General features: G+C 43.2%; 67 protein-coding genes, 1 other RNA gene and 1 riboswitch (2 of these 69 cut by a window edge). Of the genes, 52 read left to right on the top strand and 16 right to left on the bottom strand.

Features of this window, described 5'->3' with window-relative positions; all coding sequences use genetic code 11:
- On the top strand, nt 1–246 hold the 3' end of the coding sequence (locus tag NSQ83_RS11385; RefSeq protein WP_053581891.1) for a DUF1405 domain-containing protein. Its footprint begins 348 nt before the window's first position; only the last 246 of its 594 coding nucleotides appear in the window; its start codon lies beyond the left edge, outside the window; its stop codon occupies nt 244–246.
- 68 nt (nt 247–314) lie between these two features.
- A complete protein-coding gene (gene ypjB, locus NSQ83_RS11380) occupies nt 315–1109 on the top strand; it encodes a sporulation protein YpjB (protein ID WP_046663456.1) in 795 nt (264 codons plus the stop codon).
- A 41-nt stretch (nt 1110–1150) separates the two neighbouring features.
- On the opposite strand, the gene NSQ83_RS11375 is transcribed toward ypjB, so the two are convergent.
- Entirely contained in the window at nt 1151–2023 is an 873-nt protein-coding gene (locus NSQ83_RS11375; RefSeq protein ID WP_003230635.1) for a YitT family protein, read from the bottom strand.
- Nucleotides 2024–2162: 139 nt separating this feature from the next.
- Here NSQ83_RS11375 and NSQ83_RS11370 point away from each other — a divergent pair, with 139 nt between their 5' ends.
- The 18 genes from NSQ83_RS11370 to NSQ83_RS11285 all read left to right on the top strand — a co-directional run bounded on the left by NSQ83_RS11370 (nt 2163) and on the right by NSQ83_RS11285 (nt 18389).
- Complete coding sequence (locus NSQ83_RS11370) at nt 2163–2498, top strand: nucleotide pyrophosphohydrolase (RefSeq protein WP_004398044.1); 336 nt, start codon at nt 2163–2165, stop codon at nt 2496–2498.
- A gap of 11 nt (nt 2499–2509) precedes the next feature.
- Nucleotides 2510–3313, top strand: a complete 804-nt coding sequence (gene dapB, locus NSQ83_RS11365) for a 4-hydroxy-tetrahydrodipicolinate reductase (RefSeq protein WP_038429205.1) — start codon at nt 2510–2512, stop codon at nt 3311–3313.
- 15 nt (nt 3314–3328) lie between these two features.
- A complete protein-coding gene (gene mgsA / locus NSQ83_RS11360; protein WP_003230640.1) occupies nt 3329–3742 on the top strand; it encodes a methylglyoxal synthase in 414 nt (137 codons plus the stop codon).
- Nucleotides 3735–4445: a bacillithiol biosynthesis deacetylase BshB1 gene (gene bshB1 / locus NSQ83_RS11355; RefSeq protein ID WP_015383958.1), complete on the top strand. Its 711-nt coding sequence runs from the start codon at nt 3735–3737 to the stop codon at nt 4443–4445. The genes mgsA and bshB1 overlap by 8 nt, the downstream gene beginning before the upstream one ends.
- On the top strand, nt 4442–5575 hold the full coding sequence (bshA, locus tag NSQ83_RS11350; RefSeq protein WP_046663450.1) for an N-acetyl-alpha-D-glucosaminyl L-malate synthase BshA: 1134 nt from the start codon (nt 4442–4444) through the stop codon (nt 5573–5575). Before bshB1 ends, bshA begins: the two co-directional genes overlap by 4 nt.
- A 4-nt stretch (nt 5576–5579) precedes the next feature.
- The gene (locus NSQ83_RS11345; RefSeq protein WP_046663449.1) at nt 5580–6773 is read left to right on the top strand and encodes a CCA tRNA nucleotidyltransferase; all 1194 of its coding nucleotides are present in this window, start codon (nt 5580–5582) and stop codon (nt 6771–6773) included.
- Nucleotides 6758–7735 carry a bifunctional biotin--[acetyl-CoA-carboxylase] synthetase/biotin operon repressor gene (locus NSQ83_RS11340; RefSeq protein ID WP_003230650.1) on the top strand — a complete coding sequence of 326 codons (978 nt, stop codon included), beginning with the start codon at nt 6758–6760 and terminating at the stop codon, nt 7733–7735. The genes NSQ83_RS11345 and NSQ83_RS11340 overlap by 16 nt, the downstream gene beginning before the upstream one ends.
- A 245-nt stretch (nt 7736–7980) precedes the next feature.
- Entirely contained in the window at nt 7981–8814 is an 834-nt protein-coding gene (gene panB, locus NSQ83_RS11335; RefSeq protein ID WP_003230652.1) for a 3-methyl-2-oxobutanoate hydroxymethyltransferase, read from the top strand.
- A 1-nt stretch (nt 8815) separates the two neighbouring features.
- On the top strand, nt 8816–9676 hold the full coding sequence (panC, locus tag NSQ83_RS11330) for a pantoate--beta-alanine ligase (RefSeq protein ID WP_174222975.1): 861 nt from the start codon (nt 8816–8818) through the stop codon (nt 9674–9676).
- Between the two features lies 1 nt (nt 9677).
- Nucleotides 9678–10061 carry an aspartate 1-decarboxylase gene (gene panD, locus NSQ83_RS11325; protein WP_003225586.1) on the top strand — a complete coding sequence of 128 codons (384 nt, stop codon included), beginning with the start codon at nt 9678–9680 and terminating at the stop codon, nt 10059–10061.
- Nucleotides 10062–10186: 125 nt separating this feature from the next.
- Nucleotides 10187–12982: an ATP-dependent DNA helicase DinG gene (gene dinG, locus NSQ83_RS11320; RefSeq protein ID WP_015251827.1), complete on the top strand. Its 2796-nt coding sequence runs from the start codon at nt 10187–10189 to the stop codon at nt 12980–12982.
- Nucleotides 12983–13124: 142 nt separating this feature from the next.
- On the top strand, nt 13125–13295 hold the full coding sequence (locus NSQ83_RS11315) for a YpmA family protein (protein ID WP_015251828.1): 171 nt from the start codon (nt 13125–13127) through the stop codon (nt 13293–13295).
- A gap of 8 nt (nt 13296–13303) precedes the next feature.
- On the top strand, nt 13304–13789 hold the full coding sequence (gene tseB, locus NSQ83_RS11310) for a cell wall elongation/penicillin-binding protein regulator TseB (RefSeq protein WP_014477164.1): 486 nt from the start codon (nt 13304–13306) through the stop codon (nt 13787–13789).
- A gap of 22 nt (nt 13790–13811) precedes the next feature.
- Complete coding sequence (aspB, locus tag NSQ83_RS11305) at nt 13812–14993, top strand: aspartate transaminase AspB (protein ID WP_029317995.1); 1182 nt, start codon at nt 13812–13814, stop codon at nt 14991–14993.
- 143 nt (nt 14994–15136) lie between these two features.
- Nucleotides 15137–16429 carry an asparagine--tRNA ligase gene (gene asnS, locus NSQ83_RS11300; protein ID WP_004398777.1) on the top strand — a complete coding sequence of 431 codons (1293 nt, stop codon included), beginning with the start codon at nt 15137–15139 and terminating at the stop codon, nt 16427–16429.
- A 92-nt stretch (nt 16430–16521) separates the two neighbouring features.
- Nucleotides 16522–17220, top strand: coding sequence for a DNA replication protein DnaD (gene dnaD, locus NSQ83_RS11295; RefSeq protein WP_198878667.1), 699 nt, complete (start codon nt 16522–16524; stop codon nt 17218–17220).
- An 18-nt stretch (nt 17221–17238) separates the two neighbouring features.
- Nucleotides 17239–17898: an endonuclease III gene (gene nth, locus NSQ83_RS11290; protein ID WP_009967580.1), complete on the top strand. Its 660-nt coding sequence runs from the start codon at nt 17239–17241 to the stop codon at nt 17896–17898.
- Nucleotides 17895–18389, top strand: coding sequence for a YpoC family protein (locus tag NSQ83_RS11285; RefSeq protein WP_029726783.1), 495 nt, complete (start codon nt 17895–17897; stop codon nt 18387–18389). The genes nth and NSQ83_RS11285 overlap by 4 nt, the downstream gene beginning before the upstream one ends.
- 75 nt (nt 18390–18464) lie before the next feature.
- On the opposite strand, the gene NSQ83_RS11280 is transcribed toward NSQ83_RS11285, so the two are convergent.
- Nucleotides 18465–21215 carry a PBP1A family penicillin-binding protein gene (locus NSQ83_RS11280; protein ID WP_198878668.1) on the bottom strand — a complete coding sequence of 917 codons (2751 nt, stop codon included), beginning with the start codon at nt 21213–21215 and terminating at the stop codon, nt 18465–18467.
- Between the two features lie 21 nt (nt 21216–21236).
- Nucleotides 21237–21857 carry a Holliday junction resolvase RecU gene (gene recU, locus NSQ83_RS11275; RefSeq protein WP_088467249.1) on the bottom strand — a complete coding sequence of 207 codons (621 nt, stop codon included), beginning with the start codon at nt 21855–21857 and terminating at the stop codon, nt 21237–21239.
- 40 nt (nt 21858–21897) lie between these two features.
- On the opposite strand from recU, the gene NSQ83_RS11270 reads away from it, so the two are divergent.
- Nucleotides 21898–22860, top strand: a complete 963-nt coding sequence (locus NSQ83_RS11270) for a DUF2515 domain-containing protein (RefSeq protein WP_198878669.1) — start codon at nt 21898–21900, stop codon at nt 22858–22860.
- 24 nt (nt 22861–22884) lie between these two features.
- Here the strand turns inward: NSQ83_RS11270 and sspM are convergent, their stop codons facing one another.
- Complete coding sequence (gene sspM, locus NSQ83_RS11265; protein WP_003225606.1) at nt 22885–22989, bottom strand: acid-soluble spore protein SspM; 105 nt, start codon at nt 22987–22989, stop codon at nt 22885–22887.
- A 198-nt stretch (nt 22990–23187) separates the two neighbouring features.
- Between sspM and NSQ83_RS11260 the strand changes: the two genes are divergently transcribed.
- Both NSQ83_RS11260 and NSQ83_RS11255 read left to right on the top strand, forming a co-directional pair.
- Complete coding sequence (locus tag NSQ83_RS11260) at nt 23188–23433, top strand: YppD family protein (protein ID WP_015251831.1); 246 nt, start codon at nt 23188–23190, stop codon at nt 23431–23433.
- Between the two features lie 45 nt (nt 23434–23478).
- Nucleotides 23479–23850 (top strand): YppE family protein, encoded by a 372-nt coding sequence (locus tag NSQ83_RS11255; protein ID WP_015714151.1) that lies wholly within the window; start codon nt 23479–23481, stop codon nt 23848–23850.
- Between the two features lie 38 nt (nt 23851–23888).
- On the opposite strand, the gene NSQ83_RS11250 is transcribed toward NSQ83_RS11255, so the two are convergent.
- Entirely contained in the window at nt 23889–24077 is a 189-nt protein-coding gene (locus NSQ83_RS11250) for a YppF family protein (protein ID WP_003230690.1), read from the bottom strand.
- A gap of 187 nt (nt 24078–24264) precedes the next feature.
- Between NSQ83_RS11250 and NSQ83_RS11245 the strand changes: the two genes are divergently transcribed.
- The gene (locus tag NSQ83_RS11245; RefSeq protein WP_014477159.1) at nt 24265–24642 is read left to right on the top strand and encodes a YppG family protein; all 378 of its coding nucleotides are present in this window, start codon (nt 24265–24267) and stop codon (nt 24640–24642) included.
- 20 nt (nt 24643–24662) lie between these two features.
- On the opposite strand, the gene NSQ83_RS11240 is transcribed toward NSQ83_RS11245, so the two are convergent.
- Complete coding sequence (locus NSQ83_RS11240; protein WP_015714150.1) at nt 24663–25082, bottom strand: Hsp20/alpha crystallin family protein; 420 nt, start codon at nt 25080–25082, stop codon at nt 24663–24665.
- 137 nt (nt 25083–25219) lie between these two features.
- Here NSQ83_RS11240 and NSQ83_RS11235 point away from each other — a divergent pair, with 137 nt between their 5' ends.
- The 9 genes from NSQ83_RS11235 to NSQ83_RS11195 all read left to right on the top strand — a co-directional run bounded on the left by NSQ83_RS11235 (nt 25220) and on the right by NSQ83_RS11195 (nt 32584).
- Nucleotides 25220–25726, top strand: a complete 507-nt coding sequence (locus NSQ83_RS11235; RefSeq protein WP_015483368.1) for a PTS glucose transporter subunit IIA — start codon at nt 25220–25222, stop codon at nt 25724–25726.
- A gap of 102 nt (nt 25727–25828) precedes the next feature.
- The gene (gene mrfA / locus NSQ83_RS11230) at nt 25829–28078 is read left to right on the top strand and encodes an ATP-dependent helicase MrfA (protein WP_003230697.1); all 2250 of its coding nucleotides are present in this window, start codon (nt 25829–25831) and stop codon (nt 28076–28078) included.
- A 15-nt stretch (nt 28079–28093) separates the two neighbouring features.
- Complete coding sequence (gene mrfB, locus NSQ83_RS11225; protein ID WP_003230703.1) at nt 28094–29335, top strand: metal-dependent exonucleaseMrfB; 1242 nt, start codon at nt 28094–28096, stop codon at nt 29333–29335.
- Nucleotides 29336–29435: 100 nt separating this feature from the next.
- Nucleotides 29436–29564 carry a hypothetical protein gene (locus NSQ83_RS11220; RefSeq protein WP_003230707.1) on the top strand — a complete coding sequence of 43 codons (129 nt, stop codon included), beginning with the start codon at nt 29436–29438 and terminating at the stop codon, nt 29562–29564.
- 83 nt (nt 29565–29647) lie between these two features.
- Nucleotides 29648–29875 (top strand): spore coat protein CotD, encoded by a 228-nt coding sequence (gene cotD, locus NSQ83_RS11215; RefSeq protein ID WP_010886551.1) that lies wholly within the window; start codon nt 29648–29650, stop codon nt 29873–29875.
- A gap of 88 nt (nt 29876–29963) precedes the next feature.
- Nucleotides 29964–30506 carry a DUF1273 domain-containing protein gene (locus tag NSQ83_RS11210; protein WP_029726791.1) on the top strand — a complete coding sequence of 181 codons (543 nt, stop codon included), beginning with the start codon at nt 29964–29966 and terminating at the stop codon, nt 30504–30506.
- Nucleotides 30507–30583: 77 nt separating this feature from the next.
- Nucleotides 30584–30880, top strand: coding sequence for a cell division regulator GpsB (gene gpsB, locus NSQ83_RS11205; protein ID WP_003225629.1), 297 nt, complete (start codon nt 30584–30586; stop codon nt 30878–30880).
- Nucleotides 30881–30945: 65 nt separating this feature from the next.
- Nucleotides 30946–31326: RNase P RNA component class B (rnpB, locus tag NSQ83_RS11200), an RNA gene on the top strand.
- Nucleotides 31327–31426: 100 nt separating this feature from the next.
- On the top strand, nt 31427–32584 hold the full coding sequence (locus NSQ83_RS11195) for a class I SAM-dependent RNA methyltransferase (RefSeq protein WP_009967571.1): 1158 nt from the start codon (nt 31427–31429) through the stop codon (nt 32582–32584).
- 52 nt (nt 32585–32636) lie between these two features.
- Here the strand turns inward: NSQ83_RS11195 and NSQ83_RS11190 are convergent, their stop codons facing one another.
- Nucleotides 32637–32789: a YpzG family protein gene (locus NSQ83_RS11190; RefSeq protein WP_010327933.1), complete on the bottom strand. Its 153-nt coding sequence runs from the start codon at nt 32787–32789 to the stop codon at nt 32637–32639.
- A gap of 163 nt (nt 32790–32952) precedes the next feature.
- On the opposite strand from NSQ83_RS11190, the gene NSQ83_RS11185 reads away from it, so the two are divergent.
- Nucleotides 32953–33144: a hypothetical protein gene (locus NSQ83_RS11185; RefSeq protein ID WP_003246090.1), complete on the top strand. Its 192-nt coding sequence runs from the start codon at nt 32953–32955 to the stop codon at nt 33142–33144.
- Nucleotides 33145–33246: 102 nt separating this feature from the next.
- Nucleotides 33247–35172, top strand: a complete 1926-nt coding sequence (locus tag NSQ83_RS11180; protein ID WP_198878670.1) for an ATP-dependent DNA helicase — start codon at nt 33247–33249, stop codon at nt 35170–35172.
- Between the two features lie 41 nt (nt 35173–35213).
- On the opposite strand, the gene kduD is transcribed toward NSQ83_RS11180, so the two are convergent.
- Nucleotides 35214–35978 carry a 2-dehydro-3-deoxy-D-gluconate 5-dehydrogenase KduD gene (kduD, locus tag NSQ83_RS11175; protein WP_198878671.1) on the bottom strand — a complete coding sequence of 255 codons (765 nt, stop codon included), beginning with the start codon at nt 35976–35978 and terminating at the stop codon, nt 35214–35216.
- Nucleotide 35979: 1 nt separating this feature from the next.
- Nucleotides 35980–36807 carry a 5-dehydro-4-deoxy-D-glucuronate isomerase gene (gene kduI, locus NSQ83_RS11170; protein ID WP_014477150.1) on the bottom strand — a complete coding sequence of 276 codons (828 nt, stop codon included), beginning with the start codon at nt 36805–36807 and terminating at the stop codon, nt 35980–35982.
- A 221-nt stretch (nt 36808–37028) separates the two neighbouring features.
- On the opposite strand from kduI, the gene kdgR reads away from it, so the two are divergent.
- From kdgR to exnP, 14 genes are all read left to right on the top strand, one after another.
- Entirely contained in the window at nt 37029–38048 is a 1020-nt protein-coding gene (gene kdgR / locus NSQ83_RS11165; protein ID WP_089172577.1) for a pectin utilization transcriptional regulator KdgR, read from the top strand.
- Between the two features lie 37 nt (nt 38049–38085).
- Nucleotides 38086–39060 (top strand): 2-dehydro-3-deoxygluconokinase, encoded by a 975-nt coding sequence (gene kdgK, locus NSQ83_RS11160; protein WP_198878672.1) that lies wholly within the window; start codon nt 38086–38088, stop codon nt 39058–39060.
- A gap of 1 nt (nt 39061) precedes the next feature.
- Nucleotides 39062–39652 (top strand): bifunctional 4-hydroxy-2-oxoglutarate aldolase/2-dehydro-3-deoxy-phosphogluconate aldolase, encoded by a 591-nt coding sequence (gene eda / locus NSQ83_RS11155; protein ID WP_015383933.1) that lies wholly within the window; start codon nt 39062–39064, stop codon nt 39650–39652.
- Between the two features lie 44 nt (nt 39653–39696).
- A complete protein-coding gene (gene kdgT, locus NSQ83_RS11150) occupies nt 39697–40689 on the top strand; it encodes a 2-keto-3-deoxygluconate transporter (protein ID WP_014477146.1) in 993 nt (330 codons plus the stop codon).
- A gap of 111 nt (nt 40690–40800) precedes the next feature.
- On the top strand, nt 40801–42306 hold the full coding sequence (ypwA, locus tag NSQ83_RS11145; RefSeq protein WP_029726796.1) for a carboxypeptidase: 1506 nt from the start codon (nt 40801–40803) through the stop codon (nt 42304–42306).
- 141 nt (nt 42307–42447) lie between these two features.
- Nucleotides 42448–42547: riboswitch (purine riboswitch) on the top strand.
- 90 nt (nt 42548–42637) lie between these two features.
- Nucleotides 42638–43222, top strand: a complete 585-nt coding sequence (xpt, locus tag NSQ83_RS11140; RefSeq protein WP_003230744.1) for a xanthine phosphoribosyltransferase — start codon at nt 42638–42640, stop codon at nt 43220–43222.
- A complete protein-coding gene (gene pbuX, locus NSQ83_RS11135; RefSeq protein ID WP_046663426.1) occupies nt 43219–44535 on the top strand; it encodes a xanthine permease PbuX in 1317 nt (438 codons plus the stop codon). The genes xpt and pbuX overlap by 4 nt, the downstream gene beginning before the upstream one ends.
- A gap of 72 nt (nt 44536–44607) precedes the next feature.
- Complete coding sequence (gene bpsA / locus NSQ83_RS11130; RefSeq protein WP_046663424.1) at nt 44608–45705, top strand: type III polyketide synthase BpsA; 1098 nt, start codon at nt 44608–44610, stop codon at nt 45703–45705.
- Nucleotides 45706–45708: 3 nt separating this feature from the next.
- On the top strand, nt 45709–46215 hold the full coding sequence (gene bpsB, locus NSQ83_RS11125; protein WP_041336387.1) for an alkylpyrone methyltransferase: 507 nt from the start codon (nt 45709–45711) through the stop codon (nt 46213–46215).
- A gap of 70 nt (nt 46216–46285) precedes the next feature.
- Complete coding sequence (fbpC, locus tag NSQ83_RS11120; protein WP_100069434.1) at nt 46286–46375, top strand: Fur-regulated basic protein FbpC; 90 nt, start codon at nt 46286–46288, stop codon at nt 46373–46375.
- A 175-nt stretch (nt 46376–46550) separates the two neighbouring features.
- A complete protein-coding gene (dynA, locus tag NSQ83_RS11115; protein ID WP_046663419.1) occupies nt 46551–50132 on the top strand; it encodes a dynamin GTPase in 3582 nt (1193 codons plus the stop codon).
- A gap of 64 nt (nt 50133–50196) precedes the next feature.
- A complete protein-coding gene (locus tag NSQ83_RS11110) occupies nt 50197–50454 on the top strand; it encodes a YpbS family protein (RefSeq protein WP_003230757.1) in 258 nt (85 codons plus the stop codon).
- A 75-nt stretch (nt 50455–50529) separates the two neighbouring features.
- The gene (locus NSQ83_RS11105) at nt 50530–50676 is read left to right on the top strand and encodes a hypothetical protein (RefSeq protein WP_003230761.1); all 147 of its coding nucleotides are present in this window, start codon (nt 50530–50532) and stop codon (nt 50674–50676) included.
- A 100-nt stretch (nt 50677–50776) separates the two neighbouring features.
- Nucleotides 50777–51667, top strand: a complete 891-nt coding sequence (gene exnP / locus NSQ83_RS11100) for a 5'-3' exonuclease ExnP (protein ID WP_046663416.1) — start codon at nt 50777–50779, stop codon at nt 51665–51667.
- 7 nt (nt 51668–51674) lie between these two features.
- Here the strand turns inward: exnP and sspL are convergent, their stop codons facing one another.
- From sspL to NSQ83_RS11085, 3 genes are read right to left on the bottom strand one after another with little or no spacing between them, the layout of a single operon-like run.
- A complete protein-coding gene (gene sspL / locus NSQ83_RS11095) occupies nt 51675–51803 on the bottom strand; it encodes a small, acid-soluble spore protein L (protein WP_003218255.1) in 129 nt (42 codons plus the stop codon).
- 41 nt (nt 51804–51844) lie between these two features.
- The gene (locus tag NSQ83_RS11090) at nt 51845–52243 is read right to left on the bottom strand and encodes a reverse transcriptase-like protein (protein ID WP_015383923.1); all 399 of its coding nucleotides are present in this window, start codon (nt 52241–52243) and stop codon (nt 51845–51847) included.
- Nucleotides 52243–52932 carry a queuosine precursor transporter gene (locus tag NSQ83_RS11085; RefSeq protein ID WP_014477139.1) on the bottom strand — a complete coding sequence of 230 codons (690 nt, stop codon included), beginning with the start codon at nt 52930–52932 and terminating at the stop codon, nt 52243–52245. The genes NSQ83_RS11090 and NSQ83_RS11085 overlap by 1 nt, the downstream gene beginning before the upstream one ends.
- 82 nt (nt 52933–53014) lie before the next feature.
- Between NSQ83_RS11085 and NSQ83_RS11080 the strand changes: the two genes are divergently transcribed.
- Both NSQ83_RS11080 and NSQ83_RS11075 read left to right on the top strand, forming a co-directional pair.
- A complete protein-coding gene (locus NSQ83_RS11080) occupies nt 53015–53695 on the top strand; it encodes a ribonuclease H family protein (protein WP_021481511.1) in 681 nt (226 codons plus the stop codon).
- Nucleotides 53688–53870: a zinc-finger domain-containing protein gene (locus NSQ83_RS11075; RefSeq protein WP_004399003.1), complete on the top strand. Its 183-nt coding sequence runs from the start codon at nt 53688–53690 to the stop codon at nt 53868–53870. The genes NSQ83_RS11080 and NSQ83_RS11075 overlap by 8 nt, the downstream gene beginning before the upstream one ends.
- Before the next feature lie 27 nt (nt 53871–53897).
- Here NSQ83_RS11075 and NSQ83_RS11070 read toward each other — a convergent pair whose 3' ends face one another.
- Nucleotides 53898–54167 (bottom strand): DUF2564 family protein, encoded by a 270-nt coding sequence (locus NSQ83_RS11070; RefSeq protein WP_015251856.1) that lies wholly within the window; start codon nt 54165–54167, stop codon nt 53898–53900.
- A 155-nt stretch (nt 54168–54322) separates the two neighbouring features.
- On the opposite strand from NSQ83_RS11070, the gene degR reads away from it, so the two are divergent.
- Nucleotides 54323–54505, top strand: a complete 183-nt coding sequence (gene degR, locus NSQ83_RS11065) for a transcriptional regulator DegR (protein ID WP_003230774.1) — start codon at nt 54323–54325, stop codon at nt 54503–54505.
- 51 nt (nt 54506–54556) lie between these two features.
- On the opposite strand, the gene cspD is transcribed toward degR, so the two are convergent.
- The 3 genes from cspD to NSQ83_RS11050 all read right to left on the bottom strand — a co-directional run.
- Complete coding sequence (cspD, locus tag NSQ83_RS11060) at nt 54557–54757, bottom strand: cold-shock protein CspD (protein ID WP_003230776.1); 201 nt, start codon at nt 54755–54757, stop codon at nt 54557–54559.
- A 15-nt stretch (nt 54758–54772) separates the two neighbouring features.
- Nucleotides 54773–54919, bottom strand: a complete 147-nt coding sequence (locus tag NSQ83_RS11055; protein ID WP_123373170.1) for a hypothetical protein — start codon at nt 54917–54919, stop codon at nt 54773–54775.
- An 80-nt stretch (nt 54920–54999) separates the two neighbouring features.
- Nucleotides 55000–55272, bottom strand: the end of a protein-coding gene (locus NSQ83_RS11050; RefSeq protein ID WP_015483359.1) for a diglucosyl diacylglycerol synthase. Its footprint extends 876 nt past the window's final position; the window shows 273 of its 1149 coding nt (coding positions 877–1149); the start codon falls outside the window, past its right edge; the stop codon is at nt 55000–55002.

The following is a 55272-nucleotide window of genomic DNA, read 5'->3' as shown; positions in this document are numbered from 1 at the left end:
GCAGTTCAAGGCGTATTATACAGTCCGTATTTTCGTTTTTCATTTTGGCATCTTGCAATTGTTGCAGTCTGGACACTGCATAACGATGTCATTGACTACTTGTTTGATATGATGCCGCAATACTCTATGCTTTCTGATTATATGACTGAAATAGGATACGGAACATTTTGGCTAAGTATCTTTTCAATCGCGCTTGCTTACTTTCTTGTGGTCTCAAAAAAGCAAACGAAGCTTGAGCCGATGTAAAGACAATGTTGGTCTATCCTTGTCCCTTTCTTCATATTCTGTAAGGAGAGAGAGTGGGAGGGACCTGCATGAAACGAAAGCTGACGATCTGTTTGTTGATTGCACTTATTTTTTATAATGGAAATGCCAAGGCTGCAGAGCGGGGAAGCCTCGAGGAATTGAATGATTTATCCGATACAGTCTTTCAAATGACCCGACAGGCGAAATATGAAGAGGCGCTTCAAGTCTTGGAGTATTTTGAAAAAACATTAAAATCCGCTGAGAAAAAACAGCAAGACCCCATGCTAACGGGAGCCCAAATTCGTCAAATCACATTGGGCTATAATGATATGGTTCGGAGTTTAAAGCAAGCTGATACATCAGACACACAAAAACTCAGAGCAGCCGCGCAGTTCAGAATGCTGATGGATGCGGTTGACAATCAGTCTGACCCGCTTTGGGGCTCACTGGAAAAACCGATTATGGAAGCTTTTACTGAACTGAAGCGAGATGTCCAAAAGAATGGAAGCACAAGCTTTCATGAAAAATGGAATGAATTTATCAGTTTATATGACTTGATTTACCCCAGTCTTACAATCGATGTATCAGAGGATCAGCTTGAAACTGTCGGAAAACATATAGATGTTATTGAGCAAGAGGAATTTCAGCAAATGACAGAGAGCACGAAGCTTGAACGGCTTTCCCTTCTTCAGCATGACCTGAAAAATGTGTTTGACAGGGTGGAGGAGGATGATGCCGATCCGTCTTTACTCTGGGTGATCATTACAACCGGCAGTATCATCATTACTGCTCTTACCTATGTCGGTTACAGAAAGTACAAGGCGGAAAAAAACAAGCTGAAAAAAAGGGACTACCCTAAATAAGGATGAGGGGCGGCGGTCAGCCGCCTTTTTTCTATTACATGTCAGCGCGGAAGCGGATTTTTATTTTCATCAAGCGTAAATCCTTCTCCGAGCACATCGTGAACATCGCTTACCGCTACAAAGGCATGGGGATCAATGGAGTTAATCACGCTTTTCAGCATCACCAATTCGTTTTTCGGCACCACACAATAAAGTACATCTATATCCTCTTTTGTGTAGGAACCTTGTCCTTTCAAAATGGTGACGCCCCGTTCCATTTCTTCAAGAATCTTTTTCTGAATCAGGTCGTTTTTCGAAGAGATGATCGTAGCGCCTTTAGCAGCGTATCCGCCTTCCTGAATAAAATCGATTAATCTTGCCGCTACAAATACAGCTACCAGCGTATACATCGCTTCTTTATAGGAGAGATAAGTAAGCAAAGACAAAATGATGACGCAGGCATCGAAAGCAAACATCGTTCTGCCCATCGGGATCCCAAAATACTTATTCACTAAACGTGCGATGATATCAACACCGCCTGTCGTACCGCCGAACTTAAAAATAATACCCAGTCCGGCTCCGATGAATACGCCGGCAAATAAAGCGGCGAGCGCTAAGTCGTGCTGAAGAGGCATATGGATTTCATATCGCTGAAAGATGCTGAGGAACAAAGACAAGGCTACAGTGCCGACAAGGGTATAAACAAACATTGTCCTGCCGAGCAAACGCCAGCCAATAAAAAAAATCGGAATGTTCAACACCAGGTTCGAGATAGAGGGGCTGATGTGGAAAAGGGCATAAAGCAAAAGTGTAATACCTGTAAAACCGCCCTCAGCCAGATTGTTCTGCATATTGAAATGAACCAAGCCAAATGAAAAAATTGCCGCTCCGATTAAAATAAAAAATATGTTTTTTAATCTAATTTCTCCAAGCATCACACAAAACCCCTTTTCCTTCCATTAGATAGCGTTTATATTATAGTGGATGAAAAAGAAAACAGCAAACGTGCTTAAACATTTGTCAAACGTATCTGAATTAGCTAACATGTAAGAGGATGATAGGAGGTTTCGTTCAGTGAGTGATAAAACAATGAAAGACATACAGGCTGAAGTAGACCGTTACATCGGCCAATTTAAAGAAGGATATTTTAGCCCGCTGGCCATGATGGCGAGGCTGACTGAAGAACTGGGCGAGCTTGCCAGAGAAGTGAATCACCGTTATGGAGAAAAACCAAAAAAAGCGACTGAAGATGATAAAAGCATGGAAGAGGAAATGGGCGATGTGCTATTTGTATTGGTTTGTTTAGCCAACTCTCTTGATATCTCTTTAGAGGAAGCTCACGACCGAGTCATGCATAAATTTAATACAAGAGATAAAGATCGCTGGACCAGAAAAGAAGAAGGAAAGTAGAGGAGATCAAGATGTCAAACGAAACAATTAAAGTAGTCATTGCGGGACCGCGTGGAAGAATGGGGCAGGAAGCTGTTAAATTGGCAGAACGAACACCTCATTTTGACCTTGTCGGGGCCATAGACCATACATACGATCAGCAAAAATTATCTGATGTGATGCCTGTTGAGTCAGATGCTTACATTTACACAGATATCCATGCCTGTTTTACAGAAACACAACCGGATGTCTTGATTGACTTAACAACGCCCGAAATCGGAAAAGTACATACAAAAATTGCATTAGAGCACGGAGTCCGTCCAGTTGTCGGAACAACCGGTTTCTCAGAAGCTGATTTAAAAGAGCTCACATCTTTAACAGAAGAAAAAGGGATCGGAGCCATCATCGCGCCAAATTTTGCGCTCGGTGCGATACTGATGATGAAATTTTCAAAAATGGCTGCCAACTATTTTGAGGATGTTGAGATTATTGAGCTTCATCATGACCAGAAGCTTGACGCACCAAGCGGGACTGCGCTTAAAACAGCGGAAATGATTTCAGAAGTCCGTAAAGAAAAGCAGCAAGGACATCCGGATGAAAAAGAAATTCTCCCAGGAGCAAGAGGAGCGGAGCAAAACGGCATTCGCTTGCACAGCGTCCGTCTTCCGGGACTGATCGCGCATCAGGAGGTCATGTTCGGCATGGATGGCCAAACGCTTCAGATACGCCATGATTCTTATAACCGTGCTTCTTTCATGTCAGGCGTTAAACTGTCAGTCGAACAAGTCATGAAGATTGATCAGCTTGTGTATGGTTTAGAAAATATCATTGATTAGACGGGGGGATAAACAATGAAAATTGCTTTGATCGCGCATGACAAGAAAAAACAGGATATGGTTCAATTTACGACTGCCTATCGGGATATTTTAAAGAATCATGATCTATATGCAACCGGAACCACAGGGTTGAAAATTCATGAGGCGACAGGTCTTCAAATTGAACGTTTTCAATCCGGCCCTTTAGGGGGAGACCAGCAAATCGGTGCACTGATCGCTGCCAATGCACTCGATCTTGTCATTTTTTTGCGCGACCCGCTGACCGCGCAGCCGCATGAACCGGATGTCTCGGCATTAATCCGGTTATGTGATGTGTATTCCATTCCGCTCGCCACAAATATGGGTACTGCGGAAATTCTCGTCCGCACACTTGATGAAGGTGTTTTCGAATTCCGTGACCTTCTTCGGGGAGAAGAGCCGAATGTATAATGCTGACGTTCTTGCTTTTGGCGCCCACAGTGATGATGTCGAGATCGGAATGGGCGGCACAATAGCGAAGTTTGTCAAACAGGAAAAAAAAGTAATGATATGCGATTTGACAGAAGCGGAACTCTCTTCTAACGGTACGGTCAGTTTGCGTAAAGAAGAAGCAGCTGAAGCAGCCCGCATATTAGGCGCAGATAAAAGAATTCAGCTAACGCTTCCAGACCGCGGCCTAATAATGAGTGATCAGGCAATTCGGTCAATTGTCACTGTCATCAGAACCTGTCGGCCAAAAGCGGTTTTTATGCCGTATAAAAAGGATCGCCATCCGGATCACGGCAATGCGGCTGCACTGGTGGAAGAAGCGATCTTTTCCGCCGGAATCCATAAATATAAAGACGAAAAAAGCCTTCCGGCGCATAAAGTCAGCAAGGTTTACTATTATATGATAAATGGTTTTCATCAGCCGGATTTTGTTATTGATATCTCGGATACAATAGAGGCAAAGAAACAAAGCCTCAACGCCTACAAAAGCCAGTTTATCCCGTCAAAGGATTCCGTTTCTACTCCTCTGACGAATGGGTATATTGAAATCGTTGAAGCGAGAGAAAAGCTTTACGGTAAAGAAGCGGGCGTGGAGTATGCCGAAGGTTTCTTTTCCAAACGGATGCTGATGCTTGATCATGATGTGCTTGGGGGCGAACAATGAGAAAACTAAAAATAGGAATCACATGCTATCCGAGCGTTGGAGGCTCAGGTATCATTGCGACAGAACTGGGGAAGCAGCTTGCTGAAAAGGGACATGAAATCCATTTCATCACATCAAGCATTCCGTTTAGACTGAATACATATCATTCCAATATTCATTTTCATGAAGTTGAGGTTAATCAATATGCTGTTTTTAAGTATCCTCCGTATGATTTGACATTGGCAAGCAAAATCGCAGAGGTGGCGGAACGGGAGAATTTAGACATTATCCATGCTCACTATGCTCTCCCGCATGCCGTTTGCGCCTATCTTGCAAAACAAATGCTGAAACGCAATATCGGCATTGTTACAACTTTGCATGGCACGGATATCACGGTGTTAGGTTACGATCCGTCTCTAAAAGATCTAATCCGTTTTGCCATTGAGTCATCAGACAGGGTGACGGCCGTCTCCTCAGCGCTTGCGGCTGAAACATACGATTTAATTAAACCGGAGAAAAAAATTGAAACGATTTATAACTTTATAGACGAGCGCGTGTATCTGAAGAAAAACACAGCGGTAATTAAAGAGAAACATGGAATTTTACCAGATGAAAAAGTCGTCATCCATGTGTCCAACTTCAGAAAAGTTAAACGCGTGCAGGATGTCATCCGTGTGTTCCGCAATATCGCTGGCAAAACGAAAGCGAAGCTGCTTTTAGTCGGAGACGGTCCGGAGAAATCGACAGCCTGCGAGCTTATCAGAAAATATGGCTTGGAAGACCAAGTCTTAATGCTTGGAAATCAAGACCGTGTTGAAGAGCTTTATTCTATTAGCGATTTGAAGCTGCTGCTATCTGAAAAAGAAAGCTTTGGACTTGTCCTGCTTGAAGCGATGGCTTGCGGAGTGCCTTGTATCGGAACAAATATTGGCGGTATCCCTGAGGTTATTAAAAACAATGTGAGCGGATTTTTGGTGGACGTCGGTGATGTTGGGGCCGCAACAGCCCGCGCGATGAGCATTTTAGAAGATGAACAGCTAAGCAATCGTTTTACAAAGGCGGCAATAGAGATGCTTGAAAATGAATTTTCTTCCAAAAAAATTGTCAGCCAGTATGAACAGATTTATGCCGATTTAGCAGAACCGGAGTGATCACATGGAAAAAGTTTTTATCAAAGCACTTCCCGTGCTCCGCATCTTAATCGAAGCAGGCCATCAGGCTTATTTTGTCGGGGGCGCAGTTCGTGACAGCTATATGAAACGAACGATCGGAGATGTCGATATCGCGACAGATGCGGCACCTGATCAAGTAGAACGGCTGTTTCAGCGGACTGTTGATGTAGGCAAAGAGCACGGGACCATTATTGTGCTCTGGGAGGATGAAACCTATGAAGTCACGACATTCCGGACTGAATCTGATTATGTTGATTTCAGAAGACCGTCAGAAGTACAATTTATCTCATCATTAGAAGAGGATCTAAAACGCAGAGATTTAACGATCAATGCGATGGCCATGACAGCGGATGGGAAGGTGCTTGATTATTTTGGCGGCAAGAAAGATATTGATCAGAAAGTGATTCGAACCGTTGGAAAGCCTGAGGATAGATTTCAAGAGGATGCGCTTCGTATGCTGAGAGCCGTACGCTTTATGAGCCAGCTTGGCTTTACGCTTTCACCGGAAACAGAAGAAGCCATTGCGAAAGAAAAATCACTCCTCTCCCATGTTTCGGTCGAACGAAAAACTATAGAGTTCGAGAAATTGCTGCAGGGAAGAGCTTCTCGCCAGGCGCTTCAAACACTCATTCAAACGAGATTGTATGAAGAGCTTCCTGGTTTTTATCATAAACGAGAAAACCTGATTTCAACGAGTGAGTTTCCATTCTTCTCTTTAACATCCCGTGAGGAACTTTGGGCTGCTCTTTTAATTAACCTTGACATAGTCTTGAAAGATGCGCCCCTTTTCCTGAAAGCCTGGAAGCTCCCGGGAAAAGTGATCAAGGAAGCCATTCACATTGCCGATACGTTTGGCCAGAGCCTTGACGTAATGACAATGTACAGAGCTGGGGAAAAAGCACTGCTCTCAGCGGCCAAAATATCGCAGCTTCGGCAAAACGAAAAACTGGATGAAAAGAAACTGAAGGACATTCAGTACGCTTATCAAAACCTGCCGATCAAAAGCCTTAAGGATCTTGATATCACGGGTAAGGACTTGCTTGCGCTTCGAAACCGGCCGGCCGGAAAATGGGTGTCAGAAGAATTACAGCGGATCGAGCAGGCTGTTGTGACAGGGAAGCTCTCCAATCAAAAGAAACACATAGAGGAGTGGCTGAAGACATGCGGTCAACATTAAGAAAAGACCTTATTGAATTATTTTCTCAGGCCGGCAATGAATTTATTTCCGGCCAAAAAATCAGTGATGCTCTCGGCTGTTCAAGAACTGCTGTGTGGAAGCATATTGAAGAGCTTCGGAAAGAGGGTTATGAAGTAGAAGCCGTTAGAAGAAAAGGATATCGGCTCATCAAAAAGCCCGGAAAACTCAGTGAAAGCGAAATTCGTTTTGGATTAAAAACGGAAGTGATGGGCCAGCATCTTATTTACCATGACGTTCTTTCAAGCACGCAAAAAACGGCTCATGAGCTCGCGAATAATAACGCACCGGAAGGCACCCTCGTGGTGGCTGACAAACAAACTGCCGGAAGGGGCCGAATGTCTAGGGTATGGCATTCTCAAGAAGGAAACGGCGTTTGGATGAGCCTGATTTTGCGGCCTGACATTCCGCTCCAAAAAACACCGCAGCTGACTCTGCTTGCTGCAGTAGCTGTTGTGCAGGGAATAGAAGAGGCAGCAGGCATCCAAACGGATATTAAATGGCCAAATGATATTTTGATTAACGGAAAAAAAACAGTCGGCATCCTAACGGAAATGCAGGCTGAAGAAGACCGCGTACGTTCAGTGATCATTGGGATCGGCATTAACGTTAACCAGCAGCCTAATGATTTTCCAGATGAATTGAAGGACATCGCGACAAGCCTCAGCCAAGCTGCTGGGGAAAAAATTGATCGGGCCGGCGTCATCCAGCATATTTTACTATGCTTTGAGAAACGGTACCGGGATTATATGACGCACGGATTTACGCCGATTAAGCTTTTATGGGAAAGCTATGCGCTCGGTATTGGCACTAATATGAGAGCCAGAACGTTAAACGGAACCTTTTACGGTAAGGCGTTAGGTATAGATGATGAAGGCGTTCTGCTTTTAGAAACGAACGAAGGCATTAAAAAAATCTATTCTGCCGATATCGAATTGGGCTAATGTGTTGGTACAAGCCCGTTGATTTTGGTATACTTCCATTGGGCAGTATCGCCTGCGAACTGCACCTATTATTAAAATAGATAGACATTGCAGCAGTCTGCCTTGATCCAAAAAAGGACTGGGACAGAGGGATGAAACTCGCCGAACTTTAGAAAGTGAAGAATCCTTCTCGTTGTAACGGAAGGTTTTTTGGCTTGCAGAAGAAAACGGCAGATCATCTCCTCTAAACATAAGGAGGAGAAAACATGAAAACAAAACTGGATTTTCTAAAAATGAAGGAGTCTGAAGAACCGATTGTCATGCTGACCGCTTATGATTATCCGGCAGCTAAACTTGCTGAACAAGCGGGAGTTGACATGATTTTAGTCGGTGATTCACTCGGGATGGTCGTCCTCGGCCTTGATTCAACTGTCGGTGTGACAGTTGCGGACATGATCCATCATACAAAAGCCGTTAAAAGGGGGGCGCCGAATACCTTTATTGTGACAGATATGCCGTTTATGTCTTATCACCTGTCTAAGGAAGATACGCTGAAAAATGCAGCGGCTATCGTTCAGGAAAGCGGAGCTGACGCACTGAAGCTTGAGGGTGGAGAAGGCGTGTTTGAATCCATTCGCGCATTAACGCTTGGAGGCATTCCAGTAGTCAGTCACTTAGGTTTGACACCGCAGTCAGTCGGCGTACTGGGCGGCTATAAAGTACAGGGCAAAGACGAACAAAGCGCCAAAAAATTAATAGAAGACAGTATAAAATGCGAAGAAGCAGGAGCTATGATGCTTGTGCTGGAATGTGTGCCGGCAGAACTCACAGCCAAAATTGCCGAGACGCTAAGCATACCGGTCATTGGAATCGGGGCTGGTGTGAAAGCAGACGGACAAGTTCTCGTTTATCATGATATTATCGGCCACGGTGTTGAGAGAACACCTAAATTTGTAAAGCAATATACGCGCATTGATGAAACCATCGAAACAGCAATCAGCGGATATGTTCAGGATGTAAGACATCGTGCTTTCCCTGAACAAAAGCATTCCTTTCAAATGAACCAGACAGTGCTTGACGGCTTGTACGGGGGAAAATAAGATGAGACAGATTACTGATATTTCACAGCTGAAAGAAGCCATAAAACAATACCATTCAGAGGGCAAGTCAATCGGGTTTGTTCCGACGATGGGGTTTCTGCATGAGGGGCATTTAACCTTAGCAGACAAAGCAAGACAAGAAAACGACGCCGTTATTATGAGTATTTTTGTGAATCCTGCACAATTCGGCCCTAATGAAGATTTTGAAGCATATCCGCGCGATATTGAGCGGGATGCAGCTCTTGCAGAAAAAGCTGGAGTCGATATTCTTTTTACGCCAGATGCTAAGGATATGTATCCCGGTGAAAAGAATGTCACGATCCATGTAGAAAGACGCACAGACGTGTTATGCGGACGCTCAAGAGAAGGACATTTTGACGGGGTCGCGATCGTACTGACGAAGCTTTTCAACCTAGTCAAGCCGACTCGTGCCTATTTCGGTTTAAAGGATGCGCAGCAGGTAGCTGTTGTTGATGGGTTAATCAGTGACTTCTTCATGGATATTGAATTGGTTCCTGTCGATACGGTCAGAGAGGAAGACGGCTTAGCCAAAAGCTCTCGCAATGTATACTTAACAGCTGAGGAAAGAAAAGAAGCGCCTAAGCTGTATCGGGCCCTTCAAACAAGTGCGGAGCTGATCCAAGCCGGTGAAAGAGATCCTGAAGCGGTGATAAAAGCTGCAAAAGAAATCATTGAAACGACTAGCGGAACCATAGACTATGTGGAGCTTTATTCCTATCCGGAACTCGAGCCTGTGAATGAAATTGCTGGAAAGATGATTCTCGCTGTTGCAGTTGCTTTTTCAAAAGCGCGTTTAATAGATAATATCATTATTGATATTCGAGAAATGGAGAGAATATAATATGTATCGAACAATGATGAGCGGCAAGCTTCACAGGGCAACTGTTACGGAAGCAAACCTGAACTATGTGGGAAGCATTACAATTGATGAAGATCTCATTGATGCTGTGGGAATGCTTCCTAATGAAAAAGTACAAATTGTGAATAATAATAATGGAGCACGTCTTGAAACGTATATTATTCCTGGTAAACGGGGAAGCGGCGTCATATGCTTAAACGGTGCAGCCGCACGCCTTGTGCAGGAAGGAGATAAGGTCATTATTATTTCCTACAAAATGATGTCTGATCAAGAAGCGGCAAGCCACGAGCCGAAAGTGGCTGTTCTGAATGATCAAAACAAAATTGAACAAATGCTGGGAAACGAACCAGCCCGTACAATTTTGTAGAAGAAAAGCCCCCTTTATCGGGGGTTTTCTTTTAAGATTTTGAGAGTAAAACGGTTTTGCCGCTCCATTTCCGTACAAAACGTGTTACACTTTTGTCGTATGCAAGAATTGAGGTGTCCATTTTAATGAATAAGCAACGGTTCGTTGTTATAGATGTAGAGACAACAGGGAATTCGCCGAAGAAAGGCGATAAAATCATACAAATCGCAGCGGTTGTAATCGAAAATGGACAAATTACTGAGCGGTTTTCAAAATACATTAATCCAAATAAATCAATCCCTGCTTTTATTGAGCAGCTTACTGGAATCTCTAATCAAATGGTAGAAAATGAACAGCCATTTGAAGCAGTTGCTGAAGAAGTATTCCAATTGCTTGACGGTGCTTATTTTGTCGCCCACAATATCCATTTTGACCTTGGATTTGTCAAGTATGAGCTGCATAAGGCGGGCTTTCAGCTCCCAGATTGTGAAGTGCTTGATACTGTCGAGCTCTCACGCATTGTTTTTCCGGGATTTGAAGGGTATAAGCTGACGGAATTAAGCGAGGAGCTTCAGCTACGGCATGATCAGCCGCACCGGGCTGACAGCGATGCTGAAGTGACAGGGCTTATTTTTTTGGAAATCCTTGAAAAGCTGCGGCAGCTTCCTTATCCGACTTTAAAGCAGTTAAGAAGGCTTTCGCAGCATTTCATCAGTGATCTGACGCATTTGTTGGATATGTTCATTAATGAAAACAGACATACCGAGATACCGGGCTATACGCGCTTTTCTTCGTTTTCTGTCAGAGAACCTGAAGCTATCGATGTTCGTATAAATGAGGACGAGAACTTCTCATTTGAGATCGAAAGCTGGGAAGCGGGAAATGAAAAAGCGCTGTCAGAGTTAATGCCTGGGTATGAAAAAAGAGACGGCCAAATGATGATGATGAGAGAGGTGGCTGATGCGTTTGCCAATCGTGAGCATGCGCTGATTGAAGCTCCTCCAGGCATCGGAAAAACGATTGGCTATCTGATTCCGGCTGCGCTTTTTGCCAAGAAATCAAAAAAGCCGGTCATAATCAGCACGTATTCGACGCTTTTACAGCAGCAGATTCTCACAAAGGATTTGCCGATTGTCCAAGATCTGTTTCCATTTCCGGTAACAGCGGCGATTTTAAAAGGGCAATCGCATTATTTATGCCTGTATAAATTTGAGCAGGTGCTTCATGAAGAAGATGATAATTATGATGCCGTACTGACAAAGGCACAGCTTCTCGTTTGGCTGACAGAGACAAATACAGGAGATGTAGCGGAACTGAATTTGCCTTCAGGCGGAAAATTGCTGTGGGACAGATTGGCTTATGACGATGACTCCTATAAAAGAAGTCGCAGTGAGCATGTGATCGGTTTTTACGAGCGGGCCAAACAGATTGCTATGCGCTCCGATTTGGTGATCACCAATCATTCCCTTTTGCTGACCGATGAAGGCAGCCAGAAAAAAAGGCTTCCCGAAAGCGGCACATTTATTATTGATGAAGCACACCATTTTGAACGTGCGGCAAGCGAACATTTAGGGAAAAGAGCCACGTACATAGAATTGCATACGAAATTGAGCAGAATCGGCACTCTGAAGGAGCAGGGACTTCTAAAAAAGATGAGACAGCTATTCCAGCGAAACAGCCTGCCGGTTGATTCATTTTTCGAATTGGAAGAGTGGCTTCAGCACGTTCAAGCAGAAAGTGATGCTTTCTTCAGCTCTGTACATTCTTTTGTCAAACGAAGAAAACCTAAAGAAGACTTAAACCGTCTAGTGTTTAAGGTGAACAAAGAAAGCCAGGATAAAAGCTGGTCGATCTTAACGGATGGTGCGGAGAGGCTTTGTTCCATGCTGACACATTTGCAGCAGCTTTTTGAGGCACAGTCATCCCTGATGGAAAAACATTTGAAGGGTATGAAGAGCAAAACCGTCTTTTTAGCCGATGAATACCAAAGAAGCATGAAAGGCTTGCAGCATTACTGTCAGACGTTGCAGAAGCTCTTCTTTGGGTCTGATGACGATGAAGCGGTTTGGATTGAAATAGATGCAAAGGGTGCGAAAAATGCAGTGGCCATTTACGCACAGCCTCTTGAACCTGGTGAACTTCTGGCTGATCAGTTTTTCGCGCGCAAAAATAGTGTGGTGCTGACATCTGCAACCCTTACAGTCGAAGGTTCTTTTCAATTTATGATTGAACGACTGGGACTGAGTGACTTTTTCCCGCGGACAATGAGAATTGAGTCACCCTTTTCTTACGATGAGCGTATGCAGGTGATGATTCCAAAGGAAATGAAATCAATTCAGGATACAGGGCAACCTGAATTTATACAGGATACAGCCCGTTATATCGAACTGATGGCAAAGGAAAAACAGCCAAAAATTCTTGTGCTGTTTACATCCCATGATATGCTGAAAAAGGTTCACCAGGAGCTTAAGCATAACATGAGTGCTTCCGGCATTCAGCTCTTGGCACAAGGGATTACAGGCGGAAGTCCCGGCAAGCTGATGAAGACTTTTAAAACATCCAATCAGGCGATCCTGCTCGGAACAAATCATTTTTGGGAAGGCGTTGATTTCCCTGGTGATGAGCTGACGACAGTAATGATCGTGAGGCTCCCATTTCGGTCCCCTGATCACCCGCTTCATGCTGCAAAATGTGAGCTTGCCCGTAAAAAAGGAAAGAATCCGTTTCAAACAGTGTCATTACCGGAAGCTGTGCTGACCTTCAGGCAAGGAATCGGGCGCTTGCTGCGTTCTGCGGGAGACAAGGGAACGATCATTATATTGGACAGACGGATTAAAACCGCTGGTTACGGCCGGCTGTTTCTTGATGCCTTGCCGACAACCTCAGTATCCGAAATGACTGACAGCGAGCTTGAAGCTTATGTTGCAGGGGAAAAAGAATAAAAGCCGCATAAAGCGGCTTTTGCGGTGTGGGAGTAGGATGGTGTTTTATTTAAAAGCGGATTTCCCGCTCTGTGATACTAGTATGGCGTGTCCTGAAATGGAGTATGACTAACAATATTTGTTCAAACTGGAGGATGAAAAAATGGAAAGTAAAATCGAAATTCTTTCAACAATTAATGTAGAGCATTCTGATGATCTGTATAAAATTGTGGACACATTGAATCGTACACTGAAAAGAGAAAATCTGATGTTCGGCCTTGCACTGGATGAAGAAAACAAAAACCAAGCCGTTTTTACCATTTATCGTACGTAGGTGAGAAGATGAGAAAAAAAGCATTAATATTTACCGTCATTTTTGGTATTATTTTTTTAGCAGTACTTCTTGTCTCGGCAAGCATTTATAAATCAGCCATGGCACAAAAGGAAGAGGGGCACGAAGCAGCAGCTGCTGAAGCTAAAAAAGAAACCGATCTCGCCAATGTTGATCAAGTCGAAACATTTGTCGGAAAAGAAAAATATTATGTTGTAAAGGGAACGGATAAAAAAGGCACTGCATTATATGTCTGGGTTCCTGCTGATAAAAAAGCAAAAATTCTCTCAAAAGAAGCGAAAGAGGGAATCTCTGAAGACAAAGCGGCGAAAATCATAAAGGATGAAGGGCTGGTTTCAAAGCAAAAAGAGGTTCATCTGGCAAGAGAAGGAAACGTCCTGCTTTGGGAAGTGACGTACTTAGACAAAGAAGGGCAATACAGTTTAAGTTATGTGGACTTTACAACTGGAAAGATTCTCAAAAATATCACGCCTTAAGACGAATTAGGGGGAGTTCAAGTTGAAACTGGCAAGAAGAGTATCCGCATTAACACCATCAACCACACTGGCAATCACAGCGAAAGCGAAAGAACTGAAAGCCGCAGGCCATGATGTCATCGGCTTAGGAGCAGGCGAACCTGACTTCAATACACCGCAGCATATTATTGATGCCGCTGTGCGTTCGATGAACGAGGGCCATACGAAATACACGCCTTCCGGTGGTTTGGCTGAACTGAAAAACAGCATTGCAGAGAAATTTAAACGCGACCAGAATATTGAATACAAACCGTCTCAAATTATTGTCTGCACTGGTGCCAAACATGCTCTGTATACCCTTTTCCAAGTGATTTTGGATGAAGAAGATGAAGTTATTATTCCAACGCCTTACTGGGTAAGCTATCCGGAGCAGGTGAAACTCGCTGGCGGAAAGCCTGTTTATGTAGAAGGGCTTGAGGAAAATCACTTCAAAATTTCGCCTGAGCAGCTGAAAAATGCAATTACGGAAAAAACAAAAGCAATCGTTATTAACTCTCCAAGCAACCCGACTGGTGTCATGTATACGGAAGAAGAACTATCTGCGCTCGGTGAAGTGTGCCTTGAACATGATATCTTGATTGTGTCAGATGAAATTTATGAAAAACTTACATACGGCGGAAAGAAACATGTTTCCATTGCACAGCTGTCAGACAGACTGAAAGAGCAAACGGTCATTATAAACGGCGTATCGAAGTCCCACAGCATGACAGGCTGGAGAATCGGTTATGCGGCAGGCTCTGAAGACATTATTAAAGCGATGACGAACCTTGCAAGCCACAGCACGTCAAACCCGACATCAATCGCACAATACGGAGCGATTGCTGCTTATAACGGGCCTTCTGAGCCATTGGAAGAAATGAGAGAAGCATTTGAACATAGATTAAATACGATCTATGCAAAGCTCATAGAAATCCCAGGGTTCAGCTGTGTGAAGCCGGAAGGTGCTTTTTACTTGTTCCCAAATGCAAAAGAGGCAGCTCAATCTTGCGGTTTCAAAGATGTAGATGAATTTGTTAAAGCGCTTCTCGAGGAGGAAAAAGTTGCGATTGTTCCAGGATCCGGATTTGGCTCTCCTGAGAATGTCCGTCTTTCTTATGCAACATCGTTAGATCTTCTTGAAAAAGCCATTGAAAGAATCAAGCGTTTTGTAGAAAAACATAGCTAACAGATCAAAAAGCGGCTGACAGAAAAGCCGCTTTTTATCTGCATTGACCCGGTTAGTTAAGAGCGGGTATAATAAAGTGATGATAAAAGAGTTCGCGGGGCAATGAGCTTCCGAATGTCTTTCTTGTTTTGGAGGGAAATATGTTGAAAACAACAATCAACCAAGTGTACAAGCACGTAGGTGAGGAAGTAACGATCGGAGCTTGGGTCGCTAATAAGCGTTCAAGCGGGAAAATTGCGTTTTTACAGCTTCGGGACGGTACCGGTTTTATTCAGGGTGTCGTAGTAAAAGCGGAAGTGGAAGAAAGCATTTTCCAAACAGCTAAATCAGTGACGCAGGAAACGTCGCTCTATATAAAAGGGATTGTCAAAGAGGACGAGCGTTCTCCGCTTGGATATGAACTTGCTGTGACAGATATTGAAGTCATTCACGAAGCGACCGATTATCCAATTACACCAAAAGAACACGGAACGGAATTTTTGATGGATCACAGACATTTATGGCTGCGTTCAAAGCGCCAGCATGCGATCATGAAAATCCGTAATGAAATCATTCGCGCGACTTACGAATTCTTTAATAACGAAGGCTTCGTAAAAGTGGATCCGCCGATTTTGACTGGAAGCGCACCTGAAGGTACAACAGAACTCTTTGCGACAAAGTACTTTGATGAAGATGCGTATCTGTCTCAAAGCGGCCAGCTCTACATGGAAGCTGCGGCAATGGCTTTAGGAAAAGTATTCTCTTTCGGACCGACATTCAGAGCGGAAAAGTCTAAAACAAAGCGTCACTTAATCGAATTCTGGATGATCGAACCGGAAATGGCGTTTGTAGAATTTGAAGAAAACCTTCAAGTACAGGAAAATTACGTTTCTTTCATCGTACAATCAGTTCTTAAGAATTGTAAAATTGAACTAAACACATTGGGAAGAGACACGTCAAAACTTGAGCAAATCAAAGCTCCGTTCCCAAGAATTACGTATGATGAAGCGATTGAATTTCTGAAAGAAAAAGGCTTTGACGATATCGAGTGGGGAGATGATTTCGGAGCGCCTCATGAAACAGCGATTGCTGAACATTATGACAAACCGGTATTCATCACTCGCTATCCGACGTCCTTAAAACCGTTCTATATGCAGCCGGCTTCTGACCGTGAGGACGTTGTGCTTTGCGCTGACTTGATTGCGCCGGAAGGCTATGGAGAAATCATCGGCGGGTCTGAACGGATTCACGATATGGAACTTTTGGAATCGCGTCTAAAAGAACATGGACTGGATTCTGACGCATATAAATGGTATGCTGAACTTAGAAAATATGGATCAGTTCCTCATTCCGGCTTCGGCCTTGGATTAGAGCGGACAGTAGCTTGGATCAGCGGAGCGCCTCACGTTCGTGAAACGATCCCGTTCCCAAGACTGTTAAACCGTCTGTATCCGTAATACATTCAAATGAAACAAAAAAGAGTCTCCTGCAAGGGAGACTTTTTACAGTAAAGGGGCAATCACAATCCTTTACAGTAAGAGGTGTGACGATGAAAAAACAGCAATTTATTGATATGCAGGAGCAGGGAACATCAACCATCCCCAATTTTCTGCTCACGCATTATAAACAGCTTGGGCTTAATGAAACTGAACTTATTCTGCTGTTAAAAATTAAAATGCATTTAGAAAAAGGATCATATTTTCCTACACCGAATCAGCTGCAGGAAGGTATGTCAATTTCTGTTGAAGAATGCACAAACAGATTGCGGATGTTTATTCAAAAAGGCTTTCTGTTTATTGAAGAATGCGAGGATCAAAACGGCATCAAATTTGAGAAATATTCTCTTCAGCCTTTATGGGGGAAACTGTACGAGTATATTCAGCTTGCACAGAATCAAACAAAGGAAAGAAAAGCAGAAGGGGAACAAAAAAGCCTTTATACCATTTTTGAGGAAGAGTTCGCAAGGCCGTTATCGCCTTTGGAGTGTGAAACGCTGGCGATCTGGCAGGACCAGGATCAGCATGACGCACAACTGATCAAACACGCGTTAAAAGAGGCTGTACTATCAGGAAAACTCAGTTTCCGCTACATTGACCGGATTTTGTTTGAATGGAAGAAAAACGGGCTTAAAACTGTGGAGCAGGCGAAAATACACAGCCAAAAATTCCGGCGTGTACAAGCAAAGCAAAATGAACCGCAAAAAGAGTATAAAAGGCAGGTTCCTTTTTACAATTGGCTTGAACAATAAAGTGAAAAGGTGACAATCGTGTTAAATCTAAAACAAATTGAATTCTGTTTAGACAAGATAGGTGACATGTTTCCTCATGCGGAGTGTGAACTGGTTCATTCCAATCCTTTTGAATTAGTGGTGGCTGTTGCTTTATCTGCGCAATGTACAGATGCACTTGTAAACAGAGTGACCAAAACATTATTCCAAAAATATAAACGGCCGGAAGACTATTTGGCTGTTCCGCTGGAAGAGCTTCAGCAGGATATTAAATCAATCGGTTTATATCGTAATAAAGCGAAAAATATTCAAAAGCTGAGTAAAATGATTATTGAAGATTACGGCGGAGAAGTGCCGAGAGACCGCGATGAGCTTGTCAAACTGCCAGGGGTCGGGAGAAAGACTGCAAACGTAGTGGTATCCGTTGCGTTTGGCGTGCCGGCCATTGCCGTAGATACCCATGTGGAGAGAGTCAGCAAACGATTGGGCATTTGCCGGTGGAAGGACTCGGTTCTGGAAGTTGAAAAGACGCTGATGCGCAAGGTTCCCAAAGAAGACTGGTCCGTTACGCATCACCGGCTTATTTTCTTCGGCAGATATCACTGTAAAGCCCAATCTCCGCGCTGTGCGGAGTGTCCGCTGCTTTCTTTGTGCAGAGAAGGGCAGAAGAGGGATAAAAAAGGACTGGTGAAACGATGACGCAAGCAAAAGAAGTGTTGGCTTCCTATGAGCAATACTTGCGCAGTCTTGGCCAGAAGAGTTCCTCGGATATGAAGAAAACCTTGCAGACCAATCCCGTGTATTTTGATTTCTGCACGGAATTACAAGGCGATTTGCCATGGGAGGACAGCGGGAAATACGTTCCGCTTTTATTTGAAGTGTGGGATGACATCAAAGCATCACTTCTCCCAGTCTTTCAAACACGAAAATCGAGATGTGACCAAAACGAAATGTTAAAGGGCATTGTGTGTTTGCTGGCTTCGTTACATTGGACAGCAGGTGAGCCGGTGAAATCGCTCGATTGGCAAGAACTGAGGGAGAAATCATATCCCGCAAAGCCGATTAATTGGGCTGAACGAGTGGAATTTATTCTTCTTAAGCCGACCCAATACCATTGCTTTATTCAGCTTGATGAGCTGTTTACCGAAATGAAAAAGCATTTTTACAAATATCATGCGATGAATCGATAAAACCTCCTGTTAAAACGGGAGGTTTTTTATTGTGTACCAAAAAAGCCATCACCCCAAAGGTGACGGCTTTTTTGTTTAATTTGTTTTTTCAATGGATGATGAGTTTGTTTGTGTTTTATTAGATGTGTCTGTTTTATTTTTATTCGTGTCAGAACCTGTTGAATCATTCTTACCAGAGTTCGAATCACCATCCGACGTATCCTGGTTGTTACTGTTGTCGTTATCGTTATCGTTTGATTGGTCTTGGTTATTGTTGTCGGACGGATTGGTGTTCGTATTGTCTTGTTTTTTGTCTTGATCGTTTGTTGAATCATCTGTCTGATCTTGATCCGTCTGACCGTCATCTTTTTGAGAATCATCATTTTGTGTATCATCCTGAGTCTTCTCATCATCTTGTTTTTCATCATCCGTTTGTTGCTGGTCTTTTTTATCTTCATCGTCTTCAGCTTTTGGCACCTCATAGGATGTGGAAGCTGTACTTTTGCCATCATCACTGACAGCTGTTACTTCGAATTTGTATACAGATCCTGGCTGCACACCCGAAATAACTGCCTCTTTTGCAGAGCTGTTTTGAATTTCCGAGTAGCTGCCGCCGTCAACAGATTGCTTTACAGCAAAGGTCGCATCTCCGTCATAATTCCAGCTTAACGTTAAAGATTGATTGTCTTTATCGTATTTCACGTTTAAACCAGACAGTTTAGCTGTTTCCTCTTTTTCTTCTTTCTCATATGTTTTAGAAACAGTAGAAGGAGCTGTGCCTTTAACAAAGTACTCTGTGAGCTTCTTATCGCTTGGCGTATTTGGCCCTGCCAGTTTTGCCGGATTAGAACCTTTTTCTACGGTGGCTTCCACTACGCTGTCAGGCTTCTCAAATGATCCGCTTCCGTCATCGACATCGGCGATGAGCTGGGCGAAGATGCGCTTTGCAATCTGTTGCTCTGTTTTATTTAAAGATTTTTTTCCTATCTTATTTTGAGAATCTACACCTGTCCAAACAGCAGCGGTATATTGAGGTGTATATCCTACAAACCATGAATCTGGTACACCGCCTTGTGCGATATTGTATTTTTGCATATCCGCTTCATCAAAGTTTGTTGTACCTGTTTTACCTGCAACTTCCACTCCCGGAACTTGGGCGAGCTGTCCAGTACCTGTCTTAACAGCTGTTTTCAGCATATCTGTAATCATGAAGGCTGTATAATCGCTCATTGCTGATTTTGATTTCGGTGTTAAGTCAAGCTTCGTGCCGTCATTAAATTCTATTGATTTCACAAAATGCGGTTCGTTATATGTTCCGTTATTTCCGAAGGCGCTGTATGCTCCTGCCATTGTCAGTGAAGAGACACCGACATTCCCTTTTCCGAATCCTCCAATAGAGTAGGATTCATATACAGTATCTTTATCTAATCCCAGCCCAAGTCCATTGGCGAAGTCTACCGCGGCATCTTTTCCGACTGCTTGGAATGCTTTTAGAGCCGGGATGTTACGTGATTGGGCGAGGGCTTCACGCATAGACATGACCCCTTTATAGGAACGGTCAAAGTCTCGAATAGGTGTTCCATCTGAATACGTGTAAGCTGAGTCATCAATTTGCTCGTAAGTTGACCATTTTTTATTTTCAATCACTGGACCGTAGTCGAGAATAGGTTTAATGGTAGACCCAGGCTGTCGCTGGGCTTGGGTCGCGTAATTATAGCCACCAACCGTTGAATCTCTTCCGGCGCCAATCGCCCGCACTTCTCCGGTTTTTGTATCGAGAAGCGTCACACCGCCCTGCATGCCTTCAGTAAATCCGACGGTGTCTCCATCCATTAATTCATCTAGTTTATCTTGTGCTTTTGTATCTAATGTCGTATAGATCTTTAATCCGTCAGCAGATGGATCGACATCAGATTTTTCATCAATTTCCTTCATAACCTCTTCAACAAATGCGCTGTATTTGTTTGTACTTGCTTTTTCATATTCCTTCTGTGACACGACGCCTTCGTCTTTCACTGCCACTTTTTTCGCTTTGTTATATTGAGAATCAGAAATAAATCCTTGTTTTTTCATCAGACTGAGTACGATGTTCCGTCGTTTTTCCGCTTTATCCGGGTTTTTGACCGGATTGTACGCTGTCGGGCTTTGCGGCATTCCTGCAAGCGTCGCAGCCTGTTCGACAGTCAATTTGCTTAAATCTGTAACGCCGAAAAATTCTTCCGCCGCTTTTCCGATTCCGTATGCTCTAGGAGAAAAATAAATCCGGTTTAAATACATTTCTAAAATTTCATCTTTAGAGTAATTGCGCTCCAGCTGAATCGAAAGCCATACTTCCTGCACCTTCCGTTTCAACGTCTTCTGATGTGAAAGAAGGGAGTTTTTGACGACCTGCTGGGTGATCGTACTTCCGCCTTCAGCCCCGAAGCCGTCTTTAAAGTTGGCAACTAATGCACCGCCGATACGGACAGGGTCAATCCCGTGGTGCTCATAAAAACGAGCGTCTTCTGTCGCGATAAAGGCTTCTTTTACAACATCGGGAATTTCATCTATCGAGACGTAGGTCCGTTTTTCGGCGCCGACTTCGGCGATCTCTTTTCCATTTTTATCATAAATCGTTGATGAATAAGGCGTCTTCAATTTGCTTTCATCAAGGGACGGCGCATCAGAAACCATGACGGCAAATGTAACAGCACCGCCAACTACGCCTAAAACAAACAGAATGAGTAAAGTGAAAAGGGTCTTTTTAAACAATCCGCCCTTTTTTCGTTTCTTGCCTTTTTTCGGTGAAGGACTCGACTTGCTGTTCGCTTTTCGTCGAGCTTCACGGCTGTTAAATTGATCTGACATAACATCTCAACCTTTCGTTAATCAACCTTTCGCACCAGATGATGGCGAAAAATAAAGCTGTTCAATAATATTAATATAATCAATTCTGGGTGCGTATCCAAGAGAAATCGGATAAGCTGTTTCTTCCAACTCATCTTTTCGAATTGATTTTCTGCCGTTTTTTTCTTTTCTGTCCCAGAAATAAAACAGCTTATCGGCTTCCAAAAAATAAACCTGGTCGAAAGCGGATATAATAACAAAACAAATACCGTCTTGAGCCTTTACCTGCTTCATATGCTCGATTTGATGGTCATGAAAATTCTGCAGGGGGAAAGAGGTCTTGTTTTTCGTTTCTTTCGCCTCAAAATCAATATACCGCCCTTTGTAAATCCCATTGTAGTCTGTTGTCGATGATTGTTTAAAGTAAGCTTCTTTAATCACTGCGGCACTTCTTTTTGGATAATGGACATTTACAATTTGAACAGGTGTCGGCTTTTTGTGTATAACGGCAATTTGGTTTGTCAGATAATACTTATTCGTTTCGTTTAAGTCATCTTCGAGGGTCATTCCGCGATTACTGTAAGACGGGGCCCTTTTCTGACTGTTTTGGGATGAAACCGAATGTTTCGGCTGAAATGTTTTTCCGTTAGGATACCGAATCACTTTCTCATCCTCCTTATTAAACTAATCATGACGGAAGTGAATGAACGTGCAAGAACAACAGATCATCAGAAAGCTTCTGAGCCGGATTGAGCGGCAGACAAAAATAAAAAACGCGGATAACATTTCAAGAACAAATGCTTATAAAGCATTTTACGACCGTCATCCGGAAATCAAATGGTCGCTTTTGGCTTCTTTCGTTTCTCGTAATGCCGGCTGGTCAATGACTGACTTAAAAGGCAGTCTGTTTCAGCTTGGACTCCGTGAGAGACAGCAAGAATGGTTCTTTTTAGCCTATGAAAGAGCGAACTGGCTTATTTTTTCGGATGCCTATCCGCAGCTTCTACTATACCACTGGTCAAAAAGAGTTGGGAAACCGCTGTTTCATCTGCTGCATGTGTTTGGCGTCTCGCAATTTATGTCGGAAGAATGGACCCGTTTTTGGCATGAGCGAAATACGGAGCGGCTAATGTATGCCCTCATTATAAATGAACAAAACACTATCCAAACACCTATTATACAAAATCCTTCGTTTAAAAAGAATGTTTTTGACACGATTCCTTTTTATTTAAGTGACTGGTTTCATTTTAACACCGTTATTTTTCCTTCCTCAAATGGGTTTCTTTACGGCATTTCAGTGAAACGCTTTTCAAAGGCGGAGGAAAGGATAAGGCTGGGAAAGCAGCTGTCTCAATTGCTGTTCAAGCCAGAATTGTTCTCCTCTTTTTATCACTTTTTGCACACAGTGCCGCACACAGGTTCCCGTTTTGATATGGAAAAGATGATCGGGATTACAAAAAGAACATCTCCTATGCTAAGGACATGCTACCCTGAGTTAATCCACTCATTAGACGGAACGAAAACAGATTGGTTTCATGGAAAGATAAAGAAAACGTTCTTTAGGCGCGAGGAATTGCCGAAGCAGATTGAATTGACAGACTGGTATTTACATAAAAAGCGCCAGCTTCATGCGCTTTTTGCGGTGGAGCAGTGGCTAAAAAAATAAAGAAGCAAGGAAATTCCTTGCTTCTTACGTAGAAGGGCGGTTCGGGCCGCCTAATTTTTTATCTAAAGAATCGATTGCCTTTGATTCAGTCTTTTTTTGCTGGCCGGCTTTTTTCGGTCTTGTTTTCATACGGCACCTCCTCACAAGTATCGTTTGCATTAAGGAGGAGGATCATACAATTTTTGCGGGTGTTTTTGTCGAAAACTTCAGCTTTTCGTGGAATACCTGTTTGTTTGGCGATTTGCTTCTAGTTTTGTCATGAGGAAGGAAAGAGCCTGGAGAGCAAAGAATTTTAACCGGGAGAGACAAGGAAAGGGAGGTACACGAATGTCCGGTTATGTATGCAAGACAGATATTCTCCGTATGCTTTCTGATATAGAAGATGAATTAACGCGAGCTGAGCAAAGCCTGAATCATTCTGTAAATGCATTAGAGGCTGAGATGCGGGAAACGGAAAACGATCGCCTAAGTATGCTTGAAGAAGAAATCATAGATCTTCATATTTGTATAAATGAGCTGTATCAATCGCCTGAACACAGGTATGCGTTTGAGAAGGTATACCGCATCGGCTGAATTTGTGAGTGAAATTTGGTACGATAGGTATTGAGGTGAAAGGTATTGCTATCACAAACATTGCTGGAAATGACCGAGCAAATGATTGAAGTTGCTGAAAAAGGCGCTGATCGGTATCAGGAAGGAAAAAACAGTAATCATTCTTATGATTTTTTTGAGACGATAAAGCCTGCAGTTGAAGAGAATGATGAACTGGCGGCCCGCTGGGCAGAGGGTGCTCTTGAATTGATAAAAGCCCACCGGCCAAAATATGTGCATAAAGAGCAAATTGAGACCGTAAAAGATAATTTCCTGGAATTGGTCCTTCAATCATATGTTCATCATATTCATAAAAAACGATTCAAGGACATCACTGAGTCAGTCCTTTATACATTGCACGCAGTAAAGGATGAAATTGCAAGAGAAGACAGCCGGTAAAAGGCTGTCTTCTTTTCGTTTTTATAGGGGGCCGGACGTTAATTCATCTCATATGCCGGGCTTTCTGCTCCATTTGCTTCGAGAACCTTCATACTGTTACGAAACTCAGTTATGCTGAGATGTCCTTGAATATAGAGGAACTTGGCAAAGTCCATCAGTTTATTCATACAGTCTGTTTCATATTTCTTCATTTCTGCAAAACGTTTGCTTAAGTATGATACGTTCATTATGGTGCATCCCCTCTCATCTGTATTGAAAATATGGTACCATAATGATTCGACTTTTTTCTGTTTTTAAAAAATTTAAACTTTCGACACAATTTGACAAATGCTAATCATCACTTGTGACACAAACAATAGAAGTCATTCATACATATATAGAAGAGAAATATGTTGTGTTTAGGGGGGAATCGCAATGAACAGGAGCTCTCGAAGCTATCCTCGGCAAATGGGCTATTATTATCCTCAGCAAATGCAAGGATATTATCAGCAGGCTGCACCCGGTTATTTAGAGCAACAACTGCCTCAGCAGCATTATGGACAGCAGGATTATTATCAGCCCTATGCTCCGATCCAGCCTATGCCTATGCAGCCGCCTGTATTTTCTAACCCTTATCCTATCCCAAGGCCTAATCAACAGCAGCCTTCGCAATTTCAAAGCATTATGTCGCAGTTCAAAAAAGCCAATGGGCAATTTGATTTTAATAAAATGATGGATACGACAGGTCAAGTAATGAGTGCAATGAATCAGGTCGGATCTTTAATAAAGGGATTTACCAGCTTTTTTAAATGATAAAAGCATGAATGAATCGTTCATTCATGCTTATTTTTTGGAAAGAAAAGTGTCATTGTCTGCTCGTTCCAAGACGTTTCCATATCTTCTTGGCGAACTTCATAAGGCAGCTGAACCGTTCTTGTCATGCTTGTAAAGGTAGCCTCATTTTGGTGTTTCTGTTTTTCTTGGAGTGTTACATGGAGATACCTCGATTTAACATCAACGACGATCTCGCCATCTCGAAACGTCGCCGGAATGGTAATATCGATATACAGCCCAGTATCTTTTTCTCTGACATGTATGGTCGTCTGCACATCCTTTAAACTCGAGTTGATCAGGTTCTGAAATCCGTTTATAAGGTTGCCGAACGCTGAGGATTGAAAAAGAGTGTCGATTGCCTCCGTTATGATTTCTTCTTTCTTTTGCAGTTCGTTCTTTTTGTCATCATAGAATTCCAATTTCGCCACCGCCTTTTTTAACCAGATTATGCGTCTATGCCAGATGTTGTTATAAATTGAAGCAAAATTGAAAGTGTGGTTAAATAGTGGTGAATGAAGGGATAACGGTTGAAGTGAATGAGAAGGGAGAAAATACATTGCTGAAAAAATTATTCGGAATGGGCAAAACTCAGGAAAAGGTGACAGAAGAGGTTATTTATTCTCCGGCAGACGGTACAGTAATGGACCTGTCAGATGTGCCGGACCCTGTTTTTTCACAGAAAATGATGGGAGAAGGAATAGCGGTGGAACCTTCTAGCGGTGAAATCGTTTCTCCCGCTGAAGGTGAAGTCATTCAGATTTTCCACACCAAACACGCCGTTGGCATTCGGACTCGCTCGGGAATTGAGCTGTTAATTCATGTCGGGCTGGAGACAGTCAATATGAACGGAGAAGGATTTACTGCCCACATTAAAGAAGGGGATAAAGTGAAGGTCGGTGACCCGCTGATTACATGTGATTTGGAATTAATAAAAGAAAAAGCGAGCAGCACAGTCATCCCAATCGTTATAATGAATGGTGAGGCTGTAGGATCAATTGTGCCGGCAGGCGAAAAGGCTGCTCGTAAAGGCGAATCAAAGCTCCTTACAATAAAAGCGAAATAAGCAGGGCGTATGCCTTGCTTTTTTTATTCAACTGTATAAAATTTGCACCTAGCCATGCAAACAAATATTCGGTAAACTGTACTTGACAAAGAGGTGTAAAGAATGAAAAAGAAATCACTGACTGAACTCATTTCTGATTTAAAAGGAAATGAAAACGTTGTGAATTGGCATGAAATTGAGCCTCGGGAAGCAAAAACAAGGCCTATGCCCGAAAGTATAGACGAGAGAATTAAAGCGGCCCTTTCGAAAAGGGGCATTGATGAACTATATACTCACCAATATTCCGCTTTTCAATATGTGCAAAAAGGAGAGAGCATCGTTACCGTAACGCCAACAGCATCAGGAAAAACGTTATGCTACAACCTCCCAGTCCTGCAGTCCATCGCCCAAGATGAAACAAACCGGGCGTTATATTTATTTCCGACTAAAGCGCTGGCACAAGACCAAAAGAGCGAGTTAAATGAAATTATTGATGAAATGGGCATTGATATTAAAAGCTTTACATATGACGGGGATACGTCTCCGGCAATCAGACAAAAGGTGAGAAAAGCAGGTCATATTGTCATTACAAACCCCGATATGCTGCATTCTGCCATTTTACCGCATCATACGAAATGGGTCAGTTTGTTTGAAAACCTTAAGTATATCGTCATCGATGAGCTTCATACGTATCGAGGTGTGTTCGGCAGCCATGTAGCAAATGTGATCCGGCGGCTAAAGCGGATCTGCCGGTTTTATGGAAGTGATCCGGTTTTTATTTGTACTTCCGCAACAATTGCCAACCCAAAGGAATTGGGAGAGCAGCTGACAGGCAAACCGATGCGGCTGGTCGATGACAACGGCGCACCGAGCGGACGCAAGCATTTTGTGTTTTACAATCCGCCAATTGTGAATAAACCGCTCAATATTAGAAGGAGCGCAACCGCAGAAGTGAATGAACTGGCGAAAGAGTTCCTTAAAAACAAAGTGCAGACCATTGTTTTTGCCAGAAGCAGAGTTCGGGTGGAAATTATTTTAAGCCATATTCAGGAGCTTGTGAAAAAAGAGATTGGAACAAAATCAATCAGAGGCTATCGGGGAGGCTATCTGCCGAAAGAGCGAAGAGAAATCGAAAAAGGCCTGAGAGAAGGCGACATTTTAGGAGTGGTCAGTACGAATGCCTTAGAGCTTGGTGTTGATATCGGCCAGCTGCAAGTGTGTGTAATGACGGGGTATCCCGGAAGTGTTGCAAGTGCTTGGCAGCAGGCGGGACGAGCCGGCAGAAGACACGGTGAATCTTTGATTATCATGGTAGCCAATTCAACACCGATTGACCAATATATTGTGCGGCATCCTGAATATTTCTTTAATCGTTCGCCTGAATCTGCAAGAATCAATCCGGAGAATTTGATTATTTTAGTAGACCACTTAAAGTGTGCGGCTTATGAGCTTCCTTTTAGAGCTGATGAAGAATTTGGACCCATGGAAGTCAGTGATATTCTTGAGTATCTTGAGGAAGAGGCTGTTCTTCACCGCAACGGCGAACGGTACCATTGGGCAAGTGAGTCGTTCCCTGCTTCAAACATCAGTTTGCGTTCCGCCTCCCAGGAAAATGTCGTTATAGTTGATCAGTCGGATATTGCAAATGTAAGGATTATCGGTGAAATGGACCGTTTTAGTGCGATGACGCTTTTGCATGATGAAGCGATTTATTTGCATGAAGGCGTTCAGTATCAAGTTGAGAAGCTCGATTGGGACCATAAAAAGGCGTATGTCAGAAAAGTCGATGTCGAATATTATACGGATGCAAACCTGGCAGTTCAGCTGAAGGTATTAGAAATCGATAAAACGAAAGAAAAAAGCCGTACGTCATTGCACTACGGAGACGTCACTGTCAATGCCCTGCCGACCATTTTTAAAAAAATAAAAATGACCACTTTTGAAAATATTGGGTCTGGACCTATTCATTTGCCGGAAGAAGAACTGCATACAAGTGCAGCTTGGCTCGAAATCAAAACAGCGGATGAAGACATCGGGGAAAAGACACTGGAACAGCTGCTTCTTGGCATCTCGAATGTGCTGCAGCATATTGTCCCTGTGTATATCATGTGTGATCGAAATGATGTTCATGTTGTTTCTCAAATTAAAGCAGCCCATACCGGATTGCCAACCATATTTTTATATGATCATTATCCGGGCGGTATCGGTTTGGCGGAGGAAGTCTTTAAACGTTTTTCAGACATTAATGAAGCGGCGAAACAACTGATTACACATTGTCCTTGTCATGACGGCTGTCCGTCTTGTATAGGTACGGAAATAGAAGGGATAAAAGCAAAGGAAAGAATTTTGCAGCTGTTGGATCAAATGTCGTAAGGAGGGAGGCCGGATATGTCATTAAAAGGGAAACTCCAACGGATGAAAAAGCACATGGCGCTCGACGAAGGAGAACAAAAAATAGAAGCAGGCAAACAAGAAAACCACTTTGATGACATTCCGTTTTTAGAAGAGTGGGAGGCTTTTGGCATGAAGCCTTTCATCTTCGAAGATGAATATTGCCTCATCAGAGAAGTAGAATATCCGCTTTCTCACCGCCATGGGTTATACAGCTTTTCTGAGCTTGAGGAAGTGATCACACTGTGGAATCAAAGCGGCCTGTCGCATACATTGTCAGCAAAAGGGTATAACAAAAACAACCTCTTTTTCTTTGATACAGAAACAACCGGTCTTGGGGGTGGAGCTGGGAATACCATTTTTTTGCTTGGGCATGCGAGAGTATATGAAGACCGAGTGACAGTCAAACAGCATCTTTTGCCCAAACCGGGGAACGAAGTCGCCTTGTACCAAAGCTTTTTAAGCGAGGTTGACATTACATCACTTGTGACCTACAACGGCAAAGCCTTTGATTGGCCGCAGGTGAAAACAAGGCACACCTTGATCCGTGACAGACTTCCGAAGCTTCCGGAGTTTGGCCACTTTGATCTTTTGCATGGAGCTAGACGCCTGTGGAAACACAAAATGGACCGTGTATCTCTTGGCACGGTTGAAAAAGAGGAGCTCGGCATCCGCAGGCTAGAAGACACACCGGGCTACTTGGCGCCAATGCTTTACTTTCATTTTATCAAGGCGCAAGAGCCGGATCTTTTAAAAGGTGTCCTGCATCATAATGAAATGGATGTGTTATCACTCATTTCATTGTACATCCATATGTCTAAAAAAATCCTTTCAGAATCACATGCGCCAAAAGAACACAGTGAAGCCTATGCTATGGCGAAATGGTTTATGGCTCATAAAGAAACGGACCAAGCGATCAAGCAGTTGGAAAGGCTTATAGAAAAATCGTTTGAGGACCAGGACAGTGCACGGCTGGATTTATCGCTCCTGTACAAAAAACAAAATCGCTTGGAAGAAGCAGTGCCGCTTTGGGAAAAGCTGTCCCGCTCGCAAAACCAGAAGTGCAGGTACGCTGCTGTAATAGAGCTCGCGAAATATTTTGAGCATAAGAAAAAAGAATTCGGAAAAGCATTGCAAATAGCAGAGCAATTGCTTAGCGATGCGGCATGCTTATCAGAGAAAGAAACTGAAAAACTGCATGTGAGAATTGCCCGGCTGAAGAGGAAATATTCCTCTTAAATATTCCCCGGGAAAGCGCAAAAGACGACTTGTTTCGCCATGAATTTTTTTTGCTGAATTCACATTGATTTTGTTGTAGAATAGCGGCGAATCCTGTAAAATGACGTTAGTTATTTTTAAAGGGAGAGTTGGTATGTATAAGGGTGTTTTTTACTTGTTCTTTGTTGTGGTATTTTTGATTGCTTTTGTGTTTTCAAACTTTAAAGACAGCTTAATTGCACACTTTTAAAATAGGTCTTTGCATCAGAACATGTACCCCTTATTTTTCATAGCTTAGTATTGTAATAAAGTTTATGGAAAGGGGATTTTATCATGCATCACTGCAGACCGCATATGATGGCGCCAATTGTCCATCCTACTCATTGCTGTGAACACCATACGTTTTCGAAGACTATCGTGCCGCACATTCACCCACAGCATACAACAAACGTAAACCACCAGCATTTTCAGCACGTTCACTACTTTCCACACACTTTCTCAAATGTTGACCCGGCTACGCATCAGCATTTTCAAGCAGGAAAACCTTGCTGCGACTACTAGTATGGAAAACGTGCAGCTTGATGGTGTAAACAATGCAGCACAACAAATGGGGCCCACGGGAGCCCCATTTTTTAAAGCAGGTGAAATGATGAAAGTATTGGCAATAACGGGCTATAAACCGTTTGAACTGGGGATATTTAAGCAGGATGACAAGGCGCTGTATTACATAAAAAAAGCCATTAAGAACCGGCTGATTGCTTTTTTGGATGAAGGATTAGAATGGATTTTAATTTCGGGCCAGCTTGGAGTTGAGCTGTGGGCGGCAGAAGTTGCATATGATTTGCAGGAGGAATACCCTGACTTAAAGGTAGCTGTCATCACACCATTTTACGAGCAGGAAAAGAACTGGAAAGAACCGAATAAGGAACAGTATGAAGCAGTTCTGGCTCAGGCAGACTATGAAGCAAGCCTGACTCACCGTCCTTATGAAAGCCCGCTTCAATTCAAACAAAAAAATCAGTTCTTCATTGATAAGTCCGACGGGCTTCTGCTTTTATATGACCCGGAAAAGGAAGGCTCCCCTAAGTATATGCTTGGGACAGCGGAAAAAAGGCGCGAACAGGATAGCTATCCCATCTACTTTATTACAATGGATGACTTGAGAGTGACAGTGGAGGAAGACAGCTACTAACAAAGAGAGAGAAATTTGACAACCGTACAGATTTCTGAAAAAATATATGTGATGATTCACGATACGAGGTGAAAAAGATGCTTGCTGATAAAGTAAAGCTTTCTGCGAAAGAAATTTTGGAAAAAGAATTTAAAACAGGCGTTAGAGGCTACAAGCAAGAAGACGTTGACAAATTTTTAGATATGATTATTAAGGATTATGAAACCTTCCATCAAGAAATTGAAGAACTGCAGCAGGAAAATCTGCAGCTGAAAAAACAGCTTGAAGAAGCCAGCAAAAAACAGCCTGTGCAATCTAACACAACAAACTTTGATATTTTAAAACGGCTGTCTAACTTAGAAAAACACGTTTTTGGCAGCAAGCTTTATGATTGATCACGCTTGAAAAAAATGGCGCTTGTAAATTGTAATCAGTTGTTATATAATAATTCATGTTCTTAACGTTCGGGTAATCGCTGCAGATCTTGAATCTGTAGAGGAAAGTCCATGCTCGCACGGTGCTGAGATGCCCGTAGTGTTCGTGCCTAGCGAAGTCATAAGCTAGGGCAGTCTTTAGAGGCTGACGGCAGGAAAAAAGCCTACGTCTTCGGATATGGCTGAGTATCCTTGAAAGTGCCACAGTGACGAAGTCTCACTAGAAATGGTGAGAGTGGAACGCGGTAAACCCCTCGAGCGAGAAACCCAAATTTTGGTAGGGGAACCTTCTTAACGGAATTCAACGGAGAGAAGGACAGAATGCTTTCTGTAGATAGATGATTGCCGCCTGAGTACGAGGTGATGAGCCGTTTGCAGTACGACGGAACAAAACATGGCTTACAGAACGTTAGACCACTTACATTTAAAATGATGAAAACAAGCTCTCCCGTATAAGGAGAGCTTTTATCTTGAAAAGAGAAAAGTTTTAAAAGACAGGGTGATACGATGAAGAAGTATACACTAATTGCAACGGCGCCGATGGGCATTGAAGCTGTTGTCGCAAAGGAAGTACGAGATTTAGGATACGAATGCAAGGTTGATAACGGGAAAGTTATTTTTGAAGGTGATGCACTTGCCATCTGCCGTGCGAACCTTTGGCTTAGAACAGCCGACCGTATAAAGGTTCAGGTTGCTTCTTTTAAAGCGAAAACATTTGATGAACTGTTTGAAAAAACGAAAGCGATTAACTGGCGCTCATTTATACCTGAAAACGGGAAATTCCCTGTCATCGGAAAATCGGTAAAATCAACACTTGCAAGCGTTCCCGACTGTCAGCGGATCGTCAAAAAAGCAATTGTCGAAAAGCTCAAGCTGCAGTCCGGCAAAGCCAATGATTGGATTGAAGAAACAGGTGCCGAGTATAAAGTCGAAATTTCTTTATTGAAAGATCAGGCTTTGATTACACTGGACTCATCAGGGACAGGCCTTCACAAACGAGGATACCGTGTCGATCAGGGCGGTGCGCCGATTAAAGAAACACTTGCTGCCGCTTTGGTGCAATTAACCAATTGGACGCCGGACCGCCCGTTTGTTGATCCTTTCTGTGGCTCCGGAACAATCGCGATAGAAGCGGCGCTAATTGGCCAAAACATCGCCCCGGGATTCAATCGCGATTTTGTTTCAGAGGATTGGGAATGGATCGGTAAAGATCTGTGGAACAAAGCGCGGCTTGAAGTCGAAGAAAAGGCAAATTATGATCAGCCGCTTACAATTTTCGCTAGCGACATAGACCACCGCATGGTTCAAATCGCAAAAGAAAATGCAGAGGAAGCAGGATTGGGAGATCTAATCCAGTTCAAACAGATGCAGGTCAAAGACTTTACCACAAATCTGGAATTTGGCGTAATTGTCGGCAACCCGCCATATGGAGAGCGTCTCGGCGAGAAAAAAGCCGTTGAGCAGATGTACAAAGAAATGGGGCAGGCGTTCGAGCCGCTTGATACTTGGTCTGTGTATATGCTGACATCAAATGAAAACTTTGAGGAAGCATATGGCAGAAAAGCAACGAAGAAACGAAAACTCTTTAACGGGTTTATTAAAACGGATTATTATCAATACTGGTCAAAAGTAAGACCGCAGCGCAAGAAAACAGAAAACGCATAAAAAGAAGACGCTCTGCATGCGTCTTCTTTCATCTTTCAGCCCTATTCTATCGTTACCAACGGTGAGCTTTCGCGTTGCTTCTCAATATAATGTTGGTTTGGGACATTTCAGTGTGACCGTTTACTTGAGACTTAGAACGTTTAGGCCGCGTCCAATTGTGATGAAACAGTTCAGAATGCTGATCTAATCGGTTTCTATAACTCATGTCAACATCACTCCCTGATAGAATATTGTTGATAAGACGGATAATCCGGAGACGGAATATCAAGTGTAGTTTGTGCATGTTTCGGTGATAACATGCGGTAAAGCATGTATATAAAATGAAAAGTTCGCATACAATGATGATTATTTCCATCAGAGGTGATCTCATGCTGAACAGCGAACATTTTAATCTTATTCAAAGGGCGCTTGACGCAACAGCAAACGAGCTGAAGGAGCTCGGAACTGATTCGTCTCCGTCTGTGATTTCGCATGCGCAAACTGATTTAGAAAAAGCGGTAGAACATATTTATTCAACAGACCATCCTTTTTTATCGTCGCATGTGATCAATCGTAAGTAAACTGCAAAAAACTTGGCATTGCCAAGTTTTTTTATTGTATTCATCAGCGGAAAATGATATTATTGGTGGTCTGAATGTCGAATAGTTGGGGGTTGGAACTAGGTGACAACATCACGTTTGCCTTTTTCTTTAACGAAAACAAAGAATTTTTATGAAGAATTGAACAATTGGATTGGTGACGTGTTTTACGATATCCTTCCCGAAAAAGGGTTTGATCTTCGGGACGAGCAAGTATTTATGGCTTTTCAGCTGGAGCGGGCGTTTAAAGAGAAAAAAGTCATGTTCGCCGAAGCTGGAGTGGGAACGGGGAAAACGCTGGTTTATCTTCTTTTTGCAATCAGCTATGCAAGATATGTCGGCAAACCCGCCATCATCGCTTGTGCAGATGAAACATTAATTGAACAGCTAGTGAAAAAAGAGGGCGATATTTCTAAGCTGGCTGAGCATCTTGATCTGAAAATTGATACAAGGCTGTCAAAATCACATGAGCAATATTTATGCTTGAAGAAGCTTGAAAAAACAATGCAGCGTTCTGATGATGATAAATGGCTGGATTTTTATGAGTCGTTACCGTCATTTGTCCACGAGTCACAGGCGATGCAGCGCTTTTATCCGTATGGCGACCGTAAGCAGTACGCAAATCTATCGAATGAAGAGTGGTCTGACGTAAGCTACGACTCGTTTCAGGACTGTCTGACTTGTGATATGAGACACAGATGCGGTCTGACACTTTCCAGAGATTACTACCGCAAGTCAACGGACTTAATCATTTGTTCCCATGATTTTTATATGGAGCATGTGTGGACGGAAGAATCACGCAAACGAGAGGGCCAGCTGCCGCTCTTGCCTGATCATAGTGCAGTTGTATTTGATGAGGGGCACTTGTTAGAGTTTGCTGCGCAAAAAGCGCTAACCTATAGAGTGAAGCAGTCTACTCTTGAATTGTTTTTAGAACGATTGCTGCAAAATGACATCAGAGAAGAGTTTGCAGAATTGATTGAAGATGCGCTTCTCGCAAACGACGAATTTTTCTATGTTCTTTCTGAAGAATCAAAGGAAGTAGCCGGTTCACACCGTTTAGAAATAAAAAATGACCAGCGTGTCAAAAAGGCGGCGGACGAGCTTTGCCGTTTACTTGATAAAATCGGTGAGGCACTTGTATTTGAGTCTGAAATGTATACGATTGATCAATACGAACTGTCAGTAGTGGAAGAATATGTTGAACAAATGGCGTATTCATTATCTCTATATCAAAAGGATGCGATCAGCTGGCTGGAGAAAAAGGAAGCAGAATCAACTTTTGTCGTGATGCCGAGAACGGTAGCAGAAGTACTTGGCGAAAAAGTGTTTTCTAAGAAAATTCCTTATATCTTTTCTTCTGCTACGCTGTCAGAAGGCGGTTCGTTTGATTATATTGCCGACAGTCTTGGGATTCATGATTATTTGTCATTAACTGTTGATTCCCCTTATGATTATGACGAGCAAATGAGTATTAATCTATACGCAAAAACAGATATGGACGCTGAACAAAAAACGGCTGAAACGATTGAAACAATCAAACGTTACAAAGGAAGAACGCTGGTGCTTTTCCCTTCTTTTGAAGAATTAAACGAATTTAAAGAGCTGTCGGCGGCATGGGAGCTGCCGTATCCAATTTTCTTCGAAGGTGATGAGGAAATCAGCAGCTTAGTAGAGAAATTCCAAGAGGAAGAAGAAACAGTACTTTGTTCAGTTCACTTATGGGAAGGACTCGACATTCCCGGTGACGCATTGAAGAATGTTACCATTTGGTCATTGCCGTTCCCGCCACACGATCCTGTATTTACAGCGAAGCGCAACGGAGCGAAAAAAGATCCGTTCGAAGAAGTTGATCTGCCATATATGTTGTTACGTGTACGGCAGGGCATCGGGCGCCTGATTCGCTCGAATCAAGACAGCGGCTCGATTCACATTTACGCTGGCGGAGAAAATGAACGCATCATTGATGAGGTCAAAAAGGTCTTGCCTGTTGAACCGCACATGATGTAATGGAAAAAAGCTGACGATCGTTCGTCAGCTTTTTTTATTTGTCAGCGGGATAGCCAGCCGCCATCAACTGCTAAAATATGTCCATTTACATAATCTGAAGCACGTGATGCCAAAAAGACTGCAGTCCCCCCCATATCATCCGCTTGGCCCCAGCGGCCGGCAGGAATTCTCTTTATAATGTCCTCATTTCGCTTTTCGTCATCCCGAATAGGCTTTGTATTCGCAGTAGAAATATAGCCTGGGGCGATTGCGTTGACCTGAATACCTGACGCTGCCCACTCATTTGCAAATGATTTTGTCAAACCGGCAACAGCGTGTTTGCTCGCGGTGTAAGCCGGAACGAGGATGCCGCCTTGAAAAGACAGGAGAGAGGCAATATTAATAATCTTTCCATGACCTCTTTTCAGCATGTGCCTGCCAGCAAGCTGTGTCAGAATAAACAGGCTGTTTAGATTGACATTCAGTACGTGCTGCCAGTTCTCTTCTGAAAAATCTTCCGCTTTTTCCCGATGAATAATGCCGGCATTATTGACAAGGATGTCGATCTGACTGTTTTCAAACAGCTCAGCTGCAGAATCCTTTATCGCTTCCGGCTTGCTCATGTCCAATGTAAAAGATGTAAATGTCTGGCCTTCCTGTTCCACAAGCTGCTGTGTTTCAGACAGGCTGCTTTTATGTGATGTGCCGATAATATCAGCGCCAGCTCCGGCTAGGGCTTTGGCAATTCCTTGACCGATCCCTGTTCCTGGGCCTGTCACCAGCGCTGTTTTTCCTTCTAATGAAAAGGCGTCATGTAGATAACCCATCTTATTTCAGCCCATCCATCGGAATGAGATCCATGTCCGTAAATGTGTAATTTTCTCCAGCCATCGCCCACACAAAGCTATAGTTTGATGTTCCTGCGCCAGAATGAATAGACCAAGCGGGAGAAAGAACAGCCTGCTCATTTCCAACAACAAGATGGCGTGTTTCGTCCGGCTGGCCCATGAAATGAAATACCTTTGAGTCCTTTTCAAGATCCAGATAAAGATAAGCCTCCATCCGACGGTCATGAACGTGTGCTGGCATGGTATTCCAGTTGTTGTTTTGATCTAACATCGTTATTCCCATCATCAGCTGACAGCTTTTAATGCCATCCTGATGAATGACTTTGTACAGACTTCTGACATTAGACGCTGCATCATCACCAAGGCGGTCCGGTGTCAGTTCAGCTAGGGCGGCTTTTTGTGTCGGATAGCTTTTGTGGGCGCAAGCGGAGACGAAGTAAAACTTCGCTTTTTCCCCGTTCAGGCTTGAAAACGATACATCCTGATTGCCCATTCCGATATAGAGAAAATCCTTTGTTTGAAGCACATATTCATCATCGCCAACCCTGACAGCGCCAGGCTGGCCGACATTAATAATCCCGATTTCACGCCGTTCCAAAAAGAAGTCTGTTTTTAGAAAATCACCTGCATCAAGCTTCAGTTCACTTTGCCCTGGAGCCGCTCCGCCGATGACAACCCGGTCTTCATGTGAGTAATACATCGTAAGTTTGTTTTCTGTAAATAAAGGATCCATTAAGAAATGACTGCGAAGCTCCTCTGTTGTAAAGCGTTTTACTTGTTCAGGATGTACAGAATAACGATTTTCCATTATATTTCCCCCTTGGTTAGGATTTCAACATCACTTGAATGAAAATATTTTGGTAACGGTTTCAAAGAAAATTTTAGGATAAATAGTGAAAAGAGTCAACGAAAAAATAATGAATTGACACATTATTAAAAAAACTCTTTCCAAATTTTAAAATTATGGTATCCTTTTGTTGTAACGGTTTTGAAATCGGTTTCAAATATATGAGATACAGGAGCACTTGAATGAAAAAGAAAACAACAGGCCATACAACCATCAAAGATGTAGCTGAATGTGCAGGAGTTTCGAAATCGACAGTTTCCCGCTATATTAACGGAAAAATTGACGCGATTTCTCCTGAAAAAGTGAAAAACATTAAAAAGGCAATCGCAGAATTGAATTATCGGCCGAGTAAAATGGCACAAGGTTTGAAAATAAAAAAAAGCAAGTTAATCGGATTTGTTGTGGCTGACATTACAAATCCTTTTTCGGTCGCTGCTTTCAGGGGAGTCGAAGAGGTTTGTGATCAATATGGATACAGCATTATGGTGTGCAACACAGATAACAGTCCTGAAAAAGAGCGGGAAATGCTCTTAAAGCTAGAAGCCCATTCGGTTGAGGGCTTGATTTTAAACGCAACAGGGGAAAACAAGGATGTACTGCGCGCTTTTGCTGAACAGCAAATTCCAACAATCTTAATTGACCGGAAACTGCCGGATCTGAAACTGGATACCGTAACGACTGACAACAGATGGATCACAAAAGAGATTCTTCAGAAGGTGTACAGCAAAGGGTATACTGATGTCGCGCTGTTTACCGAACCGATTTCCTCTATCAGCCCTCGTGCAGAAAGAGCAGCTGTGTATCAGGAAATGGCTTCGGTTCATAATGTGAACGGGCTTGTCAGATTGCATGAAATTGACGTAAAGGACAAGGAGCAGCTTAAGGCGGCGCTTCGTTCTTTTCACAAGGAAATGCCGGAGCAAAAAAAAGCGATTCTGGCTTTGAATGGCTTGATTATGCTGAAAATCATCAGCTGTATGGAAGAGCTTGGCCTGCGCATCCCTCAAGATATAGGGATTGCAGGATTCGATGATACGGAATGGTATAAACTGATCGGTCCAGGTATTACAACGATCGCCCAGCCGTCACATGATATGGGCAGGACGGCGATGGAACGTGTATTAAAAAGGATTGAAGGTGACAAAGGAGCGCCTCAAACCATTGAATTAGAGGCAAAAGTCATCATGAGAAAGTCACTTTAATCCTAGGTGCCCTCAACTAAGAGGAGGTTGGGAAGAGATGAAGCTTGATGCGGTGACATTCGGGGAATCAATGGCCATGTTTTATGCAAATGAGTATGGAGGCCTTCATGAAGTATCTACTTTTTCTAAAGGGCTTGCCGGAGCAGAAAGCAATGTCGCCTGCGGCCTTGCCAGACTCGGATTTCGAATAGGATGGATGAGCAAGGTCGGCAATGATCAGCTCGGAACATTTATTTTACAAGAGCTTAAAAAAGAGGGAGTGGATGTGTCCCGCGTGATCCGCTCGCAGGACGAAAATCCCACCGGGCTGCTGCTGAAGTCAAAAGTGAAAGAAGGCGACCCGCAAGTTACCTACTATAGGAAAAACTCAGCTGCAAGCACATTAACTTCAGCTGAATATCCGAGAGATTATTTTCAATGCGCAGGCCATTTGCATGTGACAGGCATTCCGCCTGCCTTGTCAGCCGAGATGAAAGACTTCACGTATCATGTCATGAACGACATGAGAAACGCAGGGAAGACCATTTCATTCGACCCTAATGTAAGACCTTCGCTTTGGCCTGATCAAGCAACAATGGTACATACAATCAATGATCTGGCTGGGCTTGCAGACTGGTTTTTCCCGGGTATCGCAGAGGGAGAGCTATTGACCGGAGAAAAAACACCTGAAGGCATTGCCGACTATTATTTGAAAAAAGGTGCCAGCTTTGTTGCTATTAAACTTGGAAAAGAAGGCGCTTACTTTAAAACGGGGACAAGTGAAGGATTTCTAGAAGGCTGCCGGGTCGACCGGGTGGTTGATACGGTCGGCGCCGGAGACGGATTTGCAGTCGGTGTAATCAGCGGTATCCTAGACGGTTTGTCGTACAAGGATGCGGTGCAAAGGGGAAATGCGATTGGCGCTTTGCAAGTGCAGGCACCGGGGGATATGGACGGTTTGCCGACCAGGGAGAAATTAGCTTCTTTTTTATCTGCTCAAAGAACGGTTCACCAAAAGAAAGGGGATTATTAATATGGAGTCCAAAGTCGTTGAAAACCGTCTGAAAGAAGCAAAGCTGATTGCAGTCATTCGTTCAAAGGATAAGCAGGAGGCCTGTCAGCAGATTGAGAGTTTATTAGATAAAGGGATTCGTGCAGTTGAAGTGACGTATACGACCCCCGGGGCATCAGATATTATCGAATCCTTCCGTAATAGGGAAGATATTTTAATTGGCGCGGGCACGGTCATCACCGCGCAGCAAGCTGGGGAAGCTGCTGAGGCTGGCGCGCAGTTTATTGTCAGTCCGGGTTTTTCAGCTGATCTTGCTGAACATCTATCTTTTGTAAAGACACATTATATCCCCGGCGTCTTGACTCCGAGCGAAATTATGGAAGCGCTGACATTCGGTTTTACGACATTAAAGCTGTTCCCAAGCGGTGTGTTTGGTATCCCGTTTATGAAAAATTTAGCGGGTCCTTTCCCGCAGGTGACCTTTATTCCGACAGGCGGGATACATCCGTCTGAAGTGCCGGATTGGCTTAGAGCCGGAGCTGGCGCCGTCGGAGTCGGCAGCCAGCTGGGCAGCTGTTCAAAAGAGGATTTGCAGGCTGTTTTCCAAGTGTAAGTGGAATTGTTTTTTCATAACCGGAGGATGGGAGAATCCACAATATGAAAATCAAGGCGACAATTGAACGGGTACCTGGCGGAATGATGATTATTCCGCTATTTCTTGGAGCGGCGCTCAACACGTTTGCGCCTGGAACAGCGGAGTTCTTTGGAGGGTTTACGGGTGCTTTGATTACCGGAACGCTGCCGATACTGGGTGTTTTTATCTTTTGCGTAGGAGCAACGATTGATTTTCGTTCTTCAGGCTATATCGCAAGAAAAGGAATCACGTTATTATTGGGAAAGGTCGGATTTGCGGCGCTGCTCGGCGTGATCGCAGCGCAATTTATACCTGACGAAGGCATACAATCCGGCTTTTTTGCAGGCCTTTCTGTTTTAGCAATTGTCGCGGTAATGAATGAAACGAACGGCGGACTGTATTTGGCGCTCATGAATCACATGGGAAGAAAAGAGGATGCGGGCGCTTTCGCCTTTATCAGTACAGAATCTGGTCCTTTTATGACCATGGTGACGTTTGGTGTGACGGGACTTGCCGCATTCCCATGGGAAACGCTGGCAGCGACAGTCATCCCGTTTTTACTTGGATGTATACTTGGAAATCTGGATCATGATCTCAGAGACTTATTCAGCAAGGTTGTGCCGGCGATCATTCCATTTTTCGCCTTTTCGCTCGGCAATACCTTGAATTTTGGAATGCTGATCCAATCAGGGCTGCTCGGCATTTTTATCGGAGTTTCTGTCGTCATTTTATCGGGCAGTTCTTTGTTTTTGCTTGATCGTTTTATTGCGCGGGGAGATGGTGTCGCGGGAGTGGCCGCTTCTTCTACGGCAGGGGCGGCTGTAGCCGTGCCATATGCATTAGCGGAAGCGAATGCCTCATTTGCGCCAGTTGCTGAGTCGGCAACTGCAATTATCGCGACAAGCGTTATTGTCACCTCGCTCTTAACCCCGCTGGCAACAGTGTGGGTAGATAAAAAAATCAAGCAGAAAAAGCGGAGAACACCTCCGCCAAAAAATCAAATGACGATCAACTGAATAAAAAGGCTGCCACAAAACATACCGGCAGCCTTTTATACAAACAATTTGACTTTCATACCCCCTTCCATTAGCCTGTAATGGAACGGCTAGAATAGGGAGGGAATGGATATGGAGATACATACATATGAAAAAGAATTTTTTGATCTTTTAAAAAGAATCTCACATTACAGCGAAGCAGTTGCGTTAATGCACTGGGACTCCAGAACAGGCGCGCCGAAAAACGGCTCAGAGGATCGTGCCGAAAGTATCGGCCAGCTTTCAACAGATATATTCAATATCCAAACATCAGATCGAATGAAGGAGCTTATCGATGTCCTGTATGAACGATTTGATGACTTGTCGGAAGATACGAAAAAAGCAGTGGAACTGGCGAAAAAAGAGTATGAAGAGAATAAGAAAATCCCTGAGGCTGAATACAAAGAATACGTGATTCTCTGTTCAAAGGCAGAAACAGCGTGGGAGGAAGCGAAAGGAAAATCTGATTTCAGCTTGTTTTCTCCTTATTTAGAACAGCTGATTGAATTCAATAAACGTTTTATTACGTATTGGGGATATCAAGAGCATCCTTATGATGCATTGCTTGATTTGTTTGAGCCCGGCGTCACGGTAAAGGTGCTTGATCAGCTGTTTGCTGAGCTGAAGGAAGCGATTATCCCTCTTGTTAAACAGGTGACAGCTTCCGGAAATAAACCAGATACAAGCTTTCTTACAAAAGCGTTCCCGAAAGAAAAGCAAAAAGAGCTCAGTCTGTATTTTTTACAGGAGCTTGGCTACGATTTTGATGGCGGAAGACTTGATGAAACCGTTCATCCGTTTGCAACTACGCTGAATCGGGGAGACGTTCGGGTCACGACGAGATATGATGAAAAAGATTTCCGGACGGCGATCTTTGGCACCATTCATGAGTGCGGGCACGCGATTTACGAGCAAAATATTGATGAAGCACTCAGTGGTACGAATTTGTCAGACGGCGCATCAATGGGAATTCATGAATCGCAATCATTATTTTACGAGAATTTTATCGGCCGCAACAAGCATTTTTGGACACCGTACTATCAGAAGATTCAAGAAGCATCACCTGAACAGTTCAAGGACATCTCCCTGGATGATTTTGTCCGGGCAATCAATGAATCAAAACCTTCATTTATCAGGGTCGAAGCGGATGAATTAACGTATCCTCTTCATATCATCATCCGTTATGAAATTGAAAAAGCGATTTTCAGCAATGAAGTGTCTGTGGAAGATCTGCCGTCGCTTTGGAATCAAAAATACCAGGATTATTTAGGGATTACACCGCAGACCGACGCAGAGGGGATTTTACAGGACGTCCATTGGGCAGGTGGTGATTTCGGCTACTTCCCATCCTATGCGCTCGGCTACATGTATGCGGCTCAGCTGAAACAAAAAATGCTTGAGGATCTCCCTGAATTTGACGCTCTCTTGGAAAGAGGAGAGTTCCATCCGATAAAGCAATGGCTGACGGAAAAGGTGCACATTCACGGAAAACGGAAAAAGCCGTTAGACATTATTAAAGATGCAACAGGAGAAGAGCTGAATGTTCGCTATTTAATTGATTATTTATCAAACAAATATTCAAATCTCTATCTGTCATAATCAAAAGCCTGGCGGCGCGGTCGTCAGGCTCTTTTATATCGAATTCCCTTGAAATACGAATGATATCTAAAAAAACAAAAATAAAGTTCGGGAATTTTTATTTTCAGCCTATGCAAGGGATTAGAATCTTGATATAATTTATTACAATATAATAGGAACACTCATATAATCGCGTGGATATGGCACGCAAGTTTCTACCGGGCACCGTAAATGTCCGACTATGGGTGAGCAATGGAACCGCACGTGTACGGTTTTTTGTGATATCAGCATTGCTTGCTCTTTATTTGAGCGGGCAATGCTTTTTTTATTCTCATAACGGAGGTAAGACAAGATGGAAGCACTGAAACGGAAAATAGAGGAAGAAGGCGTCGTATTATCTGATCAGGTATTGAAAGTGGATTCTTTTTTGAATCACCAAATTGATCCGCTGCTTATGCAGAGAATTGGTGATGAATTTGCGTCTAGGTTTGCAAAAGACGGTATTACCAAAATTGTGACAATCGAATCATCAGGTATCGCTCCCGCTGTAATGACGGGCTTGAAGCTGGGTGTGCCAGTTGTCTTCGCGAGAAAGCATAAATCGTTAACACTCACCGACAACTTGCTGACAGCGTCTGTTTATTCCTTTACGAAGCAAACAGAAAGCCAAATCGCAGTGTCTGGGACCCACCTGTCGGATCAGGATCATGTGCTGATTATCGATGATTTTTTGGCAAATGGACAGGCAGCGCACGGGCTTGTGTCGATTGTGAAGCAAGCGGGAGCTTCTATTGCGGGAATCGGCATTGTTATTGAAAAGTCATTTCAGCCGGGAAGAGATGAACTTGTAAAACTGGGCTACCGAGTGGAATCTTTGGCAAGAATTCAGTCTTTAGAAGAAGGAAAAGTGTCCTTCGTACAGGAGGTTCATTCATGAGAAATGGATTCGGCAAAACGCTGTCTTTAGGGATTCAGCATGTTCTTGCCATGTATGCCGGCGCCATTGTCGTTCCTCTGATTGTCGGAAAAGCAATGGGACTGACTGTCGAGCAGCTGACTTACTTAGTATCGATTGATATTTTTATGTGCGGTGTGGCTACACTTCTGCAAGTGTGGAGCAACCGATTTTTTGGGATCGGGCTTCCGGTAGTGCTTGGCTGTACCTTTACAGCTGTATCGCCGATGATAGCGATTGGATCTGAATATGGGGTTTCAACAGTTTACGGCAGCATTATCGCTTCAGGCATTCTTGTCATTCTTATTTCATTTTTCTTTGGAAAGCTCGTATCGTTTTTTCCGCCGGTCGTGACAGGCTCTGTTGTTACGATTATCGGTATTACACTGATGCCGGTTGCCATGAATAACATGGCCGGCGGAGAAGGAAGTGCAGATTTCGGAGATCTCTCCAATCTTGCGCTTGCTTTTACCGTGTTGAGTATCATTGTGCTTCTATACCGTTTTACAAAAGGCTTTATCAAGTCCGTCTCGATTTTGATCGGTATTTTGATTGGCACCTTCATCGCATATTTTATGGGAAAAGTTCAATTTGATAATGTTTCGGACGCGGCAGTTGTTCAAATGATTCAGCCATTTTACTTCGGAGCGCCGTCTTTTCACGCAGCGCCTATCATTACGATGTCCATCGTTGCAATTGTCAGCCTTGTGGAGTCAACTGGTGTTTACTTTGCTTTAGGTGACCTGACAAACCGCCGTTTGACAGAGAAAGATTTGTCTAAAGGCTATCGAGCTGAAGGACTGGCTGTGCTTCTGGGCGGTATTTTTAACGCTTTTCCTTACACGGCATTCTCTCAAAATGTCGGGCTTGTTCAGCTCACAGGGATCAAAAAAAATGCCGTCATTGTGGTCACAGGTGTGATCCTAATGGCATTTGGGCTGTTTCCAAAGATCGCTGCTTTCACGACTATTATTCCATCCGCTGTTTTGGGCGGTGCAATGGTGGCGATGTTTGGAATGGTGATTGCTTACGGAATTAAAATGCTCAGCCGCATTGATTTTGCGAAACAGGAAAATCTGCTGATTGTTGCTTGCTCAGTGGGATTGGGGCTCGGTGTGACCGTTGTGCCGGATATTTTCAAACAGCTTCCGAGTGCCTTAACGCTGCTTACAACGAATGGCATTGTGGTGGGCAGCTTTACTGCAGTCGTCTTAAATATTGTATATAACGTTTTTTCTAAAGCTAAAAAAATAGAACAAGAAGCTGACCTCGCTGAACAAAAAACAGCAGTCTAACTCCGCCGCGGCGGAGTTTTTTTGCATATAAAAAAGATTGTTGCGGCACAATGTATGCAAAGAGGTGATCGCATGGCGTTTATTTTATCCATTGGAACAAGTCTTCCTGCGTATAATGTAAACCAAGAGAAAGCGGCCGAGTTCGCCCGCTATATGTTTCAGCATTCTTTTAAGGATATTGACCGGCTGTTATCCTCCTTTAAAAACGGGCAAATCCATTCGAGACAGTTTGTTAAGCCGATTGAATGGTATAAAGAGGGGCACAGCTTTGAAGAAAAAAATCAAATATACATAGAAGAAACACTTAAACACAGCAGAGCGGCTGTTCGTGAGTGCCTCTCTCATCCGGAATTTTTTCAAGAAGCCATTCCTTATGAGAAAGTGGAAGCTGTTTTTTTCGTCTCCAGTACAGGTCTTTCCACACCGAGTATCGAGGCGCGGCTTATGAATGAACTTCCGTTTTCTCCATATACGAAGCGGATTCCGATTTGGGGGCTTGGCTGTGCAGGAGGAGCCAGCGGACTTGCGCGTGCAGCCGAATACTGCAAAGCGTATCCTGAGGCTTTTGTGCTTGTCATTGCTGCCGAGCTGTGCAGCCTGACATTCCAGCCGGAAGATAAAACGAAAAGCAATCTGATCGGCACCTCGCTTTTTGGTGACGGCATTGCCGCAGCTTTATTATGCGGAGAGAAGGCGGACCGCAGGATGTCAAAGCTGAAGCTTGCGCCGAAGATAATGGACGCCCAATCTGTTTTGATGAAACAATCAGAAGATGTCATGGGCTGGGACTTTACCGATCAAGGATTCAAAGTCATTTTCTCACGAGACATTCCGACCTTGGTGGAAAAATGGCTCAAAACAAATGTACAGATTTTTTTGGACAAACATAAGCTGTCATTCCATGATATCTGTGTTTTTTTGGCGCATCCAGGCGGAAAAAAAGTGATCGATGCATACATCAAAAGTCTCGGGCTGTCGTCAGAAAAGCTTTCATCTGCGCTAAGCATTTTGCAAAAGCACGGAAATATGTCTTCAGCCACAATCTTGTATGTGATCAAAGACCATCTGCAGAACGGACATAAAAAGGAAGCTGAACGAGGACTGATTGGCGCTTTAGGGCCGGGTTTCTCATCAGAGTTGCTGTTATTCAGCTGGGAAAAGGGGGCCTGACTCATGTTTTGGTTGTTGATCGCCATTCTCATTGTTCAAAGAGCAGCAGAAATGGCAGTGGCCAGGCAAAACGAACAAAAGGTAAAGAAGCAAGGAGCAATTGAATTTGGCGAGAGCCACTATCCGTATATCATTACGATGCATATCCTTTTTTTCCTGTCCTTAATTGCCGAGGTGCTGCTGATGAATAAACAGCCGTCCAGCTGGTGGCTCGGTATCGCTGCAGTGATTTTAAGCGTACAGATCGTACGGTATTGGGCGCTTTGTTCCTTAGGGGCATATTGGAATACGAAAATCCTTGTTGTTCCAGGTGTAGAGCTTGTAAAAAAAGGTCCATATAAATGGATGAAACATCCAAACTATGCCGTTGTTATACTCGAAATTTTGCTGATTCCGCTGCTTTATCAAGCATACGTCACCATGTGTCTGTTTTCCATTTTCAATGCCGTGTTGTTAAGCATCAGAATTCGCGCAGAAGACAAAGCATTACAGGAATACAGCGTAAAATAGCGATTGAAAATCATTCTCAACCATGTTAAAATGAATTTGAAAAAGATTCTCAATCAGGATGGTGAAGCAAATGACAATGCTGTTTTTGCTTGGAGCGGTTTGTACATATAGTGTATTAATTGGTTTTGTATTAAAAGGAATCTCTAATAAATCTGTTTGATGAATCTGGAACTTGTAAAAGTTGCAGATTTTCTTTTATAGAAGCTGCCGTAATGGCGGCTTTTTTCTATTCTCCTAAAGAAATTTGGTTTATTCTTGTGTAAAATGAAAAGGGAATGAATTCAGATCTTTCGAAAAAGGTTCACAATTGAAACGGCACAAAGGGGTTCAGACTTATGACAGATCAAAACAGAAAAGAGCTTTTGCATAAAACTGGGGAAATTTATAAGCAATTTATTGAGAATCAAGATGAACAAAGGGCTGCTAAACTGGCTGCGGTCATGAAAAAAGCGGCTGATGAAGAGGTTTATATCGCGTTTACCGGGCATTATTCAGCGGGAAAATCGTCACTGCTGAACTGCCTGTTAATGGAGAATATTTTGCCGACAAGCCCGATTCCGACAAGCGCTAACCTTGTTGTGATCAGAAACGGGGAAAAGCGAGTTCGGCTTCATACAACAGACGGAGCGTGTGCTGAGCTGGAAGGGGCTTACCAGAAAGACAAGGTGCAGCAATATTGTAAAGACGGGGAACAGATTGAAAGCGTCGAAATTTTTGACAGGTATACTGAGATCGATCCCGGGGTTGCGTATATTGATACTCCAGGGATAGATTCAACAGATGATGCTCATTTTCTATCGGCTGCTTCTATTCTTCACCAAGCGGATGCGCTGTTTTACGTCGTTCACTATAATCACGTGCACGCTGAGGAAAATGTAAAGTTTCTCAGATCAATAAAAGAAAGCATTCCGAATGTGTATTTTATCGTCAATCAAATTGACCGCCATGATGAGACGGAGACGAAATTTGGAGACTATCAAGCGCAGGTAGAGGAGATGCTTTGCAATGAAGGGATTTCAAGGGAAGCGCTCTATTTTACATCAGTAACAGAACCGGATCACCCGTTCAATCAGATGGGGGCCCTGAGAGAAGAGTTAAGAAGAATAGAACAGCAATCAAAAAGCAATATGCAAGCTTTAACGGAACAAAAAGTCCGTAATCTGCTAAAGGAACATACGGAAATGCTGAAGAAAGACGAAACAGGCGCTCCGAGTTTCGCTGAACAGCTTAATATCCAAACTGGACTGGTCCAATCGCTGCGTGATCAATTGGATGAGGCCGAAAAACAAACGACTGAGGCAGAGAAGAGGATGCAGGAAGAAATCAATCTTATTTTAAAAAACGCCAACCTGACGCCTTTTGAAATGCGTGAATTGGCGGCTGCATTTTTAGAATCACTAGAGCCTTCCTTTAAAACCGGCTTTTTCTTTTCTAAAGCGAAAACTGCACAGGAAAGAGATAAAAGGCGGAATGCTTTTTTCTCTGATGTGGCAAAACGAACAGAGGCCGAAGCGGATTGGCATATGATAGACACGCTTCATAAACTCGCCAAGGCATTTGATGTCTATACCGCTGAAAGTGAAAAGCTGATTCAGGCCTATCGCACACCGCTTGATATAAGCATCATTGAACGCGCGGTCAAGCATGGTGCAGCCTTTTCCTCTGAATATGTATTGCAATATACAAAAGACTTGGCAGAGCTCATCCGGAAAGAGGCGAAAAGAGAAGCCGCAGACATCATAAAGGTGCTCTCCGCTATGGTGAAAGAGCGTGTTTCCAAAGATGTGCAAACAATTAACGACCGGCTCGTCCAAGAATCAGAAAAACTTGTCTTTCTTCAAGAACAGGCACGTTTAGAGAATAATGCCCGAGAGAAAACCGATCGCCTGTGGGCCATTTGGGAAGAAGAGTCCGCATGCCCAATGCATATAGACACAGAATGGTTTAAATCGAAGAAAACAAGAGTGGCGGCTCCAGAGCAGAAACAAGGCCGAAGCCAGCTGACGGCGCAGCCGATGCCGAAATCAGAAATCAAAATGGAACAAGAAATGCCGCTTCAAGACCAAATCAAACGCTTTTACACTTTGTCTGACATTTTAGGCGAATGCAGCATGTTGTTAAAGCAAACTTCAGCGTTTCGTGAAAGGGTGAAAAGGCTTGAGGAACGTAAATTTACACTCGCTCTTTTTGGAGGCTTTAGCTCGGGGAAATCATCATTTGCCAATGCGCTTGTCGGCGAAAGAGTGCTGCCATCCTCACCAACGCCAACCACAGCGACAATTAACAAGATCACAAAGCCAATCAATGGCAACTTAAACAAAACAGCGGATGTAGTGTTTAAGACAGAGGATGACATAACGGCTGAAATTTTGCAGCTCACCGGAATACCAAAGGAGCCGGCAGGCTGTTCCTTCACAGAGAAGTGGGAAAAGGCAGTCAAAAAAAACAGGCTGCAGGAAGAACACGTGAAATTGATCAGCAATTTCCTGCTTGCATACGAGAAGTATCAGCAGTATATACAGGAACAGAAGAAATTAACGATTCCGCTCTCTGAATTAAAGCCGTATGTAGCAGAGGAAACAACGGCCTGTGCTGTGAAAGAGGTAACGGTCTACTATACATGCCCGCTCACTGAAAAAGGGATTACGATCGTTGATACACCCGGCGCGAGCAGCATGAATAAACGGCATACAGAACTGGCATTCCAATATATCAAAGATGCTGATGCATTTTTTTATATGACTTATTATCAGCACTCTTTTTCAAAAGGAGACCGTTCATTTTTGCGAAAGCTTGGACTTGTGAAAGAATCGCTCAGCATGGATAAAATGTTTTTTATTATTAATGCTGCAGACCTTGCAAAAGATAAAACAGAACTCGAAACAGTGACCGATTATGTCAGCACAGAGCTTGTAAAAGAAGGGGTTTATGAGCCGCAGCTCTTTACCGTATCAAGTAAGGAGGAACTGGTGGGAAAACCGGAGTCATTTTATAATCAGTTCTCGAAAGTAAGAAAACACTTAGACCGTTTTATCGAAGTGGATGTAAAAAAAGCGTCAGCAGCGCAGCTCAGTTCGGAGGCAGACAAACTATGCGAAACCGTTTTTCAGCTTCACCAATCCCAGCATCAGTCCCGAGAAGAGAAGGAAGCGCAGAAACAGCGCCTTATGCTGTCATTTGAGCGGACAGCCGCCGATATCGAGAAACGGCGGAACTCAAAAACCATCATTGAAAAAGTAAAAAAAGATACAAGAGAGCAGCTATATCACATTACACAGCGATTATCATATTTTGCAAATGATTTATTAAAATCCGCATTTCATCCCGGGCTGCAAAACGGGGATTGGAAAAAGAACGTCAGTAAGGCGATGACAACAGCCTTACATGAATATCAATTTGAATATATTCAGGAAATCAAAACGCTTGATGTTCGCATGAGCGGTTTCATCGAACGGCATATCAATGAAGAATGGCTGGATCATTTTCAAAAAACATTAAACGAGGACGGTTATTTTTCCGTTTATGCGGGTGATCAGCATTCGAACGGCATACAGTTGAAGGAAGTTGAACCGGAAATAGAAGAACGTGCTTTTGAGCAGGAACTAAAAGAGATCAAATCACCGAAGCAGTTTTTTGAGCAGAAAGGAAAAGCGGCCTTTATCGAAGCTGTGCGGATGAAACTTACGAAAATCACAGAGGCATGGATAAAAAATGAAGAAGAAAGCCTGATCTCTCATTACACAGCTCACCTCAGACGCTTACAGGAAGATATGGGCGAAAAAGCAATCGCGCAAATAACGGATCAAAAAGAGACATATTTAAGAGGATATGCGGAAGGGGAACATGCGAAAGAGATTGAAATGGCGTATCAGGCTTGCATCTCCTGGAAAAATTCAGACAATACAATAAAAATGTAAAATTCAGTTGGCTTGTATTTCAAGTCATGATAGACTAAATAGAAAAAAGCGAGATGAACGATTAATGTCAGAGGTACATAAAGCAATTTCAGCACATTCATCAAAACAGCACGAGCATATCAAAGCATTTATGCGTCTTGAAAATATGCGTGAATTGGCGATTGAAGAAGCTGTTGCTAAATGCAGAAACGATGAGCCTTATACTACAGATGCAATTAATGAAATTACCGAGCAAATGAATCAGCTCGCTAAAAAAGGCATCGTCCCGACAAGACGGCTTGTATCAAAAGAAATGGTCAGAGAATACGTAAGCCGCATGTAAGCTGGATGATCCTGTCGCGAGTGAACCTCCTGCCGGAAGCATATACTATATGCATCCGACGTAAGGGGGGGATTCATGTTGGGCAGAACAAAGCTCGGAAACAGAAATGCACAGGCGAATAACAATGCCAAAAAGAAAAACGGATTTCAAACCCATTTTGACTCTTACGCAGGACGCGAAGCTGAAAAGCTGATCGCCAGCAACAAAAGACACAACGATTGATAAATATCCAAACAGTATCTCTAATTAAAGAGATACTGTTTTTTATTTTTGGGCTGCTTTATGATAAAATAGAAGGAATGAAAGAAAAGGGAGTTATTTGATGAATAATAATAAACTATTGCTGGTTGACGGCATGGCTCTTTTATTCCGGGCCTTTTTTGCCACGGCCGTACATCGCAACTTTATGATAAATGACAGCGGGGTGCCGACGAACGGCGTCAACGGCTTTTTAAAGCATTTGATTACAGCTGTGGAAACATTCCAGCCGACACACGTCGTCTGCTGCTGGGACATGGGGAGCAAAACGTACCGAAATGACTTGTTCCAAGATTATAAGGCCAACCGCAGCGCGCCGCCTGTGGAGCTGATTCCGCAGTTTGATTTGGCAAAGGAAGCAGCCGCAGAGCTTGGAATCATGAATATTGGCTTTGCCGGCTATGAAGCGGATGACTGTATCGGTACTCTTGCCGATTTATTTGCGAATGAAGCGGACATTACGGTCGTAACAGGGGACAGAGATTTACTTCAGCTGTTAACGGATAAAGTAAGCGTTGCTTTGCTTCAAAAAGGAATCGGAAATTATAAAGTCTATACAAAAGAGACTTTTTATGAAGAAACAGGCGTAATGCCGAAGGCTTTGATTGATATTAAAGCGCTTATGGGTGATTCCAGTGATAACTATCCCGGAGTCAAAGGCATTGGAGAAAAAACAGCCTACAAACTGATTCGTGAATATGAAACGATTGACCGTTTATTGGAAAATCTTTCTCTTCTTCCAAAAGGACAGCAGGGAAAAATTCAGCAAGGTTTAAGCGATTTGGAGATGTCGAGGAAGCTGGCGGAAATTCATTGCTCAGTGCCGCTGGCCTGCACACTGAAAGACGCTTTATTTACTTTGCAAATGAAGCAGGCGGCTGACATGCTTCGCCGCCACCAAATCAAAGGAATTGAGCGTATGCTTGAAAAGCTGAACGCTAGAGAGATCGTTTAGATCTTCTCTAGCGTTTTGTATTGCTTTTTTTTGCTCTCTCCTCAAGCTCTGTTTTAGGGTCATTATGTGTATTGCCTTCCAGGTCGCCTTGCGGAGTAACACCGCCGGTCAGCCGGCCTTTATCTTTCTTTTTCATGTTAGTTCACCTCGCCATTAGGATGAACCAATGATCAAGATTTAATTCTTTTCATTCAGCCGAATCGCTTCTTTTGCCAGAAGATCGGCTTTTTGGTTTTGCTTGCCCGGTATCCATTTGATGAAAAAAAGAGGGAATGCCGCTTTTAATCGGATGATTTCTTCTACGAACGGTTGAAACGTTTTATTTTTAACCATTTCAAGCTCAGTTGCGCGTTCCACAATATCTGAATCGGTTCGAAAGGAAACCGATTGATACCCGCGCGTTGCACATAGCTTCATCCCTTCAATTAATGCAAGAAATTCCGCTTCTTGATTTGTATGCACTCCGATTGGAATAGAGAAGGATTCTGCTATTCCCTCATGTTTGATAAAAATGCCGATACCGGAAGGTCCGGGATTACCGGCGCTTGCGCCGTCTACGTATATTTCTGTAGGCATTATGAACTCCTTTCATCTTTAGGTATCATTTTTTTGGCTGCATAAGCATAAGGCAATGAAATCAAAGATACCGCAAACTTAATCAAATATGTAGAAATAAAAATATGAAGCCACACGCCTGCCGGATAAATGCCGAGAAAGGCGACTGCAGTGAATATGAATGTATCAAACAACTGGCTGACTGCTGTACTGCCGCCGTTTCTGAGCCATAAAAGCCGATCAGAAGGAAATATCCTTCTAATTGCCGAATATACATAAACATCCAGCGTTTGGCTGAAGATAAAGGCAAGCAGACTTCCTAACGCAACTCGCGGAAGGAATCCGAAGATCGTTTCCAGCGCTGTTTGTGATATGTCGCTGGAAGCCGGTTCGAAAAGCAGCACGCCCTGCATGACAAATGTCAGCGTCAGGAGCGTTGAGAATCCGAGCCATACCGCTTTTCTGGCTTCAGCTGGCCCGTATTTTTCATTCAGCACATCTGTCGCAAAAAAGATTGTGCCATACATCACATTCCCAAGTGTCGCTGTTAAGCCAAACAGTTCGACTGTTTTGACGACTTGGAGGTTGGCGCAGACTGTCGCAAAACCGATCCAAACAAACAGCCCCATTTTGCCAAATCCTTTATAAAATAAAAGAACAATGATAAAATGAATGATCGCAAAAAAGATCCAAAACGAATTATTAAACAAGATGAAAAAGCTTCCTTTCCGGGGTAAGATTGGTTTGATTATAGCATAAGCCCGACAACTAATGAATGGTAAGGTGATTGTAATGAAGCTCAGACCGCATTTGAAAATAGAAGCAAAAGGAACAGGATCCGTCTCATTTTTTAGCGAAGACTGGCTGACAGCACAGCAGGCACGTATGCTCGCCAGAGAACTTGGACGTTTTCCATACATGAAAGAGCTAGAGTTCGAAGACGAGAAAGGCGGCAGCTGGACGCTGAAGGAATTGGAAAAGCTGACAGAGGAGCTTGCTCAAGAGCCTGATGACATTACTGTTTATTTTGACGGCAGTTTCGATAAGGAGAGCGAACTGGCCGGTCTCGGGATCGTCATCTATTATTCATTGGGAGGAATCCGTCATCGCTTGAGAAAAAATAAAAGCTTCCGGCTGAAAACCAATAATGAAGCTGAATACGCAGCGCTTTATGAAGCAATAAGAGAAGTAAGAGAGCTGGGGGCAAGCAGAAATTCAATTACAATCAAAGGGGACTCGCTTGTTGTGCTGAATCAGCTTGACGGCAGCTGGCCTTGTTATGATCCATCTCATAATGAATGGCTTGACAAAATAGAAGCACTCCTTGAATCGCTGAAGCTTACTCCAACCTACGAAACAATACAACGAAAAGACAATCAGGAAGCTGACGGCCTCGCTAAAAAAATTCTATCCCATCAATTCGTAGAAAGCCACACGAAATTAGACCGTAACGGAGATGACGATATTGGATAAGAAAATGATCTTTAAAGAACTGACAGAACTGCACGATGAATATTGCAAGGACTGTTTTATTAAGAAGCAGTTTCGCAAAGAATTTGGCAAAACTTATGCGCATTCATTTTGTATCAATAAATGTACGGTTGGTGAAAAGTTGAAACAATACGGAGATGTCTTAACCAATCACTAAAAATAAAAACCGCAGAAGCTGCGGTTTTTATTCTTTGAATTCATCCAGCTGATGCTCGCTGTCATCTAGCAGCTGCTGTTGCTGCTTTACAAATTCAGGATCATCGAGAGCTGCCAGCTCTTCAGATTGTGACAGTTCTCTAGCATCCTCAATGGCTTGGTATGCAGAGTCGACTAATGTTTTGCTTTGGCCTCTCGTCGCGGCTCCTGTTGTTTTCTGCGCTGTTTCCACCGCTAGTTCCAGCCGCCGCTTATCCGTAAAGCCAGTCTGATCCTCATTATGAAATTCTGAAGTCACAAAAAACACCTCCGCCATTATTTTGCAGAGTTTTTTTGAAATTTATGTACCAAAATAGAAAAGAAAATAAAAATAAGCCGATATAACTATTGAACCAGAATAAATAGGACTGTTTTACTATTTGAGGTATCTTGATAGAGAAGGGGAACGCAGCTATGGATGATAAAGACTTGAAGTTGATCCTTCACAAAACATTTATAGAAATATACAGTGATTTAGAAGAACTGGCGGATATCGCGAAAAAAGGAAAACCATCAATGGAAAAGTATGTTGAAGAGATTGAACAGAGGTGTAAACAAAACATTTTGGCGATTGAAATCCAGATGAAAATCAAATAGGAGAGGCGAATGCCTCTCCTCTATTTGTCATCTCATCATCATGTATTGAGTTTAGAGTTTTACAACATTAGAAGCTTGAGGTCCACGATTACCTTCGACAATTTCAAAAGAAACTTCTTGTCCTTCTTCTAATGATTTGTATCCATCTCCTTCGATAGCTGTGAAGTGAACAAATACATCGTCTCCGCCTTCAACTTCAATGAAGCCGAATCCTTTTTCGTTGTTGAACCATTTTACTTTACCGTTTTGCATATTGCTTAATTCCTCCTAGTACTGTAGCACCCATGTGCTAAAAAAAATTTTGTCATCATCTAACTTTGATTCATTGTTAAATGATGGTTCAACTATACACCATCTGGGAGCACCCGTCAAGTTTCGAAACGGCTTATTTTTCAAAAGAAGGGCAAGTTTCATAAAAAAATGTAACCGCTTTTATTAATGGCTGAATATAAATAAAAAGAGCACACGATTTTCGTATGCTCTCAAGTACGCCATTAAGATAGTGCTTTGGCTTTTTGTTTGGCAGTCATCATTTCTGATTCCTTCAGGATATCCTCTAAAATCACTTCAGAGGAGTTTGCTAAATGAAGGTCCTTAATGTTTTTCTTCATGCGATGCAAGGTATCTTCATCTGCAAGAAGGGAAGTGACTGACTCGAGAATCTCTTCATGACGGTTCACAACGATGGCAGCTCCGCGGTCTTCAAAGAAGTTTGCATTTTCTTTTTCCTGGCCAGGCACGGGTTTGTACAGAATGACAGGCACTCC

It is taken from the genome of Bacillus sp. PS217 (assembly GCF_037963535.1).
Lineage (GTDB): Bacteria > Bacillota > Bacilli > Bacillales > Bacillaceae > Bacillus > Bacillus subtilis.
The sequence above is the reverse complement of the archived record's forward strand: the minus strand, read 5'-3'. Positions and strand labels throughout refer to the sequence as shown.

What these genes read in the sequence shown, in the direction of transcription:
- NSQ83_RS11110 (WP_003230757.1), top strand. Translation starts at nt 50,197, where the DNA reads ATGTCAGAGGTACATAAAGCAATTTCAGCACATTCATCAAAACAGCAC.
- NSQ83_RS11220 (WP_003230707.1), top strand. Translation starts at nt 29,436, where the DNA reads ATGACGTTAGTTATTTTTAAAGGGAGAGTTGGTATGTATAAGGGTGTT.
- dinG (WP_015251827.1), top strand. Translation starts at nt 10,187, where the DNA reads ATGAATAAGCAACGGTTCGTTGTTATAGATGTAGAGACAACAGGGAAT.
- dynA (WP_046663419.1), top strand. Translation starts at nt 46,551, where the DNA reads ATGACAGATCAAAACAGAAAAGAGCTTTTGCATAAAACTGGGGAAATT.
- kdgK (WP_198878672.1), top strand. Translation starts at nt 38,086, where the DNA reads ATGAAGCTTGATGCGGTGACATTCGGGGAATCAATGGCCATGTTTTAT.
- NSQ83_RS11260 (WP_015251831.1), top strand. Translation starts at nt 23,188, where the DNA reads ATGTCCGGTTATGTATGCAAGACAGATATTCTCCGTATGCTTTCTGAT.
- kdgT (WP_014477146.1), top strand. Translation starts at nt 39,697, where the DNA reads ATGAAAATCAAGGCGACAATTGAACGGGTACCTGGCGGAATGATGATT.
- xpt (WP_003230744.1), top strand. Translation starts at nt 42,638, where the DNA reads ATGGAAGCACTGAAACGGAAAATAGAGGAAGAAGGCGTCGTATTATCT.
- NSQ83_RS11375 (WP_003230635.1), bottom strand. Translation starts at nt 2,023, where the DNA reads ATGCTTGGAGAAATTAGATTAAAAAACATATTTTTTATTTTAATCGGA.
- kdgR (WP_089172577.1), top strand. Translation starts at nt 37,029, where the DNA reads ATGAAAAAGAAAACAACAGGCCATACAACCATCAAAGATGTAGCTGAA.
- NSQ83_RS11090 (WP_015383923.1), bottom strand. Translation starts at nt 52,243, where the DNA reads ATGCCTACAGAAATATACGTAGACGGCGCAAGCGCCGGTAATCCCGGA.
- panB (WP_003230652.1), top strand. Translation starts at nt 7,981, where the DNA reads ATGAAAACAAAACTGGATTTTCTAAAAATGAAGGAGTCTGAAGAACCG.
- bshB1 (WP_015383958.1), top strand. Translation starts at nt 3,735, where the DNA reads ATGTATAATGCTGACGTTCTTGCTTTTGGCGCCCACAGTGATGATGTC.
- bpsB (WP_041336387.1), top strand. Translation starts at nt 45,709, where the DNA reads ATGTTTTGGTTGTTGATCGCCATTCTCATTGTTCAAAGAGCAGCAGAA.
- panD (WP_003225586.1), top strand. Translation starts at nt 9,678, where the DNA reads ATGTATCGAACAATGATGAGCGGCAAGCTTCACAGGGCAACTGTTACG.
- NSQ83_RS11190 (WP_010327933.1), bottom strand. Translation starts at nt 32,789, where the DNA reads ATGAGTTATAGAAACCGATTAGATCAGCATTCTGAACTGTTTCATCAC.
- dapB (WP_038429205.1), top strand. Translation starts at nt 2,510, where the DNA reads ATGTCAAACGAAACAATTAAAGTAGTCATTGCGGGACCGCGTGGAAGA.
- kduI (WP_014477150.1), bottom strand. Translation starts at nt 36,807, where the DNA reads ATGGAAAATCGTTATTCTGTACATCCTGAACAAGTAAAACGCTTTACA.
- degR (WP_003230774.1), top strand. Translation starts at nt 54,323, where the DNA reads ATGGATGATAAAGACTTGAAGTTGATCCTTCACAAAACATTTATAGAA.
- NSQ83_RS11270 (WP_198878669.1), top strand. Translation starts at nt 21,898, where the DNA reads ATGAACGTGCAAGAACAACAGATCATCAGAAAGCTTCTGAGCCGGATT.
- tseB (WP_014477164.1), top strand. Translation starts at nt 13,304, where the DNA reads ATGAGAAAAAAAGCATTAATATTTACCGTCATTTTTGGTATTATTTTT.
- mrfA (WP_003230697.1), top strand. Translation starts at nt 25,829, where the DNA reads ATGAAAAAGAAATCACTGACTGAACTCATTTCTGATTTAAAAGGAAAT.
- NSQ83_RS11245 (WP_014477159.1), top strand. Translation starts at nt 24,265, where the DNA reads ATGAACAGGAGCTCTCGAAGCTATCCTCGGCAAATGGGCTATTATTAT.
- bpsA (WP_046663424.1), top strand. Translation starts at nt 44,608, where the DNA reads ATGGCGTTTATTTTATCCATTGGAACAAGTCTTCCTGCGTATAATGTA.
- NSQ83_RS11185 (WP_003246090.1), top strand. Translation starts at nt 32,953, where the DNA reads ATGCTGAACAGCGAACATTTTAATCTTATTCAAAGGGCGCTTGACGCA.
- NSQ83_RS11340 (WP_003230650.1), top strand. Translation starts at nt 6,758, where the DNA reads ATGCGGTCAACATTAAGAAAAGACCTTATTGAATTATTTTCTCAGGCC.
- bshA (WP_046663450.1), top strand. Translation starts at nt 4,442, where the DNA reads ATGAGAAAACTAAAAATAGGAATCACATGCTATCCGAGCGTTGGAGGC.
- panC (WP_174222975.1), top strand. Translation starts at nt 8,816, where the DNA reads ATGAGACAGATTACTGATATTTCACAGCTGAAAGAAGCCATAAAACAA.
- pbuX (WP_046663426.1), top strand. Translation starts at nt 43,219, where the DNA reads ATGAGAAATGGATTCGGCAAAACGCTGTCTTTAGGGATTCAGCATGTT.
- ypjB (WP_046663456.1), top strand. Translation starts at nt 315, where the DNA reads ATGAAACGAAAGCTGACGATCTGTTTGTTGATTGCACTTATTTTTTAT.
- cotD (WP_010886551.1), top strand. Translation starts at nt 29,648, where the DNA reads ATGCATCACTGCAGACCGCATATGATGGCGCCAATTGTCCATCCTACT.
- dnaD (WP_198878667.1), top strand. Translation starts at nt 16,522, where the DNA reads ATGAAAAAACAGCAATTTATTGATATGCAGGAGCAGGGAACATCAACC.
- NSQ83_RS11055 (WP_123373170.1), bottom strand. Translation starts at nt 54,919, where the DNA reads ATGAAACTTGCCCTTCTTTTGAAAAATAAGCCGTTTCGAAACTTGACG.
- NSQ83_RS11315 (WP_015251828.1), top strand. Translation starts at nt 13,125, where the DNA reads ATGGAAAGTAAAATCGAAATTCTTTCAACAATTAATGTAGAGCATTCT.
- eda (WP_015383933.1), top strand. Translation starts at nt 39,062, where the DNA reads ATGGAGTCCAAAGTCGTTGAAAACCGTCTGAAAGAAGCAAAGCTGATT.
- fbpC (WP_100069434.1), top strand. Translation starts at nt 46,286, where the DNA reads ATGACAATGCTGTTTTTGCTTGGAGCGGTTTGTACATATAGTGTATTA.
- kduD (WP_198878671.1), bottom strand. Translation starts at nt 35,978, where the DNA reads ATGGGTTATCTACATGACGCCTTTTCATTAGAAGGAAAAACAGCGCTG.
- NSQ83_RS11345 (WP_046663449.1), top strand. Translation starts at nt 5,580, where the DNA reads ATGGAAAAAGTTTTTATCAAAGCACTTCCCGTGCTCCGCATCTTAATC.
- NSQ83_RS11080 (WP_021481511.1), top strand. Translation starts at nt 53,015, where the DNA reads ATGAAGCTCAGACCGCATTTGAAAATAGAAGCAAAAGGAACAGGATCC.
- NSQ83_RS11195 (WP_009967571.1), top strand. Translation starts at nt 31,427, where the DNA reads ATGAAGAAGTATACACTAATTGCAACGGCGCCGATGGGCATTGAAGCT.
- exnP (WP_046663416.1), top strand. Translation starts at nt 50,777, where the DNA reads ATGAATAATAATAAACTATTGCTGGTTGACGGCATGGCTCTTTTATTC.
- cspD (WP_003230776.1), bottom strand. Translation starts at nt 54,757, where the DNA reads ATGCAAAACGGTAAAGTAAAATGGTTCAACAACGAAAAAGGATTCGGC.
- sspM (WP_003225606.1), bottom strand. Translation starts at nt 22,989, where the DNA reads ATGAAAACAAGACCGAAAAAAGCCGGCCAGCAAAAAAAGACTGAATCA.
- mgsA (WP_003230640.1), top strand. Translation starts at nt 3,329, where the DNA reads ATGAAAATTGCTTTGATCGCGCATGACAAGAAAAAACAGGATATGGTT.
- NSQ83_RS11285 (WP_029726783.1), top strand. Translation starts at nt 17,895, where the DNA reads ATGACGCAAGCAAAAGAAGTGTTGGCTTCCTATGAGCAATACTTGCGC.
- mrfB (WP_003230703.1), top strand. Translation starts at nt 28,094, where the DNA reads ATGTCATTAAAAGGGAAACTCCAACGGATGAAAAAGCACATGGCGCTC.
- gpsB (WP_003225629.1), top strand. Translation starts at nt 30,584, where the DNA reads ATGCTTGCTGATAAAGTAAAGCTTTCTGCGAAAGAAATTTTGGAAAAA.
- ypwA (WP_029726796.1), top strand. Translation starts at nt 40,801, where the DNA reads ATGGAGATACATACATATGAAAAAGAATTTTTTGATCTTTTAAAAAGA.
- sspL (WP_003218255.1), bottom strand. Translation starts at nt 51,803, where the DNA reads ATGAAAAAGAAAGATAAAGGCCGGCTGACCGGCGGTGTTACTCCGCAA.
- NSQ83_RS11105 (WP_003230761.1), top strand. Translation starts at nt 50,530, where the DNA reads ATGTTGGGCAGAACAAAGCTCGGAAACAGAAATGCACAGGCGAATAAC.
- NSQ83_RS11210 (WP_029726791.1), top strand. Translation starts at nt 29,964, where the DNA reads ATGAAAGTATTGGCAATAACGGGCTATAAACCGTTTGAACTGGGGATA.
- NSQ83_RS11250 (WP_003230690.1), bottom strand. Translation starts at nt 24,077, where the DNA reads ATGAACGTATCATACTTAAGCAAACGTTTTGCAGAAATGAAGAAATAT.
- NSQ83_RS11280 (WP_198878668.1), bottom strand. Translation starts at nt 21,215, where the DNA reads ATGTCAGATCAATTTAACAGCCGTGAAGCTCGACGAAAAGCGAACAGC.